Genomic DNA, 57400 nt, shown 5'->3' on the forward strand with positions numbered 1-57400 from the left:
GCGCGCGCCCGGCCCGGGGCGGGGGGCGGGTTGGCTGGGCGGGGGGGGGGGGGGGGGGGGGCGGGGGCCCCCCGGGGGGGGGGGCGCGGGGGGGGCCGGGCCGCGGGGGGGGGGGGGGGGGGGGCCCGCCCCCCCCCCCCCCCCCCCGGACCGGCGGACCGGCGGACCGCGTCATACGAACGGCCGACGGGCCGCACCCCCGCTCAGGGGGTGCGGCCCGTCGCCGCCCGGCTCCGGAGTCCGGGCGCCCCGAGGGGGCGCGGCGCGTCAGACGCCGACCAGGCGCCGGTCCTCGTCCGGGTCCTGCGGCCGGTGGGCCAGCTCCTGCTGGAGCTTCTCGCCCTCCACGTCCACGTTCGGCAGCGCCTTGTCCAGCCAGCGCGGCAGCCACCAGGCCTTCTCGCCGAGCAGGGCCAGCACCGCCGGGACGATCGCCATCCGGACGACGAACGCATCGAAGAAGACCGCGATCGCCAGGCCGAAGCCCATCATCATGACCATCTGCTCGCCCGCGCTCATAAAGCCGGCGAAGACACCGATCATGATGACCGCGGCGGCGGTCACCACCCGGGCCCCGTCGCGGAAGCCGGTGACGATCGCCTCGGCCGGACGCTCGCCGTGGACATGCGCCTCGCGCATCCGGGTGACGAGGAAGACCTCGTAGTCCATGGCCAGACCGAAGACCACACCGATCATGAAGATCGGCATCATCGACATGATCGGGCCGGGCTGTTCGACGTTGAACAGGCCGGACAGCCAGCCCCACTGGTAGACCGCGACGACCGCGCCGAGCGCCGCCACGACCGAGAGCAGGAAGCCGAGCGCCGCCTTCAGCGGGACCAGGATCGACCGGAAGACCAGCACCAGCAGCAGGAACGCCAGTCCGACGACGAGCGCCAGATACGGCACGAGGGCGTCGTTCATCTTCTGCGAGAAGTCGATGTTCAGGGCGGTGGCACCGGTGACCAGGACCACCGCGCCGGTGTCGGCCTTGAACTTCTTGCTCTCGCCGCGGATCTTCTCGACCAGCTTCTCCGTCTTCACGGACGACGGCCGGTCCTCGGGCACCACGTTGATCATGCCGGCGTCACCGGCCTTGTTCAGACCCCCGGCGACGGAGGCGGCCACGCCGTCCATCTTCCCGATGGCGGCGGCGATCTCGTCGACGGCGGCCTTCGGGTCCTTGCTGTCCTCGACGTCGGCGACGAGGGTCAGCGGACCGTTGAAGCCCGGGCCGAAGCCGTCGGAGAGCAGGTCGTACGCCTTGCGCTGGGTGGATGCCGGCGACGACGAACCCTCGTCCGGCAGGCCGACCTGGAGCGAAGCGGCCGGGATCGCGATCAGGCCGAGGCCGATCACGGAGGTCAGCAGGACGGCGACCGGGCGGCGCAGCACGAAGCTCGCCCAGCGGACGCCCGCCTTCTGCTTTCCGCCCCGCGTGCCCTGGTCCAGGTCCCGGCCGGCCTTGCGGGCCTTGCGCATCTTGCGGCCGAGGATCTTGTCGCCCGCGAAGCCGAGCAGCGCCGGGATCAGGGTGATCGCGATGATCACGGCGATCACGACGGTGCCCGCGGCGGCGAAGCCCATCTTGGTGAGGATCGGGATGTTGACGACCGCGAGTCCGGCCAGGGCGATGACCACGGTCAGACCGGCGAAGACCACCGCGGAGCCGGCGGTGCCGACGGCCCGGCCCGCCGCTTCCTCGCGCTCCCGGCCCTCGGCCAGTTCGGCGCGGTAGCGGGAGACGATGAAGAGCGCGTAGTCGATACCGACCGCGAGGCCGATCATCATCGCCAGCATGGAGGTGGTGGTGCCCAGGTCGAGCACGTTCGCCAGGGCGGTGATGGTGGAGATGCCGACGCCGACGCCGATCAGCGCGGTGAGCAGCGGCAGACCGGCCGCGATCAGCGAGCCGAAGGTGATGACCAGCACGATCGCGGCGATCAGGATGCCGATCATCTCGCTGGAGGCGGCGTGCTGCTCGACCATCGTCGCGTCACCGCCGAGTTCGACGGTCAGCCCGGCGGACCGGGCGTCCTTGGCGACCTCGGTCAGCGATTCCTTGCTCTTGTCGGCCAGCTCCATGGAGTTGACCTTGTAGGCGACCGAGACATAGGCCGTGGTCTCGTCCTCGGAGACGGCGTCCTCGGCGTACGGGTCGGCGACCGAGGAGATCTCGGTGGAGCCCTTCTTCAGGGCGCCGATGACCTCGTTTACCTCGGCCTTGTTCTTGGCGTCGGTCATCTTCTGACCGGCCGGGGCCTTGAAGACGATCCGCGCGGTGGCACCGTCGGCGCCGCCGCCCGGGAACCGCTCCTCAAGAAGGTCGAAGGCCTTCTGGGATTCGGTGCCGGGCAGCGCGAAACCGGGGTCCTTGGGGGTGGCGGCGGAGGATGCCGCCACCCCGGCGAAGACGAGGAGGGCCACCCATATCAGGGCGACGAGCTTGCGGCGCCTGAAGGCGGTCCGCCCGAGTTTGTAGAGGAACGTGGCCACGAGGGCGTTCTCCCGTTGGGTGAGACGAACAGGGCAGGGGGAGTCGGCCCGACGACGAGAGCGGCGCGCGTCAGGTACGGGTGCTGCTGGTGGTGCTGGTCGTGCCGGTGGTGTTGCTGATGGTTCAGACGGTGGTGCTGTTGGTGCTGGTGGTACGTAAGCGAATGGGGAGGTGGTGGGGAAGAGTACGCGGTGGTCCGGGATGGGAGTCCGGTCCCGCGGAAGTCCGGGAAAGGCGGGGAACCTCTCGGGGCTGGGGACGCCTCGGGTTCATCACCTCGTGATGGACCGCCCCGGGGGTGGTCGGCGGGTGAGGGCGGCACCACGTCGTGCCGCCGCGGGATCCGGGCGCCAGGACCCGGCGGGTGGCCCGGTCATCGGGCCTCCAGCGCGGGCAGGACGACCGCGTCGACGTACCGCGTCATAAAGTCCACGGTCGGGATCCGGTCCTCGATCATCTGGACGGAGAAGAACAGGCCGAAGAGCATATGGGGCACGAACTCCCTGGCCGGATTGGACGCGCTGATCTCGCCCCGCCGCACCGCCCGGTCGATCACCGTCCGCAGCGCCGCCTCTTCCGGTGCGATGACCTTCGTGCGGAGCGCGTCGTACAGATCGGGGTTGGTGTGGACCGCGTGGACGAGGGCCCGCAGCAGTGCGGAGTCCTTCTCCATCTCCTTGGCGCTGGTCTGCGCCAGCATGGCCCGGAAGTCACCGCGGAGACTGCCGGTGTCGACCTGGTCGGCGCCGGGACCCGCGCCGTGCTGGAGCGCGGTCGCCACCAGCTCGGGCTTGCTGTGCCACTGCCGGTAGAGCGTCGCCTTGCTGGAGCGCGTCCTGGCCGCCACGGCGTCCATCGTCAGGGAGTCGTATCCGACTTCGCGCACCAGTTCGAGCACGGCTTCGAAGAGTTCGGCCTCGCGCTCGGGGGTCAGTCGGCTGCGGGACATCGGTCGCCCTCCCTTCCGCTGGTCCGCCACGGCCTCGCCGGGGTTCTCACCACGACCGTTCCAAACGAAACGGTTTCGTACTCTCATGAGGGTAGGCGACGCCCGAAGCGAAACGTCTCCGTTTCGCTTGTGGCTTTCCTCACCCGGTACGGAGTCAACCGTGCCCCTGCGAATCGGGTTCACCCCGTCCACGAGTTGCCCCGGGCCCGCCGGGTGGAAAGCATTGGGGGGTGAGCGACGACGTGGCGTACCTCCGATACCCGCACCTCCACGACGACTTGGTGTGCTTCGCCGCCGAGGACGACCTCTGGGTCGCGCCCCTCGCCGCGGCGGGCGCCGAGCCGGGCCGCGCCTGGCGGCTGACCGCGGACCGGACCCGGATCGGACATCCCCGCTTCTCCCCCGACGGCCGTCTCATCGCCTATACGACCTGGCGGAGCCTGGACCCCGAGATCCATATCGTCCCGGTCGCGGGCGGCGAGTCCCGGCGGCTGAGCTACTGGGGCTCCTTCGACACCCGGGTCTGCGGCTGGGGGCCCGACGGCCATGTCCTCGCCGTCTCGTCGCACGGTCAGCCGTTCTCGTACTTCTCCTGGGCGTACAGCGTCCCCCTGGACGGGGAGCCGGGCGGCCGGCTGCCGTGGGGGCCGGTCTCGGACCTCGCGGTCACGGATATCGGCGGCGAGCGGCGCACCCTGCTGCTGACCGGGAAGCCGCCGCACGAACCCGCCGCCTGGAAGCGCTACCGCGGCGGGGCGACGGGCCGCCTCTGGCTGCACGGGAAACGGCTGCTGGCCGGTCTGGAGGGCCATCTCGACTGCCCGATGTTCGTCCGCGGCCGGATCGCCTTCCTCTCCGACCACGAGGGCATCGGCAATCTCTACTCCTGCCGCCCCGACGGCTCCGATCTGCGGCGCCACAGCGACCACGACGCCTTCTACGCCCGGCACGCATCCAGCGACGGCGACCGGGTCGTCTACCAGTGCGCGGGCGAACTGTGGATCGTCGACGATCTGACGGTGCCGGACGCGGTGCCGCGCCGGGCCGCGGTACGGCTCGGGGGGCCGCGCACGGGCCGGAGGACGTACCAGATCCCGGCCTCCGACCATGTGAACGCGATCTCGGTGGATGCCACCGGCCGGGCGAGCGCGGTATCGGTGCGGGGCAGTCTGTACTGGCTGACGCACCGCGACGGACCGGCCCGTACGATCGCGGACCGGCCGGGGGTACGGGTGCGGATGCCGGTCATGCTGGGGACCGGCGGCCGGGTGGCGTATGTGACCGACGCGGGCGGCGCGGACGCGGTGGAGATCGCCTATCTGCCGCGGGCGACCGGGGAGCGCGAGCCGCGCACCCTGGCCCCGGGACAGCTCGGGGTGGTGCGGGAGCTGGTGTCGGACCCGCAGGGGAACCGGCTGGCGGTGGCCTCGCACGACGGCCGGCTGCTGCTGCTGGACGCGACGGACCCCGAGTCGGCGGAGGCGGGACCGGAAGCGGAAGCAGAGACGGGAACGGAAGCGGGAGCCGGGGACAGGAAGGGGAACGGGGCTGCGGGTGCGCCTGCGGGGGCGGGTGCAGCTGCGGAGGCGGGGGCGGGGGCGGGGGCAGCTGCGGGTGCGCCTGTGAGCGGTGAGCCGGAAGGGACGGACGGGGCGACCGGGACGATCGGCAGGAACACCGGCGGAACCGGAGACAGCGGGGACGGCGCGGCCGATGGAACGGACGTCGTCCGTCTGGTCCGCTCCCTCAACGGCCCCGTCGCCGATCTCGCCTTCTCCCCCGACGGCGCCTGGCTCGCCTGGTCCCAGCCGGGCGTGGGCCGCAGCCTGCGCCAGATCCGCATGGCGCGGATAAAGGACCGTACGATCATCGATGTCACCAACGGCCGCTTCGAGGACGAGAACCCGGTCTTCACCAGCGACGGCCGCTATCTGGCCTTTCTCTCCTGGCGCGGTTTCGACCCGGTGTACGACGTCCACACCGGGGACCTCTCCTTCCCGCTGGGCTGCCGCCCCTATCTCGTACCGCTGTCGTCGGCGACCCCGTCGCCCTTCGCGCTGCTGCCCGACGGACGCCCGGCGGCCGGTGGTCTCGACCCGCTGAACGAGCCGGACACCGCACCGTCCGCCGCGGCCGGGGACGGATCCGGCGACGAAGAGGACGCGGATACGGATCCGGGCGCGGGCTCGGGCCCGCATACGGTCGTCGTGGAGACCGAGGGGCTGGAGAGCCGGGTGACGCCGTTCCCGGTGGCCGCCTCCAAGTACTCGGCGCTCCAGCCGGTCAGCGGCGGCGGACTGGTCTGGCTGCGCTGGCCGATCTCGGGCGCCCTGGGCGAGACGTTCGTGAATCCGGCGGACACCTCGGGCCGTCCCACCCTCGAACACTTCGACATCACCAAGGCCCGCCGCACCGAACTGGTCGACCATCTCGACTGGTTCGCGGTCAGCGGCGACGGCACCCGGCTGGTCGTCGTCGACGAGGGCGAGTTGCGGGCCCAGCCGGCCACCGAGTCCGGCGACGGCGACGCGACGGTCTACATCGACCTGCGGCGGATCCACCACGAGGTGGAGCCGCCCGCGGAGTGGCGGCAGGCGTACGCGGAGGCGGGCCGGCTGATCCGCGCATACTTCTGGGATCCGGGCATGAGCGGCGTCGACTGGGACGGAATCCTCGACCAGTACCGGCCGCTGCTGGACCGGGTGGCGTCCCCGGACGAGTTCGCCGACCTGCTGCGGGAGGTCGTCGGCGAGCTGGGCACTTCGCACGCGTACGTCACCCCCGCCCGCCGCAACGAGGGTCCGCCGCACTACCAGCGGCCGATGGGCCTGCTGGGGGCGAATCTGGTCCGCCGGGACGAGGGATGGGTGGTGCGGCGGATCCTGCCTGGCGACTCGTCCGATTCCAAGGCCCGCTCCCCGCTGGCCGGTACGGGCATCCGCGAGGGCGCCGTCCTCACCCATGTCGACGGCCGCCCGGTGGATCCGGTGGCGGGTCCGTTCCCGATGCTGTCGGCGGCCGGCGGTACGACGGTCGAACTGACATTCCGTACAGCGAACGGCGCCTCGGGTCCGCCGGGCACCGCCGCGGCCTCCCGGCGTATCGCGGTGGTCCCGCTGATCGACGAGCGGCCGCTGCGCTACCAGGACTGGGTCGCCAAACGCCGGGGCGTCGTACGGGAGCTGAGCGACGGGCGCTGCGGCTATCTCCACATCCCCGATATGGGCGGTTCGGGCTGGGCCCAGTTCAACCGGGACCTGCGTCTCGAAGTGTCGCGCCCGGCGCTGATCGTGGACGTCCGGGGCAATGCGGGCGGGCACATCAGCGAGCTGGTGGTGGAGAACCTCACCCGCAGGATCATCGGCTGGGACCTCACCCGGGACGCCGAACCCGTTTCGTACGCCTCCAACGCCCCGCGCGGGCCGGTCGTCGCCCTCGCCGACGAGGCGACCTCGTCGGACGGCGACATGATCACGGCCGCCTTCAAACTGCTGGGCATCGGACCGGTGGTGGGGACCCGGACCTGGGGCGGGGTCGTCGGCATCACCGGACGGCACCAGCTGGGCGACGGGACCGTCATCACGGTGCCGATGAACGCGGCCTGGTTCGACGGCTACGGCTGGTCGGTGGAGAACCACGGCGTGGAGCCCGATCTGGAGGCGCTGCGGACTCCGCTGGACTGGGCGGAGGGCCGGTTCGCGGGTCTGGACGACGCGGTACGGCTGGCGCTGGAGATGCTGGAGAAGCACCCGGCGGCGGCTCCCCCGGGCTACGGCGACGTCCCGGACCGCAGCCGCCCGCCGCTGCCGCCGCGGCCGGGTGCCGACTGACCTCGGGTACGCGGTCGCGGCCGCCGGTCCCGCCCGGACGGCCCGACCTCGCGTACAGGGGCGCGGCGCCGGTTCCACCCGGGCGGGCGTCCGGTCCCGGCGGAACACCGCTACGGGAGGTCCGTCGAACCCGTTGGACCCGTCGAACCCGTTGGGCCCGTTGGACTTCTCGCGACCCCGCTGGACCCGTCGAACCCGTTGGACTCCCCACGGCCCCGGGGCGCGGCTAGGCCCTAGCCGGTGGCCGGGCTCCCGCCCGTACCCCCGTCGGTTCCACCGCCCGTCACCGCGCCCTTCTCCGGAGCGCGTTCGGCTTCGTCGGCGGCTCCGCCCGCGCCGACCAGCCCCCTCGACACGCGCCTCAGCCGGCCTTCGAACCGCCGCATCTCCCGCACGGCGGCGAGCCCGGTGAGCGCCGGGAAAGCACCTCGTACGGGCAGCGTGCCGCGCAGCCACCACTGCCCGTACACCTGGGCGGAGCGGCGTTCGACACCGGTGACGATGCGTTCCACGGCAGGGCCCGGCGGATAGGTGCGGTTCGCGGGCCACGGCAGGCGCTGCCGCAGCTCGCGCATCACTGCGTCCTCGTCGGCGCCCCGGACCATATCGGTGTCGGTCCACGACAGATAGCCGACGCCGACCCGGACGCCCCGGTGGCCCACCTCCGCGCGCAGGCTGTGCGCAAACGCCTCGACGCCCGATTTCGCGGCGCAGTACGCGGTCATCAGCGGGACGGGCACGACGGCTGCAAGGGACGCGATCTGGAGGAAGTAGCCGCGGCTCGTCAGCAGGGCGGGCAGAAAGGCCCGGCAGGTGATCGCGCTGCCGATCAGATTGACCTCGACGACGCGCCGCCAGGCGGTGAGCGCGGGGTCGGCGTCGGCGAAGGTGCCGCCGAGGGCGACGCCCGCGTTGGCGACGACGGCATCGACCCTGCCGAACCGTTCGGCGGCCTCGGCGGCGACCCGGGCCATGGCGTCGGCGTCGGTGACGTCCGCGTGCCACCAGGCGCCCTCGGTGTGCAGCCGGGAGCAGACGTCCCGGAGCCGGTCGGGCTCCAGACCGACGAGGGCGAGGCGGGCGCCGCGCGCGGAGAGCTTGCGGGCGAGCAGTTCACCGATGCCGCGGGCGGCGCCGGTGACGACCACCACCTGTCCTTCGAGACCGGGGCCCCGCCCACCGGACCGCAGCCGGGCCGCGGGGCCGGTCACGGGCCGGCCGCTCATGAAGTCGTCTCCTTCTCGCCCGCGTCCCGGACCTGGGCGCCGTCCCGCACCGGGGGCCCTTCCGGCACCGGGGGCTCCTGGCGTTGCGGGGGCTCCTCGCGTTGCGGGGCCGGGCTCTCCGGGTGGCCCGGAACCAGGAACTGCGCCGCCAGTGAGCGCAGTTGTGCGGTGACGGCATGGGGCCGCTCGACGGGCGTCATATGCCCGGCGCCGTCCAGGACGGCGACTCCGCGGCAGTCGGGCAGGTTCGAGGCGAGGCGGTGGGAGTGCACGGGCGGGGTGAGCCGGTCGGCGCTGCCGACGAGGACGACCGCGGGCACGTCGAGCGCCCGTACGGACTCGGTCAGGTCCAGTGTGTCGAGCACATGGGCCCAGGCGGCCCGGGGGATCCGGGGGCAGGCGTGCACGATCCGGGCGCAGGCGGCGACCTGCGCGCGGGTGGCCGCCGGGCTCAGGGCGACACGGCGCAGCACGGGCAGGCCGAGCGGGGTGACCGGTCCCAGCGGCAGAGGGGACCGCAGGATCGCCCGGGTCGCCCGGGTCCGCGGTCCGCCGCGCCGTCCGGGCAGGACCGTGCACTCCTCGACGAGATGGGAGGCGGCGGTACTGCACAGCAGCAGGGCCGCGGCGTGCTCGGTGAGCGCGGGCCGGCCCGCCGCGGCCATGATGGTCATCGCGCCCATGGAGTGCCCGGCGACGACGGCCTGTTCACCGGGGGCGAGTACGGCGCGGAGCACGGCTTCGAGATCGTCGGCCAGGGCGCTCGTGGAGACCCGGCCCATGGGGGTGCGGCCGTGGCCGCGCTGGTCGTAGACGACGATCCGGAAGTCGGCGGACAGCGCCCGGACCTGGGCGTCCCAGAAGCGGGTGGAGCAGGTCCAGCCGTGGGAGAGGACGAGGGCCGGGGCGTCGTCGGAGCCGTGGACTTCGATATGGAGGGCGGTGCCGTCGGCCGATTCGGCCGTCCTGGTCCGGGGGGCCGGTTCCGGGGCCGGGTGGTTGCGGTTCCAGCTCATGCGGCGGCCTCCGGGGCGGGCGCGGTGGTGGACGGCACGGCGGCCGCGGCGGAGCGGCCCGAGGCGGCGGGCGCGGATGCGGGGGCGGAGGGGGCGGGCGCGGGGGCGGATGCGGGCGCGGGGGCGGAGGGCGCGGATGCAGATGCGGGCGCGGGGGCGGCGGATGCGGGCGCGGGGGCGGCGCGGATGATCTCGTACTCCCCGAGGTCGACCTCGCGCAGCAGCCGGCGGAACTCGCCCGTGGTGCCGGGCCAGAGGGTCGTGTTGCGGCCGAACCGGTCGAGATACCAGCTCCGGCAGTGGCCCGTGTTCCAGACGCTCCGCTCCAGCCGCTGTCCGACGAAGTCCCCCCAGGAGGCGACCGCCTCGGGCCGGGGGGCCAGTGCGGTGTGCCCGCCGAGGATCCTGAGCTGGCGCAGGAAGTCGGCCAGATAGTTCAGCTGTGATTCGATCATCAGGATCATGGAGGAGTTCCCGAGGCCCGTATTGGGGCCGATGATCGTCAGGAAGTTGGGGAAGCCGTCGACGGCGGTACCGCGCAGGGAGCGCATGCCCCGGTCCCAGCTTTCGGCGAGGGTCGTCCCGGCCGCGCCGACGACCCGTTCCGCGACGGGCAGGCTGGTGGGCCGGAAGCCGGTGGCGAAGACGATCACGTCCGCCTCGGTCGTGGTGCCGTCGTCGGCAACGAGCATGGAACCGCGGACCTCCGCCAGACCGGACCCGACGACGGTGGTGTTCGGCCTGGTCAGCGCCGGATAGTAGTCGTTGGAGAGCAGGACCCGCTTGCAGCCCATCCGGTAGGTGGGGGTAAGGGCGGCCCGGAGCGCGGGATCTTTGACCTGCCGGGCGAGATGGGCGCGGGCGATGGCCTGGGCGGCGCCCATCTCGCCGGTGCCGCGGGTGAAGGCCCGCACTTGGAGTTCGCGTACGGCCCAGAGCGCGCCCCGGCGGGCGGCGGCGGTGAGCGGGATATGCCGGTGGAGGAGCCGTTCGGCCGCGGTGATGGGCCGGTCCAGTTTGGGGAGCACCCAGGGCGGGGTGCGCTGGAAGACGGTGAGCGCGGCGGCCGCGGGCTGGACCCGGGGCACGATCTGGACGGCGGAGGCGCCGGTTCCGATGACGGCGACGCGTTTGCCGCTCAGCTCGGTGCCGTGGTCCCAGCGGGAGGAGTGGAAGATCTCGCCGGGGAAGCCGTCGATCCCGGGGACGTCGGGGACGACGGGATCGGAGAGCGGGCCGGTCGCGGAGACGACGACATCCGCCGTGAAATCGGCGCCGGTCGTCTCGATACGCCAGAGCAGGGCGGCGCCGTCCCAGGTCAGACGGCATACCTCGTGATGGAGGCGGAGATGTGGCCGGATGCCGAAGACGTCCGTCACCTGCTCGGTGTAGGCGCGGATGTCCGACTGCTGCGAGAAGGCGCGCCGCCAGTCGGGGTTGGGGGCGAAGGAGTACGAGTAGAGGTGGGAGGGGACGTCGCAGGCGGCGCCCGGATAGGTGTTGTCGCGCCAGGTGCCGCCGACCGCGTCGCCGCGTTCGAGGACGACGAAGTCGGTGATGCCCTCTTGGCGCAGGCGTACGGCTGCGCCGAGCCCGCCGAAACCGGAGCCGACGATCGCGACCCGGACGTGCCGGGGCAGTCCGGCATCCTCCTCCTGTCGCTCCGTGCCGTGGTGCGCCTGCCGCTGCCGGTCCATATCGCCTCCTGGGGCGAAGGTTCGTAAGGGCGTCTCTGCGTAGGGTGCGATCGCGTGAATCATGCGGGGTCTCTTATCCCGAGCCGTGCCGCCGTGCCAAGCGGTGCTGAGTGCCATGCCGTGCCGAGCGGTGCCAGCAGTGTCATGCCGTGCCGTGCCGTGCTCGCGTACCAGCCGTACGCGGGCAGAGCCCCATCCCATCGCGCCAGTAACCACTGGCGCAATGGGAGAATAGGGCAGGACGCTACCGGGCGGTAGCCCGGCCGTACGGGGGAAGCGGAGGACCGCCGCGGGGCCGTCATAGGCTTCGTCCGTGGCAGAGGGACGCGAATACCGCATGGCGGAGCTGGCCGAGCAGGCCGGGATCACGGTACGCACCGTGCGCTTCTACCGTGAGCGCGGACTGCTGCCGCCGCCCCGCCGGGAGGGCCGGATCGCCTGGTACGACGATCACCATCTGGCCCGGCTGCGGACGATCGCCGCCCTGCTGGAGCGGGGCCACACCCTGACCGGTATCGCGGATCTGGCGGCGGCGTTCGAGAGCGGGCGGGACGTCCGGGAGATCCTCGGCCTCGACGGGCCCACGGACCAGACCCCCGTCCGGCTCACCCCGGAGGAGCTGGCCGACCGTTTCGAGGGAAGGTTCACTCCCGGGGATCTGGCCACCGCGCTGGAACTGGGCTATCTGGCGGTGGACGGGGAGGAGATCGTGCACCTCAGCCGAGAGCTGCTGGAGGTGTCGTCGGCGCTGGTCCGGGAGGGCGTACCGCTGTCGGCCGTGCTGGCGGCGGCCCGGCGGATCCGGGTCCATGCGGACGCGCTCGCCGAACTCTTCACCGGACTGGCCCGGGAGCATGCGGTGGGCGGGGCGCAGGACCCGGCCACCGGGATCGACAGGCTGCGCCCGCTGGCGAGGTCGGTCGTGGACGCGGAGCTGTCGATGGCCCTGGACCGGGCGCTGCACACCTGACCCGTCGACTCTGCCCCCTACGGCTGGAAGACGGCCGTCACCGGGGCGTGGTCGCTCCATCGCTCCGGGTGGCTGCCGGCCCGTTCGACGTACGCCTTGACCGCGCGGTCGGCCAGCCCGGGGGTGGCGACGAGGAGGTCGATCCGCCAGCCGGTGTCGTTGTCGAAGGCCCGGCCGCGGTAGGACCACCAGGAGTAGGGCCCCTCCTGGTCCGGATGGAGGGCGCGGACCACGTCGACGTACCCCGCCTCCTCGTACACCCGGGTCAGCCACTCCCGCTCCTCGGGCAGGAAGCCCGAGCTTTTCCGGTTGGCGCGCCAGTTCTTCAGATCGGCTTCCCGGTGGGCGATATTCCAGTCGCCGCAGACCACGACCTCCCGGCCGTCCGCAGCCGCCCGGGCCCGCAGATCGCGCAGATATGGCAGGAATTCATCCATGAACCGGTATTTTTCATCCTGCTTGTCCGTTCCGACCTCGCCGGACGGCAGATAGAGGCTGGCGACGACGGCACCGGGGAGGTCGGCCTCCAGATAGCGCCCGCTGCCGTCGAACTCCGCCGATCCGAAGCCGGTCCGGACGGCGTCGGGCTCCCGCCGGGTGTAGAGGGACACCCCGGCACGTCCCTTCACGGAGGACGGCGCATGCGCGGTGAACCAGCCCTCCGGGCTCCGCACCCCCTCCGGGAGCTGCTCGGGTTCGGCCCGCACTTCCTGGAGGCAGACCACATCGGCCCCGGTCGCGGCGAGCCATTCGACGAAGCCCTTCTTGGCGGCCGCGCGGAGGCCGTTCACGTTCACGGAAGTCACGGTCAGCATCGGGGCAGCCTAACCCGGCGCACTGACAGCCCGGCCGCTCCCCCGCGCCGCCACCCCCTGGAACCGCCCCGCCACCGGGGACCCGAACCGTACGATGAGCTGCATGAACATACGAAAGGTGGGCTTTGACCACCCCGATGCCGTACGGCTCAGCAACGAGGTGCTGCTGGAGTACGTGGAGCGGTACGGCCCCGAGGACAACGGCGACGCGACCCCTCTCGACCCGTCGATGTTCGCCCCGCCGCTCGGGCTGTTCCTGATCGCCTACGACGAAGCCGGGGAGCCGCTGGCGACCGGCGGCTGGCGCGCCCAGGACGACAATCCGGAGGGCTACGCGGACGGCGACGCGGAACTGAAGCGGATGTACGTCGTCCCGCAGGCGCGCGGCCGCGGGCTGGCCCGCAGGATCCTGGCGGCCCTGGAGGACGACGCGAAGATCGCGGGCCGGACCCGGATGGTGCTGAGCACGGGCTCGGAACAGCCCGAGGCGATCGCGCTCTACGCCTCGTCCGGCTATTCGCCCGCACCCACCACTTTCGGCCACTACCGGCACCACGAAGACGTCCGCTGCTTCGCCAAACCCCTCGCCTGAGCCGGCCCCTGCCCCTGCCCCTGCCCCTGCCCCTGAACCATCCCGCACCACCCGCCTCCGGCCCGAGGCGCGGCCGCGCCGGAGCGCCCCGGGCCCTGCCGCGCCGACCGGATCGGGCCGTCCCGTCATCGGCGCCTCGGCCGCCGGGGCACCGATGACGGCCGGGTGGCTCAGGCCCCGGCAGGGCGCAGCGGTCTGCTGGGATGCACCTCGCGCTCGACCCGCGGCAGGATCTCCGGAAGGTAGACGTCCTGGATCGCGGCGCCGGTGTCATGGGCCTCCCAGTGGCCGCGGCTCGCCCACCGCTCGACGAGGACGAAGCGCCCCGGCTCCTCGTCCGACTGGTACGCCTCCCAGCTCAGGCAGCCGTCTTCGGCGAGACACATCGGACGCATCCTGGTGAGCGCGTCCGCGACCGCCGGTATGCCGTCGCCCGCCCGCACCCGGATGATCACAATGAGATCGAACACCTGTCGTCCCCGCTTTCCTGTCGTCCCGGACTTCCCCGGCTTCCCGGACTTCCCGGGACTGCCCGGCCTTCCCGAAGCTGCCCGTCCGGCGAGGCGCCCCGCCCCACGCTGCCAGGTCGCTTCCCATGGTTCTTGCGGGTTCGCGGGCCCCGGGCGGCCTGCTCATCCGGCCCGATCCACCAGAAACCCCCTACGACCGCAGATAGGCCAGTACCGCGAGCACTCTGCGGTGGGAGTCCTCGGCGGGCGGCAGGTCGAGCTTGGTGAGGATACTGCCGATGTGCTTGCCGACCGCGGCTTCCGTGACCACCAGCTCACGGGCGATCGCCCCGTTGGACCGCCCCTGCGCCACCAGCGCCAGCACCTCCTTCTCCCGTGCCGTCAGCTTCTCCAGTGGATCCCTGCGGCGGCGGAGCAGCTGCCGGACGACCTCGGGGTCGACGACCGTGCCACCGTCCGCGACCTTCCCGAGCGCGTCGACGAACTCCTCGACATGACCGACCCGGTCCTTGAGGAGGTAGCCGACGCCCGAACCGTCGCCCGAGTCCAGCAACTCGGCCACGTACGAACGCTGCACGTACTGGCTGAGGACCAGCACCGGCAGCCCCGGCCGCAGTTCCCGCAGCCGGACCGCGGCCCGCAGCCCCTCGTCGGTCAGCCCCGGCGGCATACGCACATCCGTGACCACGACATCCGGCGTATGCCCGGTGGCGGCGGCGAGCAGCGCCTCGGCATCCCCGACGGCCGCAACGACCTCGTGGCCGCAGCGGGTGAGCAGACCCGTCAGACCGTCCCGGAGCAGCACGCTGTCCTCGGCCAGCACTACACGGAGGGATCGGTCCACTCGCACGGGATCTCCACACGCAACAGGGTCGGCCCACCGGGCGGGCTGGACAGGGAGAGTCTGCCATCCAGTACGGCCACTCGGTCGGCGAGCCCGGTCAGCCCCGTACCCCTCCGCACCGCGGAATCCGCGCCGGCCCCGGCACCCGTCCCGGCCCCCGCATCCGCACCCGCACCCGCTGTCCGGGGGGCCGCGCACGGGTCCGGTCCTGAACCGGCCCCGGCTCCCGCTCCGCCACCCGTTGCCGCTTCCGCGCCGCCGCACCCGTCGTCGCGTATCTCCAGCCACAACCGGTCCACCAGATACCCCCCGGTGACGACCGCCCGGGATGCCCCGCTGTGCCGGTCCACATTGGTCAGCGCCTCGCAGACGACGAAGTAGGCGGCTGTCTCGACCGGTTGCGGCAGCCGCCCCGGAAGTCCCAGCTCGATGTCGACCGGCACGGCCGACCGGTCGGCCGCGTCCGCGACGGCCGCCGGAAGTCCGTAGTCGGTGAGCACCTTGGGGTGGATTCCGTGGATCAACTCCCGCAGTTCGCCCAGCGCCAGACCCGCCTCCCTGTGTGCCGTGGCCAGTTGCCCGGCGAGCGGCCCCGGCGGGGCATCCAGCCGGGCCAGCCCCAGCGTCATCGTCAACGCGACCAGCCGCTGCTGGGCTCCGTCGTGGAGGTCGCGCTCGATACGGCGGCGCTCTGCCTCGAAGGCGTCGACCAGCCGCGCCCGTGAGCTGGTCAGTTCCGCAACCCGCGCACCGAGTTCGGTGCCTCCGGGGTCGCGCCGGGCCAGCAGCAGTCGCGCCGGCTCGGCGCGGGCCGCCGCGTACACCCCCACTGCGTAGAGACCGGCGGCCAGCAGCAGCACCCCCAGCGCGGCGACTGCGGACGCCACCGGCCACGAGGTGACCGTCCACTGCTTCAGCACCGACGCCTGCGCACCGCCCCCGGCCGTCGCCATCAGGACCGGCACCGCGGCGAGCCCCGCCGGCACCCCCAGGGCCAGCACCACGACCAAGGCGTCCAACGGCCACAACAGCCCGGCGAGCAGCACCGCATAGCCCAGCTCACGCCAGGTCGCCCCCTCCCGGTAGCGCGTCCGCAACCAGGCCCGGAGGCCGGGTGCGTCCGGCTCCTCGTGCGGATCGGCCACCGGCGCGCCGCCGACCAGGGCGAGCCTTCTCCGCTCCCAGCGCCCGACCGGCATCCCGGCCAGCCCGAGCGCCGGCAGCAGCGGCAGTCCCACGACGACCACCGCTCCGGCGCCCGCGACCACCACCGCCAGGGCCAGCCCGACGAGCACGAGCAGGCCCATGACGGCGCCCGTGAGCACGTACAGCACGCCGCGCCACGGCCACATGGAGCGGAGATAGCGGGGACAGGCGACCGCCTGCCAGAGGGTTCGATCACGCATACGAGAACGGTAGAAGTCCGGGCCGTCACCCCGCCATGCCTGTGGACAGAGCCTCCCCACACCCGGTGGACAGACCCCGGAGAGTAGGGCCGGCCCTACCCCGGAACTCGGCCCTGCCCTCCTGCGCTCCCACGCTTCCGCCGGTTGGCTGAACCCATGACGACCAGCAGGAACACCGGCAAGGACCCCCGCCGCCGAAACGGCCGAAGGATCCCCGGAAAGCACCTCGCGAACCCCGCCCACCCCACCGATCCGATCATCACACCGGCCTGCGGCTCCCTGGATTCCGGCGGCGGCACCGGACCCCGCACCGCTTCCCCGGACCCCGGCTCCTGCGCACCCCCGTCCGGACACCGCGCCCCCGTCACCGTGCCCCCTCCCGTCCCTGTCCTCCGACTCCGCTCGGTCTCCCGCGTCCACGGCTCCGGCGACCGCGCCGTCACCGCGCTCCACGACGTCAGCCTGTCCTGTCCCCGCGGCTCCTTCACCGCCGTCATGGGCCCCTCGGGCTCCGGTAAATCGACCCTGCTCCAGTGCGCGGCCGGGCTCGACCGCCCCACCTCCGGCTCGGTCCGCCTCGGCGACACCGAGCTGACCGGCCTCGGCCAACGGCGGCTCACCCTGCTGCGCCGCAGCCGTATCGGCTTCGTCTTCCAGTCCTTCAACCTCCTGCCCGCGCTGACGGCGGAGCAGAACGTGGCGCTGCCGCTGCGCCTGGCCGGGCGCAGACCCGGGAAAGACGATGTGCGGGCGGCACTCGACCGGGTGGGCCTCGCGGACCGGGCACGGCACCGGCCCGCCGAACTGTCGGGCGGTCAGCAGCAGCGGGTGGCGCTGGCCCGGGCCCTGATCACCCGCCCGGACGTCCTCTTCGGCGACGAGCCGACCGGCGCGCTCGACACCCGGACCGGCCACCGGGTCCTCGACCTGCTGCGGGAGAGCGTCGACCGCGACGGCCGGACCGTGGTCATGGTGACGCACGATCCGGTCGCGGCCGCCCGCGCGGACCGGGTGGTGTTCCTGGTCGACGGCCGGATCACCGGCGAACTCGTCTGCCCTGAAGCCGAGTCCGTGGCCGCCCGGCTGGCCGGACTGGAGGCAGCCGCGGCACGGAAAGCGACCGCACGGTGCTGAGCATCGCGCTGCGGACCCTGCGCCTGCGGTGGACCGGCTTCCTCGGCACCTTCGTCGCCCTGGCACTCGGCACCGGGATCATCGCCACCATGGGACTGGCGCTGGCGGCAGCGGCGGACGCCCCGGTCCAGGGTCCGCAGCGGTTCGCCAAGGCGCCGACCGTCGTCAGGCCGGTGAACGAGCTGACCGTCCGTACCCCCGTCGGGATCCGCACCGCGCCGCTCGCCCATCCCCGTCCCCTCACCCCCCATCAGCTCGGGCAGCTGGCCGCGCTCGGCCGCACGGTCGCGGACCGCTCCTTCCCGGTCCGGATCGGCACCGGCCCCGAAGTGCTCACCGGCCACCCCTGGTCGACGGCGGCCTTCGCCCCGTACACCCTCACGTCGGGGCGCGCGCCGAAGGCCCCCGGCGAGGTCGTCGTGACCGGCACCCGGGCCCGGCCCGGCGAGGTCCTCCGGACGGCGGCGGGCCCGGTCGCGGTCGTCGGCACCGTACGCGACCTCGGTTTCGAGGACGCCGTCTTCTACACCGACCGCAGGGCCGCCGCGCTCTCTCCGCGCATCGACCAAGTGGTCGTCGACGCGCCCCCGGAGGCCGTACGCGCAGCGGTCGCCGACCTCCTGCCCAGTACCGCCGAAGCAGGCGCACCGCCCGCGCTCCGAGTCCTCACCGGTGCGGACCGCCGTCTCGCGGACCCCGATCCGCACCGCGAGGAACAGGCCGTCGTCGCCTTGTACGCGCTGCTGGGCACCGCCGCCGGAATCACCGGTTTCGTCTCCGTGCTGGTCACCGCGTCGGCCTTCGCGTTCGCCGTGGTGCAGCGGCGCAAGGAGTTCGCCCTGCTGAGGACGGCGGGAGCAACCCCGGGCCAGATCCGCAGGATGCTGCTGGCCGAGGCTCTCGCCGTGGGAGCGGTGGCGGCCGCGGCCGGCTGTCTGCTGGGTTCCCGGGGCGCCCCGCAGCTGGCCCGCCATATGGTGGCGAACGAGGTCGCACCCGTCTGGTTCACCGGCGCCGTCACCGCCACGGGCAGCATCTGGCCCTACGGGCTCGCCTTCTGGACCGGCCTGCTGATCGCGTCCACGGGCGTCGTCGCCGCATCGTGGCGAGCCGGCCGTACGGATCCGCTGGAGGCGCTGCGCGACGCCTCGGCCGACGCCCGTACCGCTCCGTGGGGGCGGTACGCCGGGGGTGTCCTCGTGCTGGCGGCCGCGGCCGGGACACTGGGGTACGCCCTGGTGAACGATCCCGCCGACCTGCTGCACCGCAAGACCTACACCAGCCGCCCGCTCCTGCTGGTCACCGCGTTCGCGCTGCTGGTCCCGGCCTTCGTACGGCCGCTGGCGCGGCTGCTGACGTGGCTGCCCGCCCGGCGGCCGGGTGCGGGCGGACTGCTGGTGCGCGAAAACGCGTCGGCCCGGGTGCGGCGTACGGCCGCGGTGGCCGCGCCGGTCCTGGTGACCGTCGCCCTCGCGGGCTCACTCCTCGGCACCGTGGCCACCCTCGACGGGGCACGGGCCGCCGAGATCCGCTCCCGTACCGCCGCGGACCACATCCTCACGACCACCGATCCCGGCGGCTTCGCCGCGGACACGGTGGACCGGCTGCGGGCGGTGCCCGGGGCCCGGGTCTTCCCCTCGGCGACCTCCGCCGTCTTCGTACGGGAGGAGGGCGCCGCCCTGATCCGTTCCGACGCGCGCGCCACCGACCCCGCGGCCCTCACCACCACCGTCCGTCTGCCGCTGATCGCGGGCGACGCCACCCGTCTCGACGACCTTTCGATCATCGTCGACGACGCATGGGAACAGCACACCGTCGGTGACACGGTCGCCCTGTGGCGGGGCGACGGCTCCCGTGCCACCCTGCGTATCGCGGCCGTCGTCCGCGCCGGCACCGGCGACAACGGCGTGTACCTCACTCCTCGCAACGCCCCCGGATCCACCGTCGACCGCATCGACGTCGCCGTCGCCCCCGGCGCGGACCGGGAGGCGGTGGGCGAGGCATTGCGCCGGACGGCCGCGGCGATCCCGGGCACCGAAGTGCGGAGCAGTACGCAATGGTTGGCCGCGGCCCGCCCGGAACCGGACCGGCGGACCCTCGCAGGTTATGCGGTGGTGCTCGGTATCGCCCTCCTCTACACCGCGATTTCGCTGGCCAACACGCTGCTCATGGCTGCCCCGGAGCAGACCCGTGAACTGGCACTGCTCCGCCTCACCGGGGCGACCGGTCCCCAACTGCTCCGGCTGGCGGCTGCGGAGGCGGTGACGGCAGTCGCCGTCGGCGCGATCCTCGGCGCGGTGGTGACAGCCCTCAATCTGGCCGGAATACACGGCGCTCTGGCGGTGCTCGGCGTACCGCGCTCGCCACTGGACGTCCCCTGGGAAGCACTCGGCTCGACGACGGCGGCGTGCGGCCTGATCGCTGCGGGGTGCGCGGCGGCCACTGCGGTGGTGAGCCTGCGCGGTCCGGTGGTACGCCCCTGACCGGACGCCTCCGGTCCGCCCCCGGTCCGTACGCACCACCGGACCGGCCCTGATCAGGCGGCCGACACCCCGGACCGCTCCTCCCGCCGTGCGCCGCCGACCGCCAGCAGCCCGGCGAGGGCGCTGCGGCTGTCCTGAAGCCCCGCTATCCGGTCGTCGAGACCGCGGAGCTGCTCTTCCAGCGCCCCCGCGGCGCACCCGTGCACGGCGGGCCCGGGGCCTTCCACACAGGGAAGCACCTCCCGGATGACCCGGGTGGGCAGCCCGGCGTCGAGGAAGGCCCGGATTCGGCCGACGATCTCCGGAGCGTCGTCGGCATAGCTGCGGTGGGTGCCCACGCGCCGCGGCGTCAGCAGCCCCTGCTCCTCGTAGTAACGGAGAAGTCGCGGGCTGACCCCGGTCAACCGGGCCAGTTCGCCGATCTTCATACCCATGCCGTACCTGCCCCCGTCCGTCCCCTGGCGTACCGGCGTGACGTACACCACTCCGCTTGAACCTCACACCGGTGTGAGGTCCTACCTTCCCAACATGACTACCGAGCCGAATAGTTCCCCTGCTTCCCCGTACCTCACGCACCTCAACGGGCGTCCGGCCACGGCCGGGGAGCTGGCGCCGCTCGCCTTCGCGGGCCACGCCCACTTCACCGCCATCCAGGTGCGCGACGGCCGGATCCGCGGCCTCGACCTCCATCTGGACCGGCTGCGATCCGCCTCCGAGGAGCTGTACGGCCGGGCGCTGCCGGACGACCGGATCCGCGAACTGCTGCGTACCGCCCTGGCCGGGGGCCCCGCCGATCTGTCGCTGACGGCGACGGTCTGCTCCCGGGAGGGCGAATTCACCCCCGCCGACCCCGGCGCCGAGCTGGACGTCCTGGTGTCCACGGGCCCGCCCGCGAACGGCCCCGCCGGACCGCTGAGCCTGGCGACCGTCCCGTACGAGCGCCCGCTGCCCGGTATCAAGCACGTCGGTGAGATCGCCAAGACGTACTATCCGCGCCGGGTCGCCCGGCTCGGCTTCGACGACGCCGCGTTCCTCGACGGCAGGGGCAGGTTCAGCGAGGCCTCCATCTGGAACCTGGTGTTCTGGGACGGTGCGTCCGTCGTCTGGCCGGTCGCCGACGTACTGCGCGGCACGATGCTGGGCACCGTACGGAGGCAACTCGACCGCCTCGGTGTCCCTCAGACCGACCGGGAGGTCACCCCGGCCGATCTGCCGTCCCTGGCGGGCGCGGCGGTCATGAACTCCTGGACCCCCGCGGTCCCCGTCCACCGCATCGACACCACACCCGTCCCGGCGGCCCCCGATTTCACCGCCCTGCTCCACCGTGCCCACGAAGCGGAACCGCCCGTCGCCCCCTGAGCACGGTTCCGGCGGACCGGCGGGCCCTGTTCACCCAGCAGTGTTCCCAGCAGTGTCCGCAGCGGTGCCCGCCGCCGGTGCGGCCGCGGTCCGCGCATAGTGTTCGGCGATCTCGTCGCTGGTGGTCAGCCAGATGCCGGGATGCCCGGCGACGTACTCCAGGGCCTCGTCCAGATACCGGCTGCGGAACGGCCGGCCGATGACGAAGGGGTGCAGGGCCAGCGCCATCACCCGGCCGCTGTCGGCCGTGGAGTCGGCGTGGAGACGGTCCAGCTGGTCCTTCACGATCCGGACGAAGTCGGGGCCGGTCATCCCCTTGCTGACGAACAGCCCGATATCGTTCAGCTCGACCGAGTACGGCACGCTGAGCATGCCCGGCACGTTCAGCCGGTACGGCTGGTCGTCGTTGGTCCAGTCGAGGACGTACGAGAGTCCCAGCTCGGCCAGGAGTTCCGGGGTGCGGAAGGTCTCGGTGAGCGCGGGTCCCATCCAGCCGCGCGGCCGCCGGCCGGTGGTCCGCTCGACGGTACCGACGATCTCCGCCAGCACGCGCCGCTCCTCCTCGACCGTCATACCGGCGTGGAAGGTGGAGTTGTCCCGGCCGTGGGCGAGCCACGCCCAGTCCCGCTCCCGCCCGGCCTCGACGATCTGCGGATACCGCTCCCCGGCGGCGGAGTTCAGCAGGGCACTGGCCCGGATACCGTGGCGGTCGAGGCTTTCGATCACCCGCCAGACGCCCACCCGGGGCCCGTAGTCCCGCCATCCGTAGTTCAGGGGGTCCGGCACCAGCCCGGCCGTGCCAGGGAACGTACTGGTCGAGGGCGCGTCGAGCCGATAATGCTCGATGTTCACACCCACATAGAAGGCAACCCGGGCGCCGCCCGGCCAGCGGAGCGGCTCCCGCTCGGTGATCGGGCTGTAGTTGTAGAGCTTCTGATCGGTCGTCACAGCACACCTCGTGCAGATCGGGACCCGTTCCCGGGCCGTCGCGGCTTCCGGCACCCAGACTCCGACCCTCACATCGATGTGAAGGTCAACCCGCCCCGGAATGAGGTGGATCACATGCGGATCGGAGAGCTGTCACGGCATACGGACACCTCCCCCAGGCTGCTGCGCTACTACGAGGAGCAGGGCCTGATCTCCGCGGCCCGTTCCCCGAACGGCTACCGCGACTACGAGGACGGCACGGTCGACCGGGTGCTCCAGGTCCGCGGTCTCCTGGACGCCGGCCTGCCGACCCGCATCATCCGCCGGATCCTGCCCTGTCTGGGCACCCCGCGGACCATCTACTTCCCGGACCCGACACCGGAGATGCTGACCGCACTGGAACGGGAGCGCGACAGGATGACGGAACGGATCGCCGTGCTGAGCCGTAACCGGGATGCCATCGACGGCTATCTGACCACGGTCCGCCGGAACGACGCCGCGGCCGCTACACCGGCAGGGCGCCCGGCGGATGCCCGTACCGGCGGCCGTACGGAGTGAGGGCGAGGGCGCCGGAGCCGGTGACCGCGGTGCGGGCGCCCAGAGCGGACGGGTCGACCGAGAGCCGGGCGGCGACGACCGCGGCCCGGCACGCCTCCCCGCCCGACGGCCCGCGGCCGGGCGGTTCGTGCGCGGGCCGGTATCCGTACTCGGCACCGTGCGCGGGCCCCTGGTCGGTGCCCCGTTCGGCGTCGAACACGTCGTAGTAGCGGACCACTTCCGCGCCCTGCGCTATGCACCACGCGGTCCAGGCGCCGCCGCAGCTCTCCCCGTACCACTGGGCGGCCCCGAACCGCTCGCCCAGGGCGGTGCAGCGGGCCCGGACGATCTCCCGCACGGGCCCGCAGCCCGCCCCGCAGCCGGCGTCCCACCGGATACTCCGCCGGTCGTCCGAGGAGTGGCCGAAGACCAGGGTCCAGCCGTCGAGTCCGGGACTCACGAAGACCCGGGCCGAAGAGGGGCACCCGCCGTCCCGCGCCGGGCTGTGCCGGTCCCGGCGCCAGGCGGCCATCCCGGTCCGCAGGGTGACCGGCTCCGCGTCCCCCAGCCCGAAGGCGTCGAGCACGGCGGACTGGTCGAGAGTCGGCAGCGCGTACCAGAAACCGCAGAGAGCGAACGGCTCCGGCACCTCCGTCCGCAGTTTGATCCGCCGCAGCCGCCGCACCGCCGCCAGATCGGCCGGATCCAGCGCCCCGGGACCGCCGATCTCGGCCAGCGCCTCCAGCGCCCCGGCCCGTACCCAAGGCCCTGCTGCGGTCGCCCGCCGCACCCGGCGCAGCACGGGCACGGCACCGCACCCGATCCCCTGGAACGCCAGCACCGCCCGGCGCCGTACACCGGGATCGGCGTCCCCCAGCAGTACCGAAAGCCGTTCGCCGTACGCGACGGCCGCAGCGCCCCGCCGCTGGAACTCCACGAGCGCGTTCTCCCGCACCCGGGGATCGGGATGGCCGAGCAGCCGCGCGCAGGCGTCCAGATCCCCGCAGGCCATCCGCGCGAGAGCCCCGGCCAGGGTCTCCCACGCCGCACCACCCGGTCCCCGCTCCATGCCGCGCACCCTAACCGCCGCCACTGACACCACGGCCTCCCAAGAGCCGGGGGCTCCGGAAAACCGGTGGACTGTATGGTGACCCGGTGGCGGGCGCAGCGGTCGGAGACGAGGGGGCGAAGGGCCGGCGGATCCGCGGTCTGGACGCCGGTGAACGGCGGACCAGACGCCGTGAGGATCTGCTGGATTCGGCCCTGGACCTGTTCTCCGCCCAGGGCTACCAGGACACGTCGATCGAACAGATCTGCAAGCACGCCTATGTCGGGACCAAGAGCTTCTACGAGGTCTTCACCGGCAAGGAGTCCCTCTATCTGGCGCTGCTCGACCGGATCGTCGCGGATGTGACGGGCCGTCTGGTGTCGGCGCTGGAAGCCCTGGACGAGGGCCGGGACGAGCGGGAGGCCGCCCGGTCGCTCATCCGGCTCTTCGCGGCTGCCTTCGTCGACGATGTGCGGGTGGCCCGGGTGACGTTCGGCGAGGGCCGGGCGGTGACACCGCGGGCCGAGGCGCACCGCCGGCAGAACCGGCGGATGGCCGCCTCGTTCGTCGAGGAGGCCTGGCGGCGGCTCGGCGTGGCGACAGGTCCGCAGATACGTGTGGTCGCCATGGGCCTGATCGGCGGCCTCTTCGACATCATCGCCGACTGGCTGCTGGACGCGGACACCGAACGCCCCGCCGACCGCGGATCCCTCCAGGAGGGCCTCGACCGCTTCTACACGGCGGTCAGCTCCGGACTCGCCTCCGCCTGAAGCCGTCTCCCGAAGCCCTCTCCCGAAGCCCTCTCCTGGAGCCTTCTCCTCCGCAGCACTCTCCTCCGGGACATCGCGCTGTCCGCGAAGGCCCATAACGGCCCGCGGCGCACCCCGACGCCCCGGCTCCCACTGGCCCGAGCCTTTTTGGAAACGGTGCCTTGTTCCTAACAAGCACCCGTGCTCTACTTCCGGGTAACCTTCCTCGAACCGGGAGTTGCCCCCATGGCCAAGCTCCGTACGTTCCTGACGGCGCTGCTGCTGTCCGTCCTCGCGTCCACGACTCTCGCCCCGACCGCGGCGGCCGCCGATCCGCCGCGGTCCGGATGGAACAACTGGTCCTGCCGCCCCTCCGCCGCCCACCCCGAACCGGTGGTCCTCGTCCATGGGCTCGGCGCCAACGACCTGGTCAACTTTGCGACCCTGGCCCCCGCGCTCCGCTCCGCCGGCTACTGCGTCTACTCGCAGACCTACGGCAAAACCGTGCTGGGCGGGCTCTCCGGCGGGCTCGCCCCGATGGCGGAGAGCGCCGCCGAGGTGGGCGCGTTCGTCGATCGCGTACGCACCGCGACCGGAGCGGCGAAGGTCGACATCGTCGGCCACTCCGAGGGCAGCACCGTCCCGGCGTACTACATGAAGTACCTGGGCGGGGCCACGAAGGTCGACGACTTCATCGGTTTCGGGTCCAACTTCCGCGGCACCACCCTGAACGGGCTGGCGACCCTGGCCGCCGCCCTGAATCTCCAGGGTCTGCTGACCGGCGTCGGCTGCGGAGCCTGTACGGACTACCTGCCCGGTTCGGCGTTCCTCGCCGAGCTGAACGACGGCCCCGTGGCCGTACCCGGGCCGACGTACACCAGCATCGTCACCCGCTACGACACCGTCGTCACGCCCTACACCAGCGGCCTGCTCACGGGTGACAACGTCACCAACATCGTGCTCCAGGACAAATGCCGCCGGGACTCGGCCGGGCATCTCGGCCTGGCCGTCGACCCGAACGTCACCCAGCTCGTCCTGAACCGGCTGGACCCGGAGAACTCCGGGCCGTTCCGCTGCGTCCCCTTCACCACACTCGGCATCTGACCCCCGGCCCGTGCCCCCTCGGACGGAGGCCCGCCTCCCGAGGGGGCACGATCCGCGCGCGGGCCGGCCGGTGCGCGCCCGCGCGGTGCACCGTCCGTCCCGGATCAGGCGCCGACGGTCCCGTCGATCCCCTCCCGAAGCAGATCCGCGTGCCCGTTGTGCCGGCCGTACTCCAGCAGTACGTGTACGAGGACCATCCGCAGCGACACCTCCCGGCCCCACCGCGGCTGGTATCCGGTCGCATCGAGCGAATCGGCCTCCCGCTCGATGCGACGCGCGTTCCGGACCTCGCCCTCCCAGGCGGCGAACGCCTCCGCCCGGGTCGACGTGCTCGCGTCGTACGCGGCCTGGAAGTCGATCCGGTCCGACCACACCATCGGCGCGTCCGGCTCCTCGAACACCCGCCGGAACCAGGCGCGTTCCACCTCCGCCAGATGCCGCACCAGGCCGAGGAGCGACAGCGTCGACGGCGGCACGGAACACCGCCGCAGTTCCTCGTCCGTAAGCCCCTCGCATTTCCTGGCGAGAGTCGCCCGGTGGTAGTCGAGGAAGGCCCGCAGGGTCTCCCGCTCCCCGCCCGTGAGCGGCGGCCCTACCCGTTCGTCCCTGCCCACGCGTCCCACTCCGTCCGTTTGCCCTGGTCGTCCTGGTCGTTCCCGGGAAAGCGCCGCGCCAGTCCGACTCCCCGTGACCTGGCCATCCGCCCTGCGCAGGTGTGCCCGGGGCGCTGTGGCTGTACGGAGCAGCAACGTATCCGCTGCCACCGGCATCGGAGCTTCGGAGGTACGGCGAAGGGCGCCGCCGGACGATCCGGCATCGGAGCTTCGCCGAATGTCAGGCCACCAGGGATGCGAACTGCGCCATTTCGGTCTCCGGGTCCACCGCGGGGTGGATCACCAGCTCGTCGACGCCCGACTTCGCCAGAGCGTCGATCCGCTCGACGAGTTCGTCCCTGGTGCCGACCAGGCCGAATCTGTCCACCAGGGAGGGCACGATGAGGTCGCGGTCCTCAGGGGCCAGCCGCCCCAGGTAGTTGCGGTAGAGCGCCTGATGGAACCTGGGATCGGCGGGGCCGGTGCCGCGCAGCCGGAGCAGACGGTCGACAGCCGCGGCCTCCTCCAGCGGGAAGGCCGCGCGGAAGTCGGGGTTCTCCGCGCTGAGGATCAGTGCGCACAGTGCGATGTGCCCCATCGAGTCCTTGACGGGATCGCCGTAGCGGTCCTCGCCGTCGGCGAGGATGTGCACGGAGGACATGAGATAGGAACGGGTCTGTTCGGCGCTTCCCGCATCCCGCCCCGCCGCCTGCCGGGCCCGGCCGAGGGCGGACCAGGCAGCGGGGTCGTGCAATCCGAAGGAGATCAGTCCCGCGCCGAGCCGGCCGGCGACCGCGGCGGCCTTCAGACCGAACGCGGCCACCACGAACTCCACCGGGGCCTCGGTGTCGACGTACGGCCCGACATGCAGGAATCGCACCCTGCTGGACCGGTTCCCCTCGCGGTAGTCCGCCTCGCGGCCGGCGGTGAGTTCCTGCACGGCGGCCGTGAACGACTCCAGCTCCGCCATGGTCGTGGGCCGCATACCGAGCGTCCGGCGCGCCGTGTTGCCGGTGCCGACCCCGCAGACGATACGGCCGGGGGCGAGGGCGTTGAGGCTGCTGACGGCCGCCGCCGCGGCGGGCGCGGAACGCAGGGCCGGTGAGGTGACACCGATGCCGAGCCTGATCCGTTGGGTGGCCTTGGCGCAGAGCGCGAGGCTCATGAACGGATCGCCGTGCACCATCGGCGTGTCGTACACCCAGAAACTGTCGAAGCCGAGTTCCTCCGCACGGACGGCCAGGTCCTCCACACCGGGCTTTGCCGTCATGACGATTCCGGTCCGCATGGTGGCTCTCCTCGCCGTCGACTGAACCGGCCGGACCGCTCCGTTCGCGGTCCACTGCCGCCCACGGCCGGGATCACGGCCGTGGACCCGGGCCGATACCCCGCCGTGGAGATCTCTCCCCGGGCTACCGGTGATGGTGCCCCGATCGGCGGTACCTCAGTCCCACCAGAAGTCCCACGCGTGGTTGCCGACGAGCCGTTCGGCGTACGAGGCCAGACCGTGGTTCCAGATGTTGTCCGGGCAGAACGCGAAATGCTCGGCAGCGACGAGGAGGGCATCCTCTTCCCGCACCGGAGGGGTGGCGATGCTGAGGTGGAGGGTGTCGAACCCGACGGCGACCACCCGTGCCCCGAAACGCTGTTCCCAGGTCCGCAGCACGGCGGAGAACTTGGCGGTGTCGTTGTCGTAGTTGCAGGGCCCCTCCCAGCCGATGACGGCGGGCACATCGGCGCTCGAAGCGGCAGGGACCAGTCCGAGCCGCAGATGCGGGCGGAGCGAACCGAAGAACTCCGCGTACTCGTCGGCCTCCTTGCCGGCATCGGGCCCATCCGGACGGCCGGGCGCAAGCCCCGGCCATCGCCGCCCGAACGGCGCGGTGACGGCGGCCCGCCCACCCGCGGTAAGCAGGTCGTCGCCCTCCTCGTCGGCGGTGTGCTCCTGCCACCACTGCTCCAGGAGAGCCGCCGGCTCGTGAGCCGCGGGCGAGGACATGTCCTCGGGGGACAGTTCGCCCGAGGCCCAGGGCCGGAGTTCGCCGTCGTCGGGATCGCGGGAGTCGAGCAGGAGAGGCCACAGCCCGGTACGGGCGTGCTCGGCGCGTATCCGCGCCCACAGCCCCGGGGCGGCGGGACCGTCACTCAGCCAGAGGAACCCTTCGCCGCCCCCGGCGCAGGCAGCCGGCCGGCCGGGAGGCAGCGGGGTGTCGAGGAGTGTACGAGGATCAAAGGTCACGCGCGGATGGTAATCCCGGCCTCCGACATCGCCGTCCTAGGATCACGGCAGCGGCCGGGGGCGGGCGCCGGGCACCAGCGGAGGGGAGAGCGCATCCGTCCCCCTCGGGCTCCGCCGGGTGCGGCAATGAGTTCCGGCCACGGTCACCCGCCCCCGTACCGCGCTTTCAGCGTGGGCTCGGCGCCTCGGTGCGGGTGTCAGCCACCGGCGATGGCGAAACCGATCAACACGCCCGCCGTCACCGTGACCTTGCCGGGGGCGAGGTCGCCGTCGGCCCCGCTCCCGCCCGACTGGCGGTGTCCGCCGCGGGAGTTCTGCACCTGTTCGGAGTCCACGTCCTTGATGTGCACGACAGGGCCGAGCAGGACACCGGCGGCCTCCGCGTACAGGGCGGCCTTCTCCCGCGCGGCGGCCACAGCAGCCGTACGCGCCCGGGCCCGCAGCTCCTTCTTGGTGCTCACATCGAACTCGACATCTCGGACGTTGTTCGCCCCGGCCTCGACCACGTCGACGAGCACCGTTTCCAGGGCGTCGAGTTCCCGCAGCTCGATGACGAAGGCGGCGGTGCATTCGTAGCCGAGGAACTTGCGGTCGCCGCCGTAACTCCAGGACGATTCCAGATCCAGACGCGACACGGACACGGCGGTGTCCGGGACCCCGTGGCCGCGTACGACCTCCCGGATCCGGTTGACGCTGCCCCGGGTGACCTCGAAGGCCTCGCCGGGCTTCTGCCTGGTCTGTTTGATCGCCACGCGAAGCCGGGCGATATCGGGCGCGGCATCCACGCTCGCGGCGCCGAACACGGATATGCCCCAAGGTGCTTCTATGGCCTGAGTACCGTACATGCCGGTCATCCAAGCAGGTGACCTGCCGGCGGAGTATGCCTTCCGCCGGATCACCCAACGGGATTTCGGCGAGGACAGGTGCGGCCGGATCGTGCCGATGAGGCCGGGAGCCGTGCCCGCCGCCCATGAGGACACCGGCGCCGGCCGGCACCGGCGGGGCGGAAGGCACTGCGGGAGATCGGCGGCCGTCCGGTGCCGATCACCGTGCGCCCGGCCCACCGGGTCGAGGACCGGCGTGCCGGGCCCGCCGGGTTCGGCCTCCGCCGCCCGGGCGGTGCAGGCACCGGCCGTCGTGCCGGGCAGGCCCTCCGGTGGCTCCCGGCTCCCACGGCCGGAGGTGCTGGTGATGCCGGTGATAGACCTTGTTGGCAATGCGCCAGCCGCTGTCGGCGCGGATCAGCAGAAAGACGTCGGTGAACGTGTCCGCGCTGTGCGAGAGCGTCATGGTGGCGGTCGCGACGGTGCCGTAGACGTCGGCGGAGTCGATACGGCGGGTGCGGTCCGCCTCGTCCGGGGCGGGCCGGCCCGGGAAGAGGGCGCAGTACTCGTCGACCCGCCAGGAGACGTGTGCGCCGTCCCTGATCCCCTCGATACGGGCGGTGGGAAGGAACGCGTCCCGGAAGTGGGCGGGGTCGCCGGTGGCGTGTCCGCGGACGTAGGCGCGGAGCGGTTCGAGTACGGCGTCCTCGACGGCGGGGACCGTGGCGGCGACGGCGATATCGGCCTCCGGACCGGCCTCGGTGAGGGCCAGGCCCGTCGCGCTGTGCAGCGGGAGGTCCGAGGCGGCCGCGAGGAGAGCCATGTCCTTGGCCAGCGCGCCGATCGTGAACTGGGCCGTGGCGGCGACCGGCTCACCGAGGAGGAAGGGGCGCTTACGAGCCACGAGCCCGCCGAGCCCGCCGAGTTCGAGGACGTCCAGCACCTGGTCACGGGGCAGTCCGAGGGCATCGGCCTGCCGCAGGGAGTCGCGCAGCGCCAGGACGGCGCCGGTGAGACTGCTGTTGGCGATCAGCTTGAGGGCGGCGGCGGTGGCAGCGTCGCCCAGGGGCCGGACGGTGCCCAGCGCCTCCAGAACGGGCCGGACGCGGCCGAGCGTGCTCCGGTCCGCGGCGGCGAGGATCTCCAGCCCACCGGCGGCGGCCGCCGGGACCGAGCCGAGCACCGGCGCGTGGACGTACGCCGGGCCGAGCCACCGGGCCAGCTCCGCCGCCTCGGCGGGGGCGATGGTGCTGGTGTTGAGCACGATCGTGTCCGCCCGCAGCGAGCCGTGGACGCGGTCGAGGACCTGCCGGCAGGCGGCACCGTCGAAGAGCGCCAGGACGACGAGGTCCGTGTTGGCCACGGCCTCGTTCGGGTCGCCGGTCGTCCTGACGGTGTCTGCGGTACGCCCCGAGCGCGTCCAGCCGACGACGTCCCGGCCCCGGGCGGCCAGACGTGTCGCGATGGCGCGGCCCATGCGCCCCAGGCCGAGGACGGCGATGGTGTGCGGTGTGGTCATGCAGCCGACAGTGGCGCACTCCAGACGGTGCGACAAGCGCAGATGTGGCATCCCTGCCCTGCGGCACCCGCATACCCGCTGGTCATACTGGTTCCATGGACCTGACGGTGTGGCGCACCTTTGTAACCGTATGCCGGGCCGGATCGCTGTCGGCCGCGGCGGCCGAGCTGAACCACACACAGTCGGCCGTCTCCCGGCAGATCGCCGGGCTGGAGCGGCAGCTCGGCGTACCGCTGCTGGAGCGCCATGCCCGGGGTGTGCGGCCGACCCCGGCCGGTGAGGTGTTCCGGCGCCGTGCCCTGGCCACGCTCAACGAGGCCGACCGCGCGGTCCGCGCGGTGCGGGACCTCCGCGACGGGGTATGCGACCGGCCCCTGGCCATCGGGGCGACGCCGTCCCTCGCCGCGGGAATCGTCCCCGAGGCCGTACGGGATCTGCTGCGGCACACCGGTCCGGTGCGGTGGAGCCTGCTCCCCGGCCTGAGCGCGCAGCTGCACAGCCGTGTGGTCGCCGGCGACCTGGACATCGCCGTCGTCACCGACGCCCCGCCCGGACTGCCCACCGATCCCCGGACGGAGCACCGGCTGCTGGGGCTGGACGAGATGGTCGTCGTACTCCCGGCCGGGCATCCCCTGGCCGGGCCCGGACCCGTGCCCGTCCGGGCACTCGCCGACCAGATCTGGGCCGAGGACAACGAAGGCTCCGCGGCACTGCTGCGCCGGCACGCCGCCCGTGCCGGAGTCGACGTCCGTATCGACCTCGCCGCGGCCGACCTCCCCGGCAAACTGGCCCTGGTCGCCACCGGCCACGCCATCGCACTGATCCCCGGTGTGCTGACCCGCGCGCTGCGGGCCGACGTGACGACGGTGCCGCTGGTCGCTCCGCCGACCCGCGGCGTCTACGCCATCACCCCGCGCCGCGACCCCCACCCCCGCGCGGCACCGCTGCTGGACCGGCTCACTGCGGCCTTCTTCACGGCCCGTCCGGTCCCCGGAGACGATGAGGCATCCGTACCACCGTCATGACGGCCGCCCTGGTCCACGCGACCAGCGGGCTCGACGACAAAGCCGTACGCGATATCGACGACAGCACCGAACTCCGCGAGCGGATCACCGCCCGCGAGCCGTACTACTGCGCCTCAAGGAGTCCGCGGACGAGCGGGGCGCGATCAGGCTCCCGCACCCGTCCGGCGGCCCCTCGCCCGCCGTGGCCTGCCCCCGCTTCAACCAGGTCCACCGGGTCCCTCCACCCCGGCCGGCCATGGTGGACCTCGGCAACGGGCGGACCACCGCCGCACACACCGCGGCCAAACCCACCGTCCCGATCCCCCAGGGCGAACGGCTGCGGCCCCCACCACATCCCCAGGGAGTCAGCCCCAATCGATCACTCAAGCTTCGATAATGGAACCCAGCGGCCGTCAACCTTCGCTGACGAGTGCTCAACCTTCGCTGCGGCAGGTCAAGAAACGACGAAATCCCGCCCGATCAAAAGATCGGACGGGAACCCGTCAACCATCCCCGAGCCAACTCAAGAACAGTCGTGCTGTGGACCTGAGGGGATTCGAACCCCTGACCCCCTCGATGCGAACGAGGTGCGCTACCGGACTGCGCCACAGGCCCTTGCAACGAGTGAAACCTTAGCACCCCGATCCGAGTGCTTGGAAATCCGTTCCTTCGCAGGTCACTCGTTGGCCGCGCGGGGGCGGTCGTCGTCGGCGTACTGGTCGAAGAGGGGGGTGCGGCCGTGGTCGCGCGAGGGGCGGCGGGGTGGGGGCTGGGGGGGCGCGGGGGATGGTGTCGGGTCCGCCGTGGACGAGCGGGCCGAACTCCAGGTCTCCGGGTCGTTCATGTCGATACCGCTCGTGGCGCGCGGGGCGACCGGGGCGGTGACATAGGTGGGGAGCGGTACGGGGACCGGGTCCCAGCTCCCGCCGGACGCCGGGCCGCGGTCGCGCTGCTGGTCCACCCACTCGGCGTGGTCCGTCTGCTCGACGAGGGCGCGGCGGCCCGCCTCCTGGGGGGAGACCGGGGCCGGCTCGGGCTCGGGGCGGGGCTCCGGAGCGGCGGGCTCCGGGCGGGGGTCGGCCGCCGGGGGCTGATGGCGGTGGTGGCGGGTCTCGCGCAGCCGCTGGGCCGCAGCCTCCGCCCGGCGCCGGTCCATGACCACCACGAAGCGCCGCCGCTCCTGGGTGCGGAGGTAGGCGATGTACGCGCTGAGCATCACCGCGGGCACCGCGGGCGCCCACAGGAAGCCGAGGCCGCCGACCGCGGCGACGACGGAGCCCGCCGTGAAGGTCAAGAAGAGCAGCACCGTGGTGCGCCGGCGGCGGGCCAGCGCCTTGCTGCGGCGGGCGCGCTCGGCGGCGGCCCGGCTGGGGCGCGGCCGCGGGCGGCGGCCCGGCAGCCGGTCGGCCTGGTCCTGGACGGGCCGGGGCGCCGGGTCCGGGGCGGGCCGGGACAGCTGCGCCGGATCCGGCGCCGGGGCCCGTACCTCGGTGCGGGGCGCGGCGAAGGCCCGGACGTCCACGGTGCTCAAATGCTCCGTGGCCGCGTCCGGGTCGACGTCGGATTCGGGCTGCTCCGGGCTGCGGTCCAGCAGCTCCTTGGCATACCGGCGCTCCATCGCCCCGCGTCCGGACAGCAGCCGGATGGCGGTGGAGAAGCGTTCCGTCGGACGTGCCTCGTTCAGCTCGTCCTGCCTGCGGAGCCACATCGGCACCAGGTAGGCGGCCCAGGCCCCGACGATGACTGCGTAGATGAGGCCGCTGCTGCTCACGGTCACACCGTAGAGGGATTCTCGCAAGGACATCCGCCAATTGGGCCGGTGTGTCGCCCGATCCCGCTGATATGACGGACTTTTTTTGCGATTGTTCGGATCATTATAGGACCTAAGGGAGATTGAATTCGAACAGATATTTCATTTGTGAGGTGTCTCGGGGCGGGTTCGGCGGTGCCAGCGGCTGAGCAGGCCCTCCGGGACCTCCTCCGCGGTCAGCGCGAAGACGAGGTGGTCCCGCCAGGCGCCGTCGATGTGGAGATAGCGGGGACGGAGTCCCTCCTCGCGGAATCCGAGTTTCTCCACCACCCGTCGGCTCGGTCCGTTCTCGGGCCGGATGCACACCTCCATCCGGTGCAGCCCGACCGTGCGGAAGCAGTGGTCCGTGACCAGCGCGACGGCCGTCGGCATCACTCCGCGGCCCGCGACCTCGCGGTCCACCCAGTACCCCACGTGCCCCGAGCACATGGACCCCCAGGTGATCCCGGCGACCGTCAACTGGCCCACCAGCCGGCCCTGGTACTCGATGACGAACGGCAGCATCCGGCCCGCGTTCGCCTCGGCCCGCAGATGGCGCACCATCTGGCGGTACGTCGGACGCTGCGCGAGCGGCGCGCCGGGCGCGGACGGCGGGATCGTGGCCTCCCAGGGGCGCAGCCAGTCCCGGTTGCGCCGGTTGACCTCGCGCCAGACGCGCTGGTCGCGCAGCCTTATCGGGCGGAGGACCACATCGCCGTCCGCCAGGACCACCGGCCAGGGGGCGTTCAGCTCTGACTCCCTGAGGCTCTGGTGCCGTCCCGGTGGGCTCCGGACGGGTCCGGGGCCGGGTCGGGTCCCGGGGTGGTGTGGTCCGCGCCGCGGATCTGGTCGACCGCGTGCGGCAGCACCCTCTCCAGCACGGCCAGACCGTCCCGTACGCCACCGGGCGAACCCGGAAGGTTCACCATCAGCGTACGGCCGGAGACACCTGCCAGGCCTCGGGAGAGGGCCGCCGTCGGGACCTTCGCGGCGCCGTGGGCGCGGATCGCCTCCGGGATACCGGGGATCTCGTAGTCGAGGACCGCGCGGGTCTGCTCGGGGGTGCGGTCGGTGGGCGACAGGCCGGTGCCGCCGGTCGTGAGGATCACGTCGTACCCCGCGGCGATCCCGTCGCGCAGCGCCCGGCCCACCGGGTCGCCGTCCGGGACGACCAGCGGGCCGTCGACCGTGAAGCCGAGCGCCGCCAGTCCCGCCGCCAGCAGCGGGCCGCCGCGGTCCGCGTAGATCCCCGCCGACGCCCGGTTGGACGCGGTGATCACCAGGGCCCGTCCGCGGCGGGGCGGGGCGGGTTCCTCCGGGGACGTACCATCCACAGGGTGCGCATGGCTGCGGACCTCGCCGCCGCGGCTCACCGCCGGCTCCAGTCGCCGGACTTCCCGCCCGTCTTCTCCTCCACCCGCACGTCCGTGATCACGGCCGCTTTGTCGACCGCCTTGACCATGTCGACGACGGTCAGCGCCGCCACCGTGACCGCGGTCAGGGCCTCCATCTCCACGCCCGTTCGGTCCGTGGTCTTCACGGTGGCGGCGATCTCGACCGCGTCGTCGGCGACCGCGAGTTCGACCCTCACCCCGGAGACCGCCAGCGGATGGCAGAGCGGGATCAGCTCCGGGGTCTTCTTGGCGCCCATGATGCCCGCGATCCGGGCTGTGGCCAGCGCGTCGCCCTTGGGGACGCCCTCGCCGCGCAGCAGCCCGACCACCCGGGGCGACACCAGCACCCGGCCCGAGGCGCGTGCGGTCCGCGTGGTGACGTCCTTCGCCGAGACGTCGACCATACGGGCCGCCCCCGCCTCGTCGATATGCGTGAGTCCGCCGGCTTCTGTACTCATTCGCTGTTCGCCGCTCCCGGTCCGGGCTGGGGGTGTCGGTGGGTGTGGTCACGGCCCGTACCGGGCTCGTGTGCGCAGCCACCGTACCGCCAGGGGCGCCTGGTCAGCCCAGGAGGACCACCTCGACGTCCGCGCCGGGTTCGAGGGAGGTGTCCGCCTCCGGGACCACGATCAGGCAGTCCGCGTGGGCGAGCGCGGCCACCAGATGGGAGCCCGTACCGCCGACCGGGGTGACCGCCCCGGCATCGGGGTCGTACGTCCCCCGGAGGAACTGTCTGCGCCGTTCGGGCGACCGCAGCGGCGCATCGGCCTTGAGCCGGGCCCGCACCCGGGGCCGGTGGACGTCCGGCATGCCCATCAGGGTCCGGATCGCGGGCCGGACGAACAGCTCGAAGGAGACGTACGACGACACCGGATTGCCGGGCAGGGCGAGCAGCGGCGTGTGGTCCGGGCCGATGGTGCCGAAGCCCTGCGGTTTGCCGGGCTGCATCGCGAGCGTACGGAAGTCGACCCCGCTGCCCGATCCGCTGCCCGTCCCAAGCCCCGACGGGCTGCCGTCCTCGCCGCCCGCGCCGTCGCCCTCCGTCTCGCCGACGTCCGAGAGCGCCTCTTTCACCACGTCGTACGCCCCCACGCTCACTCCGCCCGTGGTGACCACGAGATCGGCGCGGACGAGCTGGTCCTCGATGGTGGCCCGCAGGATCGCGGCGTCGTCGGTGACCGCGCCGACCCGGTAGGCGATGGCTCCGGCGTCGCGCGCGGCGGCGGCCAGCGCGAAGCTGTTGGAGTCGTAGATCCGGCCCTCGCCGAGCGCCTCACCGGGCTGCACCAGCTCACTGCCGGTGGAGAGGACGACCACCCGCGGGCGGGGGCGCACCCGCACGGCGCCGCGGCCGATCGCGGCCAGCAGCCCGATCTGCGGTGGTCCGAGAACCGTGCCGCGGGCGAGCGCGAGGTCCCCGGCGCCCACATCGCTGCCGCGTTCGCGGACATGCGCGCCCGCGGCGGCCGGCCGGTGGATCCGGACTTCTCCGCCCGCCGCCGCCGGCTCGGACCCGGCCGGGAGCATGGCCGTCGCCGCGCCGCCGCCCGTACCCCCGTCGGTCCACTCGACGGGGACGACGGCCTCGGCGCCCGGCGGCAGCGGCGCGCCCGTCATGATCCGCGCCGCCTCGCCGGGGCCCACGGCCGGCGGTTCGGCGCCGCCCGCGGCGATATCGCCCACGACCGTGAGCACGGCGGGGAACTCCTCCGTCGCGCCCTGGACGTCGGCGACCCGGACCGCGTACCCGTCCATGGAACTGTTGTCGAAGGGGGGCAGGGCGACGGGCACGGTGACGTCCTCGACGAGGACGCAGCCCTGGGCGTCGGCCAGGTGCAGCTCAATCGGGTCGAGCGGCCGGATCGCCGCGAGAATGTCCTCAAGGTGGTCGTCGACCGACCAGATCGTGCTGCTCAACGCGCTCAATTCGGCTGCATCTCCTCGGTCACATAGCTCCGGAGCCAGTGCCGGAACTCCGGTCCCAGATCTTCACGTTCGCACGCGAGTCTGACAATCGCCCGCAGATAGTCCCCGCGGTCGCCGGTGTCGTACCGCCGCCCCTTGAAGATCACCCCGTGCACGGGGCCGCCGATCTTCTCGTCCCCGGCCAGTTTCTGGAGGGCGTCGGTCAGCTGGATCTCGTTGCCGCGGCCCGGTTCGGTCTCGCGGAGTATCGCGAAGACGGCCGGGTCGAGGACGTAGCGGCCGATGATGGCGAGGTTGCTCGGTGCCTCGGACGGCTCGGGCTTCTCGACGAGCTGGGTGACGCGTACGACATCGGATTCGGCGGTCGTCTCGACGGCGGCACAGCCGTACTGGTGGATCTGGGCGGGTTCGACCTCCATGAGGGCGATAACACTGCCGCCCTCGCGCTCCTGGATCTCCACCATGCGCGCGAGCAGCGGATCGCGCGGGTCGATCAGATCGTCGCCGAGGAGTACGGCGAAGGGCTGGTCGCCGACGTGCGGCGCGGCGCACAGCACGGCGTGGCCGAGGCCGCGCGGATCGCCCTGGCGGACATAGTGCATGGTGGCGAGGTCGCTGGACTCCTGAACGGTCTTCAGCCGGTGCTCGTCGCCCTTGCGGGACAGCGCCTCCTCCAGTTCGTAGTTCCGGTCGAAGTGGTCCTCCAGCGGACGCTTGTTGCGCCCTGTGATCATGAGTACATCGGAGAGCCCGGCGGCAACGGCTTCCTCGACCACATACTGGATCGCCGGTTTGTCGACCACAGGCAGCATCTCTTTGGGAGTGGCTTTGGTGGCCGGGAGGAAGCGCGTACCGAGGCCGGCGGCGGGAATGACCGCCTTGCTGATCCTGGGGTTCGACTCAGTCATGCCCGGCACAATATCCGGTGCATATGCGGGGAAGATCAGTCTCCGGTTGAGTTCTCGCTGGTTAAAGCGCATACGAGGGGTTTGTGAGTGGCGAATGAGGCATGAACGTTCCGGTGGGCTGTCCGAAAACGGAGGGGGTACGGACGGGGTGGCCGGCGCCCCGGTGGAGGAGGGTCGCGAGCCTCGGGAACCCCGGGAAGCAGGAGAAACCGGGGGTGCGGGGGGTGCCAGAAACGACAGTGACACCCGGGACTCCAGGGAAAGCGGAACCGGTAGCCCAGCCGCGCAGCCCGCCGCCTCCGCTCCCCACTGCGCTGCTTCCGCCCCGGACTCCGCTGCTTCCGGTCCCCACTGCGCTGCTTCCGCTGCCTACTCCACTGCCTCCGTCCCGGACTCCGCCGCTTCCGCCCCGCCCCCGGACGCGAAGCGCGCCCTCCGCCGGACCCTGCTGGACGCCCGCGCCCGGCTCACCCCCGAGGAGACCGGGCCCGCCGCCCGCGCCCTCACCCGGTACGCCCTGGAGCTGCCCGAACTCACCGGCGCCTCGACCGTGGCCGCGTATGTCTCCGTGGGGCGTGAACCCGGCACCCGCGCTCTGCTCGACGCGCTGCGCACGCGGGGCGTACGCGTCCTGCTCCCGGTCCTGCTCCCGGATGACGATCTCGACTGGGGTGTGTACGAGGGCGCGGACCGGCTGGTGCGCGCCGGGCGCGGGCTGCTGGAACCGGACGGCCCCCGGCTCGGGCCCGGCGCCGTCCGGGAGGCGGGGGCCGTACTGCTGCCCGGACTGGCCGTGGACGGGCGCGGGATGCGGCTGGGGCGGGGAGGCGGTTCGTACGATCGCGTGCTGGAGCGGCTCGCGACCGCCCCCGTCCCCGTACGGCCGCGTCTGGTGGTGCTGCTGTACGCGCACGAGGTGGTGGCGTACGTACCGGAGGAGGCGCACGACCGGCCGGTGGACGCCGCCGTCACCCCGGACGGTGTACGGCGGTTCCCGGGCACCTGAAGCAGGCGCCGGGAGCGGGCGCCTCTGAAGTGAGCGCCTCTGAAGCGCCTCTGAAGCAGGCGACCGGAGTGCGCCCGGCGGACGGCCCGCGCGCGCCGCTGCAAGGGGCGCGAAACGGCGCGGGGCCCCGGCCATGATCATGGCCGGGGCCCCGCGTATCGCCGCTCCGGGCGTCGCGGCAGCAGACCGTGGAGTCCGGTCTGCTGCCGCGGTTCCCGCTACTCCTGCGGTTCCGCCGTGTCAGCGGACTCATTCGTCGCGGCGGGATCCGGTGCTTCCGTCGAATCCGGTGCTTCCGCTTCCTCCGACGGGACGAGGGTCAGGGTGTCGACCGTGTTCTCCTCCACCGCCTTCTCGGTGAAGGACCAGTCGAGCAGCTCGCCCTTGGCCCATTTGTCCGTCTGGTCGGTGTAGTGCGCGCTGTAGGCATGCCCCGACGCACCGGTCAGGTTGATCCAGCGCGACTTGTCCCAGTCCCCGACGTTGACCACCATCCGCATGGACGGCACCCAGACGACGTCGTAACCGGAGGCCGCGTTCCAGCCGGTGGCGTTCACCGTCGCCTCACCGCCGCCCAGGTTCCACGGGCCGCGGTTCAGCAGGTGCTGGAGCACGCCGGGGCCCTCCTTGCCGAGCGTCTGGTTCTTCAGCGTCAGCTGGTGCAGCCGGCCCCAGCTCCATGTCTCCATGTCCTTGCCCAGCTTGGCCGTCAGCTCCCAGCGGGCGTCCTCCATGGCGCGGGCGAACAGCTCGTCCCGGGTCTTGGTCGCCTTGTCCGTACGGCTGGCGGGCGAGGTCCACCAGGGGTTGTCCTCGTCCTGGTAGATGCTCCGGACCACCTCGAACCAGCGGTCGCCGCCGTCCGGCTGCGCGGATTCGCCGTCCCGCTCACCGCACTCGATGACCGGTTCGATCTGGTCGTCGGGCCCTGCCTCGTCGAGCGGGCTGACGCTCAGGCAGTCGCCCTCGGCGCGCAGCTCCTTCGGCAGCTTGTTGCCGAAGGCGAGCTTGAGGATATTGCGCCAGACGGCGTTGAAGTACGCGGCGGCGGCCGAATCCGGCTCCTGGCTGTAGTCCCAGCCCTCCAGCAGCTTCTGCGCCTCGCGGACGTTGGGGTCCTTGATGTCGAGCTTGATGAGGATGGGGTTCAGCAGCGAGGCGATCTCGCTCCTGTTGTCCATCTGCATCGTCCGCATGTCCTCGGTGGAGATCTTCCCGCCGTCTTTGGTCTTCTGCTCGATGAGATGGTTGATGCGCTCGCTGCGGGCGCCGTATCCCCAGTCCTTGGTCAGCAGATGCGCGTACGACTTGCCGATGACGGCCTGGTTGGCGGTGACGATGTAGCCGCGCTCCGGGTCCTCCTCGTACGGCATCTCCTCGAAGGGGACGGGGTGCTGCTTCCAGTAGTACGCGGGGTCCCAGCCGGGCACCGGACGGGTGCCGTCGCCCTGGGCGCGGACCGGGATCCAGCCGGGGGCCTGGTAGCCGATCTTGCCCCTCTTGTCGGCGTAGATCAGGTTCTGGGACGGCACCTCGAATTTGGCGGCGGCCTGGCGGAAGGAGGGGAAGTCCTTGGCCCGGTTCAGGGCGAAAATGGCGTCCATGGACTTGCCTGGCCGGAGCGCCGTCCACTGGAGGGAGACGCCGTAGCCGGTGGCCCGGTCGGGGGCGGAGTTGTCGACCGGGGCCCTCACCCCGACGTTCTCCAGCTCGGTGGAGCGGTCGGAGATCAGGGGGCCGCGCTTGGTCGTCCGGACCGTGATCGTCCGGGGCTTGCCGCCGGCGACCTTGATGACCTCCCTGCGGGTGGTCAGCCTCTCCTCGCGGTTGTTCTTCTCGTCGGTGAGGTAGCTGTCGCCGGAGACCTTCTCCAGATAGAGGTCGGTGACATCGGCACCCAGATTGGTCAGACCCCAGGCGATGTCCCGATTGTGTCCGATGATCACACCGGGCATACCGGAGAAGGTGAACCCGGCGGTGTCGAATTTGCAGGTGTCGGAGAGCTTCCGGCAGTGCAGGCCCATCTGGTACCAGAGCGACGGGAGCTGGGGGGCGAGGTGCGGGTCGTTGGCGAGCAGCGGCTTGCCGGTGGTCGTGAGGCTGCCGGAGACGACCCAGGAGTTCGAGCCGATGCCGTCGCCGTTGGGGCCCAGCAGAGCGGGGATGCCGTCGAGGCTCTCGGCGATACCGGCGAGCTGGGTGTTCACGCCCTCGACCGCGTCGGCTGCGTCGGTGCCGCCGGTGAAGCCTTCGCCGGGGCCGCTGTTGCCGGCGAGACCGGAGCCTTCGCCCGTACCACCCTGTCCGGAGTCGGATCCGGAACCGGAATCGGAACCGGAATCGTTGCTACCACTGCCGTTGCTGTTGCCGTTGCCGTTGCTGTTGTCGAGCTGGGAGCCCCTGCCTCCGCTGTTGTCGCCGTCGCGCTTGTTGTCGGAGGGGTCCGCCTTCGGGTCGAAGACACCCTCGGACTCGTCGACGGCGCCGTTGCCCATGATCGGCTTTTTTTGTCGGTACGGATCCGGATACAGCTGGTCGATCTGCTTGGTGTCCAGACGGGGCTCCATCAGCGCGCGGTCGATCTCGTCCTGCATATTGCCGCGCAGGTCCCAGGCCATCGCCTTGAGCCAGGCCACCGAGTCGACCTCGGTCCACGGCTCCGGCTTGTAGTCGTTGGTGAGGGCGAGGGCCGCGTACTCGACCGAGAGTTCCTTGCCCTCCTTGCCCTTCAGATAGGCGTTGACACCGTCGGCGTACGCCTTCAGGTACGCCTTCGTCTCCTTCGAGAGCTGGGTCTTGAACTCCTCCTGCGCGACGTTCCGCCAGCCGAGGGTGCGGAGGAAGGCGTCCGTTTTGACCTGCCCGGAGCCGAACATCTCGGAGAGCCTGCCGGCCGTCATATGACGGCGTACATCCATCTCCCAGAAGCGGTCCTGCGCCTGGACGAAGCCCTGGGCGCGGAAGAGGTCGGCGTCGCTGTCCGCGTAGATCTGCGGAACGCCGTAGTCGTCGCGCTTGACTTCGACCCGGCCCTCAAGGCCCGGAATGTCGATCTCGCCGGTCGTCTGGGGGAAGGAGGCGCGGACGGCGTCGACGCCCCAGTAGCCGCCGTAACCGATGCCGCCGAGGAGCGCGAGCACCAGGACGATCACGAGCAGGCGGCCGCGTCGCCCCTTCTTCTTCTTGGGGGAAGAGGCCGTTGTGTTGGAGGGCATCGCTGTCCTTCGAGGCGCAAGCTGGTCCTGGAGTGCTGGAGCAACCATAGGCGCAGCGGCCCCACACCCCCGACGCGGTATCCGTCAGTGCCCGGCCGGAGCGCCACCTTGCGCCCCATTCACGGCAGTTGGCGGACGGGAACAACTATGTGGTCACAGGCGTCAAGAAAACGTTAAAGATTAGGTAAGGTAACGAAGTGTCGCCGCCCGGAATCACCGTCCGGCACGTAGAGGCGCGAAGGGAAGGATCGGCCACTGACTGTTCACGACCTCAACGAGCTGCTGTTCAGCGGCGCTCTCGTCCTGCTGATCGCCGTCGCTGCGGTACGCATCTCGTCCCGTAGCGGGCTCCCCAGCCTGCTGCTGTATCTGGGCATCGGGGTGGCCATCGGCCAGGACGGCATCTTCAACGTCACGTTCAACAACGCCGAACTGACACAGGTAATCGGTTATGCCGCTCTTGTGGTGATTCTTGCCGAAGGCGGCTTGGGCACCAAATGGCAGGAGATCAAACCTGCGTTGCCCGCGGCCGTCGCCCTGTCGACCGCCGGTGTCGCGGTGAGCGTGGGCATCACGGCGGCCGCGGCGCACTATCTCGTCGGTCTGGAGTGGCGCCAAGCGCTGATCATCGGTGCGGTCGTCTCGTCGACGGACGCGGCGGCGGTCTTCTCGGTGCTGCGGAGGGTGCCCCTGCCGTCGCGGGTCACCGGTGTGCTGGAGGCCGAGTCCGGCTTCAACGACGCGCCCGTGGTGATCCTGGTCGTGGCCTTCTCGGCGGCGGGACCGGTGGACGACTGGTACGTCCTCGTCGGGAAGATAGCGCTGGAGCTGGCGATCGGCGCGGGCATCGGCCTCGCAGTGGGCTTCGCCGGGGCCTTCGGGCTGCGGCATGTGGCGCTGCCCGCCTCCGGCCTGTACCCGATCGCCGTGATGGCCATCGCGGTGATCGCCTACGCGGCCGGGGCGATGGCCCACGGCAGCGGCTTCCTCGCCGTCTATCTGGCCGCCGTCGTCCTCGGGAACTCCGGGCTGCCGCACGCACCGGCCAGCCGCGGATTCGCCGAGGGGCTGGGCTGGATCGCGCAGATCGGGATGTTCGTCCTGCTGGGTCTGCTGGTCACCCCGCACGAACTGGGCGACGACCTGGTCCCGGCCCTGCTCATCGGCCTGGTGCTGACGATGGTGGCCCGGCCGCTGTCGGTGCTGTTCAGCCTGCTTCCGTTCGGCATTCCCAAACGGGAACAGGTGCTGCTGTCCTGGGCCGGGCTGCGCGGGGCCGTGCCCATCATCCTGGCGACCATCCCCATGGTGTCGGGGGTCGCGGACAGCACCCGCGTCTTCAACATCGTCTTCGTGCTGGTCGTCGTCTACACCCTGGTGCAGGGGCCGACGCTGCCGTGGCTGGCGCGGGCGCTGAAGCTGGGCCCGGGCGCGCCCTCCGATCTGGGCATCGAGTCCGCCCCGCTGGAGCGACTGCGCGGGCATCTGCTCTCCGTCGCCATTCCGGAGGAGTCGAAGATGCACGGTGTGGAGGTGGCCGAGCTGCGGCTGCCCGCCGGGGCGGCGGTGACGCTGGTCGTCCGGGGCGGCCAGAGCTTCGTACCGCTGCCGACGACCGTGCTGCGCCGCGGGGACGAGCTGCTGGTGGTGGCGACGGATCCGGTACGGGACGCGGCCGAGCGGCGGCTGCGGGCCGTGGGCCAGGGCGGCAAGCTGGCGGGCTGGCTGGGGACGGCGCGTTAGGCGGCGGGGGGAGGAAGGCGCCCGGAACATGCCGTCCGCGTGCCTCCTGGGACGACGAGGGCCACCGGCGGCGGGCGCTGCCGGGCCCGACCCGCCGCCCCCGGCGGCGGAGCCCCTTTCCCAGGCACCTCCTCCCGGATTCCGCTTCCCGGGTGCCTCCCGGAACGAGCGGCTACGATGAGGGCACACCCTGATCGACCACCTCTGCCTGACGCAGAGCTGGCGCGACCGTATGGCGGCCGCGGTGTCCCGGACGTCCCCGCTGTGGACCGGGCCCCGGTATCTACCGCAGTTCTGCGCGAGTGGACAGCTCTCGGCGGCTCCATACGGCTCACGGCCCGTGGGAGCCGCTACCAGGCGGCAGAAAGGCACGGACCGTGGACTCCGCGGTCACCGACACCGGCGACGGCCGCCCTCAGGGCCCGACCGGCCGCCCCGGCAACGGAAATGCCGACACCGCCACCGGCAGCCCTTCCGGCTCGCCGCAGGACGGCAAGCGTCCCGGGTACGGGCAGCTGCTGCGTACCCCCGGCGCCTGGACGTTCCTGCTCCCGGGCTTCGCCGCCCGGCAACCGTTCGCGATGCTGACGATAGGCATCATCCTGCTGGTCCAGCACACCACCGGTTCATACGGCAGCGCCGGCGCGGTCGCCGCGGCGGCCGGTGTCTCCATGGCGCTGTTCGCGCCGCAGAGCGGCAGGCTGGCCGACCGCTTCGGGCAGCGGGCCGTCCTGCTGCCGGGGGTCGTCGTCCATGCCGCTTCCGTCTCCGCGCTGATCGCCCTGGCGCTCGCCGACGCTCCCTTGTGGGCACTGTTCACCGCGGCGGTCCCGACGGGTGCCTCCGTACCGCAGATCGGGCCCATGGTCCGGGCCCGGTGGGCGGCCAAGCTCGACGGATCACCGCTGATGCCGACGGCGGCGGCGTTCGAATCGGTGACGGACGAGTTCACCTTCGTCGTCGGCCCGGTGCTGGCGACCGCGCTGTGCACCGGAGTGCACCCGGCCGCCGGCCTGATCGCCGAGGGCATCCTCACCCTGGTCGGCGGCCTGCTGTTCGCCGCCCAGCACCGTACGCAACCGCCCGTCGTACGGCGCGACGGCGCCACCGGCACCACCGGCGGAAGGCAGGCTTCCGCACTCTCCGTACCCGGAGTGCGCGTCCTGGTCGTGGCCTTCCTCGGCATCGGCTCCGTCTTCGGCGGTATGCAGGTCTCCCTGACCGCGTTCACCGAGGAGATCGGCAATCCGGGCGTGAACGGCGTCCTGTACGGCATCTTCGCGGCGGGCAACATGCTGGCCGGCATCGCCTGCGGAGTCGTCGCCGCGAAGAACGGGCCGCTGCGGCGCATGGTCATCGGCTACGTGGGCCTGGCCCTGAGCGTCTCCGTGCTCTGGTCGCTGCACTCCGTGATCCTGCTCGGCGCCTTCGGCCTGCTCGTCGGGCTCTGTATCGCACCGGCCCTGATCAGCGGATACACCCTGGTGGAGAGTCTGGTGCCGGCCTCGGCACGGACCGAGGCGTTCACCTGGCTGACCGCGGCCGTGGCGCTCGGGCAGGCGGCCGCGGTGACCTCGGCGGGACAGCTGGCGGATGCCCACGGCGCCAGTGCGGGATTCCTCGTTCCGCTGGTGGGAACCGTACTGGCGCTGGCCACTCTGCTGGCGCTGCGCACCCGGCTGATGCCCGGTGGCGGACGGACCGCAGGGCGGATAGCGGCCCGCGGAACGACCCCGGAAGCCAGTGGCGAGGATCACCGCTCGCCGGTGCCGGTGGACTGAAACGTTGGAATAGGTCACTATAGACCGTCGTTAGCACTCACTGAGTGAGAGTGCCAGGAGGAAGACAAGTGCCGACCTACCAGTACCAGTGCACCGAATGCGGCGAGGGCCTTGAGGCGGTGCAGAAGTTCACCGATGACGCCCTGACCGTATGCCCGAGCTGCGACGGACGCCTGAAGAAGGTGTTCTCCGCGGTCGGCATCGTCTTCAAGGGTTCCGGTTTCTACCGGAACGACAGCCGCGGCGCGTCGTCGAGCGCGTCCCCGGCGGCCTCGGCGAAGGGCTCCGGCTCGGAGAAGACGGCGGCGTCCTCCGGTTCCTCGGACTCCTCCGGTTCCTCTTCGTCGTCTTCGTCGTCTTCCGCTTCGTCCTCCTCCTCGTCGTCGGCATCCTCGTCGTCGGCGTCGACCGCGAGCACCTCGGCCGCCTGAGGCCGTACGCCGTACGCAAGGCCCTCGGCCGCCTGAGGCTGTACACGAGGCTTCTGGACCCCGTCCGCCCTGTGCGGCCGGGGTCCTTGCCGTTCCCGGGGCCGTGGCTCCCGGGCTCCGGTTCCCTGGCGGATTTCCGGGGGTTCCGGCCCGCCCGAGCGTCGATAGTGTGATCGGTATGGCGAACACCAACGCAGAAATCGGCGTGATCGGCGGCTCGGGGCTGTACTCCTTCCTGGAGGACGTCACCGAGGTGACCGTCGACACGCCGTACGGCAGCCCGAGCGACTCTCTGTTCCTGGGCGAGGTGGGCGGCCGGAAGGTCGCCTTCCTCCCCCGCCACGGCCGGGGTCACCGGATTCCGCCGCATCGCATCAACTACCGCGCCAATCTGTGGGCGCTGCGGTCCGTCGGTGTGCGGCAGGTGCTGTCGCCCTGTGCGGTGGGCGGGCTGCGCCCGGAGTACGGGCCCGGCACCCTCGTCGTACCCGATCAGCTCGTGGACCGTACGAAGTCCCGGGTCGAGACGTACTTCGACGGGGAGACACGGCCGGACGGTGCCGTGCCGAACGTGGTGCACACGACCTTCGCCGATCCGTACTGCCCGGCGGGACGGGCCGCGGCGATGAAGGCGGCGCGTGGCCGCGACTGGGAGCCGGTTGACGGGGGCGCGCTGGTCGTCATCGAGGGGCCGCGGTTCTCGACCCGGGCCGAATCCCGCTGGTTCGCATCCGAGGGGTGGTCGATCGTCGGGATGACCGGGCATCCGGAGGCGATCCTCGCCCGCGAGCTGGCGCTCTGCTACACGGCGCTGGCACTGGTCACGGACCTGGACGCGGGCGCGGAGACCGGGGAAGGCGTCTCGCACACCGAGGTGATGCGGGTCTTCGGCGAGAACGTGGGGCGGCTCCGGGAGGTGCTCTTCGACGCGGTGGCGGCGCTGCCGGCGGAGGTGGAGCGGGACTGTCTGTGCGTGGGCGCGCACGACGGCTGGGATCTGGGGATCGACCTGCCCTGACCAGGGCGGGGGGACGGGATGCAGACCGGGTCGGGTACGGGCTCGTTGGATGCGGGCTGCCGGATGGGCGGCGGGACGCGGACGTGGTGGAGAAGTGGGCCGGTGGGGCGCTTGTGGGTGAGGACGTTGTCCACAGTCGGGGACCTGTCCACAGGCGTCGGCAGGATCGTGGCGGAAGGCGGATCGTGAGGGCACGCGGCCGGTGACGGCCGGATCCGGTCCTCGACGACAGGCGGTGCCCACGATGTCCGTTCTCCCTCCTTCTCCCTCTCCGTCCTCCCCTCCTTCTCCTTCTTCTCCTTCTTCTCCTTCTTCTCCACATTCGGGTCCGTCGGGTCTTTCGGGCCCTTCGGCGTATCCCGCGGGCTCGTTCCTTCCGCCGCCGTCCGTCCCGGGTCCCCGGAGCGTGCCGGAGTTCCCGCCCTTGCGGGTACGGGGCGGGGCGCACCGGCTCCGGAGGGCGTTGCGGCGGCACGGGCGTGTACTCGCGGCCGGGCTCGCGGTGGTCGCGGCTGCCGTGGCCGCATCGGGCGCCCGTAGTGCTGTGGGGACGGAGGGCGCTCCGTCCTCCGCCGGTGCGGCTGCGCGTGACGGGACGAGGGCCGTGGGGGCGGCCGGACCTCCGGTGCGGATGGTGTCGGCTCCTGTGCGGATCGCCGACGCGGAGACGGTACGGCTGCTGCGCCCCGGGGACCGGGTCGATGTGATCGCGACGTCCGGCCCGTCTTCGGAACCGGGTTCGGGGCCCGCTCTGCGGACGGGTGCGGGCTTCGGGCCGGACACGGGAGCGGGCAGCGGAGCGGACGCCCGGGCGGATGGGCGGACGGTCGATGCGCGGGTGGTGGTGGCCGGTGTGCGGGTGACCGCGGTGCCCGAGCCTCCGGTGCGGCCGGAAGGGCCGGAGGGGCTTGAAGGCGACGGCGGCGGGGCGCTGGTGGTGCTCTCCGTGCCACGGGCGTCGGCCGCCGAGCTGGCGGGTGCCGCAGCCACCTCCCGTCTCGCGGTGACGGTGTGCTGACCGCGGCCGGACACGCCCCCGGACCCCCCGGATACGGCACCGCCCCCGCCCTGTCCCTGCAGACGGGCCCGGTTCGCACTGGCGTACCTTCGTTGCGTCTCGCGGTCACCCGGAATTGGACAGCGCGACCACTCCGTGCCGTAGGTTGCGGAGCGCTTAGCTCCGAAAACCGCGTTCGCAACGAAAGGCTCAGTGGTGACCGAGAAGAAAGTCAGCGTCCTGGAGGGCTTCAAGGCCTTCCTGATGCGCGGCAATGTGATCGACCTGGCGGTTGCCGTCGTCATCGGCGCGGCGTTCACCCAAGTGGTCAACTCCGTCGTGAAGGGGGTCATCAACCCTCTGGTCGGCGCCTTCGGCACCAAGGATCTCGACGCCTACAGCTCCTGCATCAAGGGCACCTGCCAGGTGGTCAACGGCGAGGTGCAGGGCATCAAGATCCTCTGGGGTTCGGTGCTCGGTGCGACGCTGAGCTTCCTGATCACGGCCGCGGTCGTCTACTTCCTGATCGTCTACCCCCTGGCCAAGTATCTGGCCCGCAAGGCGGCCCGGGATGCGGCGAAGGAAGGCGCGAAGGAGGTCGTCGAGCTGTCGGAGCTGGAGGTTCTCAAGGAGATCCGCGACGCCCTGGTCGCCCAGTCCCGGGGCAACGGCACGACGGGCGGATCCGTGGGGCGGCCGCAGCCGTAGGCGGTCTGTTCGGAGGTCTCCGGGCCGCGGGTCACAGGTGGTGGGGCGGCTTCTCGTCGAAGAAGCGTGCGAGGTCGTCGGCGCTGCCGCCGCCCGCCGGAGGCCGCTCACCCCACCCGCGGTCCGTGTCGTCCGAGGACTGCCGGTCCAGCGGATCGTCGAAGATCAGGGCCGGCGCAGGCTTCGTGCGCCCGGGGTTCTTCGCGTCTCGCGGGCCGGGGGCGGGGGCGGTACTCATAACTCCAGGGTACGGCGGGTGGCGGTGGGCGTCAGCGGTCCTTCGGGCCCAGCGCCCACAGGCCGAGGACGACGAAGAGCGACAGACAGAGGAAGGCCCCCCACCACCAGGCGGCTGCGGTGCGGCCCGCCATCCAGGCGTCGGGGACCACGGTCAGGCCTCGCAGCTGTCCCGCGACCGCGGTCAGGACGAGGACCAGCCGCGCGGTGAGCCCCGCGGCCCGCTCCGGGTACTGCTCCGGGTACTGCTCCCCGCCGGCGCCGGGCTCCGGGCCGCTGCGGCCGATCCGGGGGTCCGTCCAGCCGCTGCCCGGCCTGATCCGTGGATACCGCTCCTGGACGGCAGTGGGGTGACGGCTTAGGCCAGTCGGCCCGGGACCTGGATAGGGAGGGTGCCGGGCGCGGGATGGGCCTCGTATGACGATGCCCTCTGCCGGAGACGGCCCCGAAGTCAGCCCCGAAGACCCGTCCGGGTCAGAGGCCGGTTCCGGGTCGGGCGCCGGAGCCGGTCCCGCAATCGGGGCGGGGTCCGGAGCCGGTTCCGGTTCCGGTTCCGGTTCCGGAGCGGAAGCCGAGGCGGAGTCCGGGGTTGGGGCAGGGTCCGGGGCCGGGGCGGGCGCCGGGGCCCGGGGCGCGGGGCGGTCGGGCGCCGAGGCCGGGTTGGCGCCGGGGAGCGGGGTGGCGCCTTGGCGGCGCATGCTCCCCCGCCGTACCGATGAGCCACACCGTGCCGCGACCCCGCTGGAGCTGTTCTTCGACCTCTGCTTCGTCGTCGCCGTGGCGCAGGCGGGCGTGCAGCTCGTGCACGCGGTCGCCGCGGGGCATATCGCGCAGGGCGTGGCCGGGTACGGGTTCGTCTTCTTCGGGGTGTGGTGGGCGTGGATGAACTTCACCTGGTTCGCCTCCGCCTACGACTGCGACGACGTGCCGTACCGGATCGCGACGCTGGTGCAGATCGCCGGGGTGCTGGTCTACGCGGCCGGGGTCCCGCGGGCGTTCGACGCGAACGACTGGAGCATCGCGGTCGCCGGGTATCTGATCATGCGGCTCGCGCTGACGACGCAGTGGCTGCGGGCCGCGGCTTCGGAGTCCGGCGAGGCACGGCGTACGGCGCTGCGGTACGCCGGGGGGATCACGCTCTGCCAGCTGGCATGGGTGGCGCTGCTGTTCGCGCCGGACGACACCAAGCGGTGGCTGTTCCTGGTGGTGATCGCGGGCGAGCTGGCGGTGCCGCTGTTCGCGGAGTTCCGGCACCGGACGCCGTGGCATCCGCACCACATCGCGGAGCGGTACGGGCTGTTCACGCTGATCGTGCTCGGGGAGACGATGTCGGCGAGCACGATCGCCGTCCAGTCGGCGCTCGACGAGCACAAGGCGGTGGCCGAGCTGCTGCCGCTGGCGGCCGGGGGCCTGCTGATCATCTTCTCCGCCTGGTGGATCTACTTCGCGGTTCCCGAGCACGAGCATCTGACGTCCAACCGGCGGGCGATTCCGTGGGGTTACGGCCATGTGCTGGTGTTCGGTTCGGCCGCGGCGATCGGCGCGGGCATGGAGGTGGCCGTGGAGCACGCGGTCGGTCAGGCGCGGGTGTCGGACGCGGCGGCCGCGGCCGCGGTCACCGTTCCGACGGCGGTCTTCCTGCTGACGGTGTGGCTGCTGCACTCCCGGCATTTCAAGCGGGGTGCGGCACAGCAGTCGGTGCTGCCGCTCGCGGCAGCGGCGGTGCTGGGGTGCACCTTCGGCGGGAACTGGGCGGTTCCGGCGGCCGGTCTGGTCGCGGCGGCAGCGGTTGCGGTCGGTGTGGTGCTCTCGGAGCGGACGCGGGGCGCGGCGCTGCCCGCGTGATACGGAGACCCCATGAATGATGCGACGGATGCAACGAATGCGGAAGATACGGCGAATGCGACGGCTGCGGCAGGTGTACGGGACGGGCTGACGGATGTGGCCGGGCTGCGGGTGGGCCATGCGGAGGTGCCGGGTGCGGGGGCGCTGAGCGGGACGACGGTGGTGCTGGCTCCGGAGGAGGGTGCGGTGGCGGCGGTGGACGTCCGCGGCGGCGGGCCTGGCACCCGGGAGACGGATGCGCTGGACCCCCGCAATCTGGTGCAGCGGGTGGAGGCGGTGGTGCTGACCGGCGGCAGCGCGTTCGGGCTGGACGCGGCGGGCGGGGTGATGGCGTGGCTGGAGGAGCGGGGGCGGGGGGTGCCGGTGGCACCGGGACGGGTGGTGCCCGTGGTTCCGGCTGCCTGTCTGTTCGACCTGGGACGCGGCGGAGACTGGGGTGCCCGGCCCGGGGCGGCGACGGGCCGGGCAGCGGTGGAGGCCGCGGAGGCGTCGGGCGAGGGGGCTCCGGTGGCGGAGGGGAATGTCGGGGCGGGCCGGGGTGCGGTGGCCGGTGGCCTCAAGGGGGGTGTGGGGACGGCGAGTACGGTGCTGCGGGGCGCCGGGGCGGATGGTGCCGATGTGACGGTGGCGGCGCTGGTGGTGGTGAATGCGGCGGGGTCGGTGCTGGATCCGGCGACGGGGGTGCTCTACGGGCAGTACGTGCACGGGACGGGCGGCGGTGCGGCGGGGGCTGCCGGTACGGGGACGGAGTGGATCCGGTTCCCGGCGCCCGCGGTGCACGCGGCGGCGCTGGGGCAGCTGGAGGAGGCGCGGGAGGCGAGTGGTCCGCCGCCGTTGAACACGACGCTGGCGGTGGTGGCGACGGACGCCGATCTGGTACGGGCGCAGGCGCACAAGCTTGCGGGTACGGCGCACGACGGTATCGCGCGCGCTGTGCGTCCGGTGCATCTGCTGAACGACGGCGATACGGTCTTCGCGCTCGCCACGGGGGCGGTGGGGCTGCCCGTGGAGAGTCCGCTCGCGCTGAACGGGTTGCTGGCGGCGGGTGCGGATGTGGTGTCGCGGGCGGTGGTGAAGGCGGTTCTGGCGGCGGAGTCGGTGGCGGGTCCGGGCGGGGTGTATCCGGCGTACCGCGATCTCTATCGGTAGCCCACCGCACTCGTCGTACTCCTGGCCGAGGACATCAACTGACATGCCAGATATGCACCGTTGACAGCCGGCGGGAACTTCCCCAAGAGTTCCTACGTTTTCGGTAAGGCTGGACGCGGTGTCGGAAGCAGGGGCTACTTTTAGCTATCAACGTGTTACTTGTGGCGACGGCCAGGAGACCCACTTTGAACGATCCGTACGAGACAACCGAGACGCACCTCGCGCGACTCCTGGGTCGGGCGCTCAACTCCTTCGACCTGCCGGATACGACGGTCGAGAGACTGTACTCGGCTCTGGCTCACGCGAGTTCGCTGCATTCCTCGCACCACAGCGCGGATCTGGACCGGGCTACGTACCGTCATGCGTATCTGCTCACCGACGGCTCCTCGGTGGTGCTGTGGGAGCTGGTGCACAACTCGGGGCCGGGCAGTTCGGAGCAGCACGAGGTGTATGCGGACGAGTCGGAGGTGCGGCTGGCCGCCTCCCGGCTGCCGTCGGGCTTTCCCGGTTTCGCGGACCCGGGTCCGGCAGCCCGCCCGGATGCGGGTTTCGGAGCCGTCCACGGCTCCGGCAGGGGCGGCGGGCACGGCGGCACGGGTGCGGGCGGTCCCGGTTCGCGTGGTCCCGGTGCGGCCGGCCCCGGTACAGGTGGCCCCGGTACGGGTGCCGTTGGTACGGGTCCTGGCGGCACCGATGCGTCCGGCGGTGACTACGGCGTCGCGGACGCGGCGGACCGGGGTGCGCTCGGGCCCGCGGGTCTGGGTTCCGATCCCCTTCCGGGCGGGGATTTCGGTCCCGTTCCCGGTCCGGGGTTCGACAGCGATATCGACCTGCTCGCCGGTCTGCTGGCGGCGCCGCCAGCCCCGCTCCCCCGGATGTACGTCCCGGACAACTCCGCCGACCACGCCCGCCGGGTGCTGCGCCGCGCGGAGAACGCGGACGGTCCCGGCCCGAAGACGGCGGAGCTGCTGCGCAGCGCGTTCGCCCACCACATCACCCAGGTCTTCGGACGTCAGTGCCGGGTCGGCGACCGGGAGGCCGGGTTCACCCTCTACGAGCATGCGTTTCTGCTGATCGACGGGGCGGAGGTCTCCCTCTGGGAGGTCGAGCACACGGCGACTCCCGACGGCAGGCATATGTGCGAGGTGTATGGGTCGGAGAGTGATGCGCGAGGGGCGATGGAGTCGCGCGGGCGGGGTCGCTCGGTACCGCGCGCCGGTCTCTGACGGAGCTTCCGCCGTCCCGTGCGGGCAAGGCCGAGGGCCCTGGGATTCTTCTCCCGGGGCCCTCGGTCCATTTCTGTTGCGTCCATCGCCCTCAAGGACTGCCGCCCCAAGGACTGCTGCCTCAAGGACTGCTGCCTCAAGGACTGCCGTTTCAGGAGGTCAGCGCGGTTTCCCTGACCTTCTCGGTGTTCACAGCGCCTTGCGGGTCCCCGGTGCTCTCCTCCGCCGCGGCTCCGGTGGCGGTGCCCCGCGGCTCGCCGGGGAGTTCACCGCCGCCGCCTTCCAGGTGCTGGGCCGGTCGGGCGGGCAGCGCGAACATCAGCAGGAAGATCACGGCCAGGACCGCGACGATCCACCACAGCGACCCCTGGAAGGCGTCCGAGAAGGCGGTTCCTGCGGTGTCCGGGGTGAGCCGCTCCTCGTCGATGGCGCCGAAGAAGACGACGGCGACCAGTCCGAGTCCGAGGGCGGTGCCCATCTGCTGCACGGTGCTGATCAGCCCGGACGCGGATCCGGCGTGCTCACGCGGTACGCCGGACAGGATCGCGTCGGTCAGCGGGGCCACGATCAGGCCCATTCCGGCGCCCATCAGCACCAGCGGGGCGATCATCTGCCAGGTGGTGATGGCGGTGCCGTAGCGGTCGGCCTCCCAGATGTAGAGCAGGAGTCCGGCGATCATCGTCAGCGCACCGGCCTGGAGGACCTTGCGGCCGAACTTCGGCACCAGCTTCTGGACCGAGATCCCCGCCGCGACCGAGACGGCTATCGAGAACGGGACGCCCGTCAGCCCGGCGCGCAGCGCGCTCCAGCCCAGACCGGTCTGCATGTAGATCGTCCAGACCAGGAAGAAGACACCGAGGGCGAGGCCGAAGACCAGTTGGACGGAGATTCCGGCGGCGAAGGACTTGACCGAGAAGAGGGAGAGTTCGATCAGCGGTGAGCCGTCCTTGCGGGCCTTGTACCGCTCGTAGGCCACCAGGGCTCCGAAGACCGGCAGGCTGCCGGCCATGCAGACGTAGCCCCAGACGGGCCAGTCCAGTTCATGGCCGCGGGTCAGCGGATAGACCAGCATCAGCATGGCGGTGGTGACCAGGACGACGCCGACGAAGTCGAGCCGGAGCGCCTTCGGTGCCTTGGACTCGGCGATGTACTTACGGCCCAGGATCAGTCCGGCGATACCGACGGGCAGGTTGATCAGGAAGATCGGCCGCCATTCGAGGCCGAAGAGGTTCCACTCGGTGAGCAGAGCGCCGAGGAGCGGTCCGGAAACCGCGCCGAGTCCGACGATGGCTCCGAAGAGTCCGAAGACCTTGCCGCGTTCATGGGCCGGGAAGGTGGCGTGGACGATGGAGAGCACCTGGGGGACCATCAGGGCGGCCATGGCGCCCTGGAACAGCCGGGCCGCGATGAGCATCTCGGGGTTGACGGCGAGACCACAGAGCACGGAGGCGACGGTGAATCCGCCGATGCCGATGAGGAAGAGGCGCTTGCGGCCATAGATATCGCCGAGCCTGCCGCCCGTGATCAGACCTGCGGCGAAGGCCAGAGCGTATCCGGCGGTGATCCACTGGATGGCGCCGAAGGACGCGTCGATGGTCCGCTCGATGCTGGGGATCGCGATATTGACGATGGTGACATCGACGAGGTCCATGAACGCGGCCGTCATGATCACGGCGAGGGCTATCCAGCGGCGCCGGTCGGCCTCTCCTCCGGCGGCGTTCTCACCGGCGGCGGGACCGGAAAGGCCGTCGGGCTCATCGGCCGGGGATTCCGGTGCACTGCTCTGGGCTGGCTTTGAGGTCATGTAAGGACAGTAGGAGGCCACTAGGACAGAAGCAGTCCTAGTTGGGGTCATCCTGGGAAACATGACGGATACTCCAGTACGCCTGTTGAATCTTCTCTCCCTTCTCCAGACGCCGCGCGAGTGGCCGGGCAGTGAGCTGGCCGGCCGGTTGTCGGTGAGCACCCGGACCATCCGCCGGGATATCGACCGGCTGCGGGATCTGGGCTATCCGGTGGAGGCCACGAAGGGTGCGGTCGGTGGATACCGGCTGGTCGCGGGCGCGGCGATGCCTCCGCTGCTGCTCGACGACGAGGAGGCGGTGGCGATCGCGGTGGGGCTGCGGGCCGGGGCGGGGCATGCCATCGAAGGCGTCGAGGAGGCGTCCGTACGGGCGCTGGCAAAGCTGGAGCAGGTGCTGCCGAACCGGCTGCGGCACCGGGTGTCGGCCCTGCAGAACGCGACGATCCCACTGGTCCGCGGTGACGGGGCGACGATCGACCCGCGGACGCTGACCGTGATCGCGGGTGCGGTGAGCGGGCGGGAGAAGCTGCGCTTCGGCTATCGCGCCGGGGACGGCGCGGAGTCGAAGCGGCTGGTGGAGCCGTACCGGCTGGTGTCGACCGGGTGGCGCTGGTATCTGGTGGCGTACGACCTGGGCCGGGAGGACTGGCGGACCTTCCGGGTGGACCGGGTGTCGGAGCCGTTCGCGACGGGGGCGCGGTTCGAGGCCCGGGAGCTGCCGATGGACAGTGGGGCGGAGTTGCTGAAGGCGACGATGTCGAGGCGGTCGCAGAACGAGTACGACGTGGAGGTGGAGTTCGAGGCTCCGGCGGAGTTCGTGGCGGCCCGGCTGCCGGCGCATCTGGGGTCGCCGGTGCCGACCGGGGACACGAGCTGCCGGCTGCGGCACCGCTCCACGGACTCGGTGGAGTGGCTGGCGGTACGGCTGGCGCTGGTGGACTGCGAGTTCACCGTCCGGTCACCGGTCGAGCTGGTGGAGTACGCGAGGGATCTCGGCGCCCGTCTGACCAGGTCGACAGCGGTCTGAGGGAAGCCCGCGCCCGCGGGGTAGGCCGCACGTGCCACTGGCCACTGGCCACGCACAAGGGGCCCCGTGGGAAGCCCGCGCCCGCGGGGTAGGCCGATGGTCCGCCGCGGGACGGCGGGCGGCGGGAAAGGGCCGGGCACGGCGGCACCCTGACCGGCACGAGAGAAGCAGCGGTGCGGGCTCGGCAGAGGACCGGCACGCCGGACACCGGTACGGCACGGCGGGCGCGGCGGAGAACCGGCACGCCGGGACACGGAGCGGCCCAAGAGCAGCGCAGGCCCCGGCAGAGGAGCAGGGCAGGGAAGGACCCCGAGGCCGGGGGGATGGCCTCGGGGTCCGCTCGGTGGGGGCCTGTACGGACCCGGGTGGCGGGGTCCCGACCGTGGGACGCGCCGCCGGCCGGGTGGTGGTACGGCGGCCGGGCGCCCGGCCGCCGTACCACCGGGCCTTGTCCGGAAACGGTCCGGGAAGGGTCCGGCCTGCGCTGTCTGGCCCTGCGCCGCGGCGCGTCCTACGCCGCCTCGTCGAAGCCCGTGTCCCGCGCCATCCGCTTCAGCTCCAGCAGCGCATGCTTTTCGATCTGGCGGATGCGCTCCCGCGTCAGGCCGTGCTCCTTGCCGACCTCGGTCAGGGTGCGCTCCCGGCCGTCGACGATTCCGTACCGCATCCGGATGATGGAGGCGGTGCGCTGGTCGAGCTGTCCGATCAGATCGTCGAGTCCCTCGCTGCGCAGCAGCGTCAGCACGGACTGCTCCGGCGAGATCGCGGAGGTGTCTTCCAGCAGATCGCCGAACTGGGTCTCACCGGCGTCGTCCACGGCCATGTTCAGGCTGACGGGGTCGCGGGCCCAGTCCAGGACGTCGGTGACGCGCTCGGGGGTGGACTCCAGCTCCTGCGCGATCTCGGCGGCCTCGGGCTCCCGGCCCTTCTCCCGGTTGAACTCGCGCTGCACCCGGCGGATCCGGCCCAGCTCCTCCACCAGGTGGACGGGGAGCCTGATGGTGCGCGACTGGTCGGCTATGGAGCGGGTGATGGCCTGGCGGATCCACCACGTCGCATAGGTGGAGAACTTGAAGCCCTTCGCGTAGTCGAACTTCTCGACCGCGCGGACCAGGCCCGCGTTCCCCTCCTGAATGAGGTCGAGCAGCGGCAGACCGCTGCGCGGATAGCGGCGGGCGACGGCGACGACCAGCCGGAGATTGGAGCGGATGAACACGTCCTTCGCCCGCTCACCCGCGGCGGCCAGCGCCTCCAGCTCCTCGCGTCCGGCTCCGCCCGCCTCGCCCTCCACTTCGCCGTCGAGGATCTGCCGGGCATAGACCCCGGCCTCGATGGTCTGGGACAGCTCGACTTCGCGGGCCGCG

Annotated in this window: 48 protein-coding genes, 1 tRNA gene and 1 pseudogene (1 of these 50 cut by a window edge); 21 read left to right on the plus strand and 29 right to left on the minus strand. The window is 72.1% G+C overall.

The genetic code is table 11. From position 1 onward, the window contains the following. Positions 1-267: 267 nt before the first annotated feature. Both ACIQ9E_RS28985 and ACIQ9E_RS28990 read right to left on the minus strand, forming a co-directional pair. The gene (locus ACIQ9E_RS28985; protein ID WP_403712036.1) at positions 268-2496 is read right to left on the minus strand and encodes an MMPL family transporter; all 2229 of its coding nucleotides are present in this window, start codon (positions 2494-2496) and stop codon (positions 268-270) included. Between the two features lie 374 nt (positions 2497-2870). Further along, on the minus strand, positions 2871-3446 hold the full coding sequence (locus ACIQ9E_RS28990) for a TetR/AcrR family transcriptional regulator (protein ID WP_403712038.1): 576 nt from the start codon (positions 3444-3446) through the stop codon (positions 2871-2873). Between the two features lie 230 nt (positions 3447-3676). Here ACIQ9E_RS28990 and ACIQ9E_RS28995 point away from each other — a divergent pair, with 230 nt between their 5' ends. Further along, the gene (locus tag ACIQ9E_RS28995) at positions 3677-7276 is read left to right on the plus strand and encodes a S41 family peptidase (protein ID WP_403712040.1); all 3600 of its coding nucleotides are present in this window, start codon (positions 3677-3679) and stop codon (positions 7274-7276) included. Between the two features lie 233 nt (positions 7277-7509). Here ACIQ9E_RS28995 and ACIQ9E_RS29000 read toward each other — a convergent pair whose 3' ends face one another. Genes ACIQ9E_RS29000 through ACIQ9E_RS29010 form a run of 3 tightly spaced genes read right to left on the minus strand, consistent with a single transcriptional unit; the run spans position 7510 to position 11215 of the window. Further along, the gene (locus tag ACIQ9E_RS29000; protein WP_403712042.1) at positions 7510-8502 is read right to left on the minus strand and encodes an SDR family oxidoreductase; all 993 of its coding nucleotides are present in this window, start codon (positions 8500-8502) and stop codon (positions 7510-7512) included. Continuing rightward, on the minus strand, positions 8499-9518 hold the full coding sequence (locus ACIQ9E_RS29005; RefSeq protein ID WP_403712044.1) for an alpha/beta fold hydrolase: 1020 nt from the start codon (positions 9516-9518) through the stop codon (positions 8499-8501). Before ACIQ9E_RS29005 ends, ACIQ9E_RS29000 begins: the two co-directional genes overlap by 4 nt. Further along, the gene (locus tag ACIQ9E_RS29010) at positions 9515-11215 is read right to left on the minus strand and encodes a flavin-containing monooxygenase (RefSeq protein ID WP_403712046.1); all 1701 of its coding nucleotides are present in this window, start codon (positions 11213-11215) and stop codon (positions 9515-9517) included. Before ACIQ9E_RS29010 ends, ACIQ9E_RS29005 begins: the two co-directional genes overlap by 4 nt. Before the next feature lie 313 nt (positions 11216-11528). On the opposite strand from ACIQ9E_RS29010, the gene ACIQ9E_RS29015 reads away from it, so the two are divergent. Further along, complete coding sequence (locus ACIQ9E_RS29015) at positions 11529-12185, plus strand: MerR family transcriptional regulator (RefSeq protein WP_403712048.1); 657 nt, start codon at positions 11529-11531, stop codon at positions 12183-12185. A gap of 17 nt (positions 12186-12202) precedes the next feature. On the opposite strand, the gene ACIQ9E_RS29020 is transcribed toward ACIQ9E_RS29015, so the two are convergent. Beyond that, entirely contained in the window at positions 12203-13000 is a 798-nt protein-coding gene (locus ACIQ9E_RS29020; protein WP_403712050.1) for an exodeoxyribonuclease III, read from the minus strand. 103 nt (positions 13001-13103) lie between these two features. Here ACIQ9E_RS29020 and ACIQ9E_RS29025 point away from each other — a divergent pair, with 103 nt between their 5' ends. Then, positions 13104-13592: a GNAT family N-acetyltransferase gene (locus ACIQ9E_RS29025; RefSeq protein WP_403712053.1), complete on the plus strand. Its 489-nt coding sequence runs from the start codon at positions 13104-13106 to the stop codon at positions 13590-13592. 170 nt (positions 13593-13762) lie between these two features. Here ACIQ9E_RS29025 and ACIQ9E_RS29030 read toward each other — a convergent pair whose 3' ends face one another. The 3 genes from ACIQ9E_RS29030 to ACIQ9E_RS29040 all read right to left on the minus strand — a co-directional run bounded on the left by ACIQ9E_RS29030 (position 13763) and on the right by ACIQ9E_RS29040 (position 16312). Beyond that, entirely contained in the window at positions 13763-14062 is a 300-nt protein-coding gene (locus ACIQ9E_RS29030; protein ID WP_403712055.1) for a putative quinol monooxygenase, read from the minus strand. Positions 14063-14252: 190 nt separating this feature from the next. Continuing rightward, entirely contained in the window at positions 14253-14885 is a 633-nt protein-coding gene (locus ACIQ9E_RS29035) for a response regulator (RefSeq protein WP_403712127.1), read from the minus strand. After that, positions 14885-16312 carry a sensor histidine kinase gene (locus ACIQ9E_RS29040; protein WP_403712057.1) on the minus strand — a complete coding sequence of 476 codons (1428 nt, stop codon included), beginning with the start codon at positions 16310-16312 and terminating at the stop codon, positions 14885-14887. The genes ACIQ9E_RS29035 and ACIQ9E_RS29040 overlap by 1 nt, the downstream gene beginning before the upstream one ends. 369 nt (positions 16313-16681) lie before the next feature. Here ACIQ9E_RS29040 and ACIQ9E_RS29045 point away from each other — a divergent pair, with 369 nt between their 5' ends. After that, positions 16682-17446: an ABC transporter ATP-binding protein gene (locus ACIQ9E_RS29045; protein ID WP_403712129.1), complete on the plus strand. Its 765-nt coding sequence runs from the start codon at positions 16682-16684 to the stop codon at positions 17444-17446. Then, positions 17440-19929 (plus strand): FtsX-like permease family protein, encoded by a 2490-nt coding sequence (locus tag ACIQ9E_RS29050; protein ID WP_403712059.1) that lies wholly within the window; start codon positions 17440-17442, stop codon positions 19927-19929. Before ACIQ9E_RS29045 ends, ACIQ9E_RS29050 begins: the two co-directional genes overlap by 7 nt. 53 nt (positions 19930-19982) lie before the next feature. Here ACIQ9E_RS29050 and ACIQ9E_RS29055 read toward each other — a convergent pair whose 3' ends face one another. Further along, positions 19983-20357: a MerR family transcriptional regulator gene (locus ACIQ9E_RS29055; protein WP_403712131.1), complete on the minus strand. Its 375-nt coding sequence runs from the start codon at positions 20355-20357 to the stop codon at positions 19983-19985. 100 nt (positions 20358-20457) lie between these two features. Here ACIQ9E_RS29055 and ACIQ9E_RS29060 point away from each other — a divergent pair, with 100 nt between their 5' ends. Beyond that, positions 20458-21288 carry an aminotransferase class IV family protein gene (locus tag ACIQ9E_RS29060; RefSeq protein WP_403712061.1) on the plus strand — a complete coding sequence of 277 codons (831 nt, stop codon included), beginning with the start codon at positions 20458-20460 and terminating at the stop codon, positions 21286-21288. A 30-nt stretch (positions 21289-21318) separates the two neighbouring features. On the opposite strand, the gene ACIQ9E_RS29065 is transcribed toward ACIQ9E_RS29060, so the two are convergent. After that, on the minus strand, positions 21319-22236 hold the full coding sequence (locus ACIQ9E_RS29065) for a polysaccharide deacetylase family protein (protein ID WP_403712063.1): 918 nt from the start codon (positions 22234-22236) through the stop codon (positions 21319-21321). A gap of 114 nt (positions 22237-22350) precedes the next feature. Between ACIQ9E_RS29065 and ACIQ9E_RS29070 the strand changes: the two genes are divergently transcribed. Further along, entirely contained in the window at positions 22351-22773 is a 423-nt protein-coding gene (locus ACIQ9E_RS29070) for a MerR family transcriptional regulator (protein ID WP_403712065.1), read from the plus strand. Here ACIQ9E_RS29070 and ACIQ9E_RS29075 read toward each other — a convergent pair. After that, on the minus strand, positions 22721-23821 hold the full coding sequence (locus ACIQ9E_RS29075; protein ID WP_403712067.1) for a HEAT repeat domain-containing protein: 1101 nt from the start codon (positions 23819-23821) through the stop codon (positions 22721-22723). The genes ACIQ9E_RS29070 and ACIQ9E_RS29075 overlap by 53 nt on opposite strands. A gap of 86 nt (positions 23822-23907) precedes the next feature. Here ACIQ9E_RS29075 and ACIQ9E_RS29080 point away from each other — a divergent pair, with 86 nt between their 5' ends. Together ACIQ9E_RS29080 and ACIQ9E_RS29085 are read left to right on the plus strand one after the other, a co-directional pair. Next, the gene (locus ACIQ9E_RS29080) at positions 23908-24570 is read left to right on the plus strand and encodes a TetR/AcrR family transcriptional regulator (RefSeq protein WP_403712069.1); all 663 of its coding nucleotides are present in this window, start codon (positions 23908-23910) and stop codon (positions 24568-24570) included. 225 nt (positions 24571-24795) lie between these two features. Next, on the plus strand, positions 24796-25653 hold the full coding sequence (locus tag ACIQ9E_RS29085) for a lipase family alpha/beta hydrolase (RefSeq protein WP_403712071.1): 858 nt from the start codon (positions 24796-24798) through the stop codon (positions 25651-25653). A 104-nt stretch (positions 25654-25757) separates the two neighbouring features. On the opposite strand, the gene ACIQ9E_RS29090 is transcribed toward ACIQ9E_RS29085, so the two are convergent. From ACIQ9E_RS29090 to ACIQ9E_RS29110, 5 genes are all read right to left on the minus strand, one after another. After that, on the minus strand, positions 25758-26267 hold the full coding sequence (locus ACIQ9E_RS29090; RefSeq protein WP_403712073.1) for a DinB family protein: 510 nt from the start codon (positions 26265-26267) through the stop codon (positions 25758-25760). A 220-nt stretch (positions 26268-26487) separates the two neighbouring features. Further along, the gene (locus ACIQ9E_RS29095; RefSeq protein ID WP_403712075.1) at positions 26488-27534 is read right to left on the minus strand and encodes an LLM class flavin-dependent oxidoreductase; all 1047 of its coding nucleotides are present in this window, start codon (positions 27532-27534) and stop codon (positions 26488-26490) included. 156 nt (positions 27535-27690) lie between these two features. Further along, positions 27691-28485 carry a DUF4253 domain-containing protein gene (locus ACIQ9E_RS29100; RefSeq protein WP_403712077.1) on the minus strand — a complete coding sequence of 265 codons (795 nt, stop codon included), beginning with the start codon at positions 28483-28485 and terminating at the stop codon, positions 27691-27693. Positions 28486-28682: 197 nt separating this feature from the next. Further along, entirely contained in the window at positions 28683-29330 is a 648-nt protein-coding gene (locus tag ACIQ9E_RS29105) for an SIMPL domain-containing protein (protein WP_403712079.1), read from the minus strand. A 199-nt stretch (positions 29331-29529) separates the two neighbouring features. Further along, positions 29530-30828: a nuclear transport factor 2 family protein gene (locus ACIQ9E_RS29110; RefSeq protein ID WP_403712081.1), complete on the minus strand. Its 1299-nt coding sequence runs from the start codon at positions 30826-30828 to the stop codon at positions 29530-29532. 95 nt (positions 30829-30923) lie between these two features. Here ACIQ9E_RS29110 and ACIQ9E_RS29115 point away from each other — a divergent pair, with 95 nt between their 5' ends. Continuing rightward, positions 30924-31853 (plus strand): LysR family transcriptional regulator, encoded by a 930-nt coding sequence (locus ACIQ9E_RS29115; protein ID WP_403712083.1) that lies wholly within the window; start codon positions 30924-30926, stop codon positions 31851-31853. Positions 31854-32373: 520 nt separating this feature from the next. Here ACIQ9E_RS29115 and ACIQ9E_RS29120 read toward each other — a convergent pair. The 7 genes from ACIQ9E_RS29120 to galU all read right to left on the minus strand — a co-directional run bounded on the left by ACIQ9E_RS29120 (position 32374) and on the right by galU (position 37849). Further along, positions 32374-32447: transfer RNA gene (locus tag ACIQ9E_RS29120), tRNA-Ala, on the minus strand. A gap of 61 nt (positions 32448-32508) precedes the next feature. Beyond that, on the minus strand, positions 32509-33603 hold the full coding sequence (gene glpR, locus ACIQ9E_RS29125; protein ID WP_403712085.1) for a gephyrin-like molybdotransferase receptor GlpR: 1095 nt from the start codon (positions 33601-33603) through the stop codon (positions 32509-32511). 141 nt (positions 33604-33744) lie between these two features. After that, positions 33745-34353, minus strand: a complete 609-nt coding sequence (locus ACIQ9E_RS29130; protein ID WP_403712087.1) for a GNAT family N-acetyltransferase — start codon at positions 34351-34353, stop codon at positions 33745-33747. 14 nt (positions 34354-34367) lie between these two features. Continuing rightward, entirely contained in the window at positions 34368-34955 is a 588-nt protein-coding gene (locus ACIQ9E_RS29135) for a molybdenum cofactor biosynthesis protein B (RefSeq protein ID WP_403712089.1), read from the minus strand. Between the two features lie 35 nt (positions 34956-34990). Further along, positions 34991-35473, minus strand: coding sequence for a cyclic pyranopterin monophosphate synthase MoaC (gene moaC / locus ACIQ9E_RS29140; protein WP_403712091.1), 483 nt, complete (start codon positions 35471-35473; stop codon positions 34991-34993). 103 nt (positions 35474-35576) lie between these two features. Next, the gene (glp, locus tag ACIQ9E_RS29145; protein ID WP_403712133.1) at positions 35577-36932 is read right to left on the minus strand and encodes a gephyrin-like molybdotransferase Glp; all 1356 of its coding nucleotides are present in this window, start codon (positions 36930-36932) and stop codon (positions 35577-35579) included. 5 nt (positions 36933-36937) lie between these two features. Further along, positions 36938-37849, minus strand: coding sequence for a UTP--glucose-1-phosphate uridylyltransferase GalU (galU, locus tag ACIQ9E_RS29150; RefSeq protein ID WP_403712093.1), 912 nt, complete (start codon positions 37847-37849; stop codon positions 36938-36940). A gap of 421 nt (positions 37850-38270) precedes the next feature. Between galU and ACIQ9E_RS29155 the strand changes: the two are divergent. After that, positions 38271-38855 (plus strand): annotated as a pseudogene (locus ACIQ9E_RS29155) (5-formyltetrahydrofolate cyclo-ligase); the annotation flags it as partial. A 218-nt stretch (positions 38856-39073) separates the two neighbouring features. Here ACIQ9E_RS29155 and ACIQ9E_RS29160 read toward each other — a convergent pair. Next, on the minus strand, positions 39074-42070 hold the full coding sequence (locus ACIQ9E_RS29160) for a penicillin acylase family protein (protein WP_403712095.1): 2997 nt from the start codon (positions 42068-42070) through the stop codon (positions 39074-39076). A gap of 255 nt (positions 42071-42325) precedes the next feature. Between ACIQ9E_RS29160 and ACIQ9E_RS29165 the strand changes: the two genes are divergently transcribed. From ACIQ9E_RS29165 to mscL, 6 genes are all read left to right on the plus strand, one after another. Beyond that, positions 42326-43813 (plus strand): potassium/proton antiporter, encoded by a 1488-nt coding sequence (locus tag ACIQ9E_RS29165; protein WP_403712135.1) that lies wholly within the window; start codon positions 42326-42328, stop codon positions 43811-43813. A 515-nt stretch (positions 43814-44328) separates the two neighbouring features. Continuing rightward, on the plus strand, positions 44329-45594 hold the full coding sequence (locus ACIQ9E_RS29170) for an MFS transporter (RefSeq protein ID WP_403712137.1): 1266 nt from the start codon (positions 44329-44331) through the stop codon (positions 45592-45594). Between the two features lie 68 nt (positions 45595-45662). Then, the gene (locus ACIQ9E_RS29175; protein ID WP_403712097.1) at positions 45663-46025 is read left to right on the plus strand and encodes an FmdB family zinc ribbon protein; all 363 of its coding nucleotides are present in this window, start codon (positions 45663-45665) and stop codon (positions 46023-46025) included. Between the two features lie 178 nt (positions 46026-46203). Next, positions 46204-47043 carry an S-methyl-5'-thioadenosine phosphorylase gene (locus ACIQ9E_RS29180; RefSeq protein ID WP_403712099.1) on the plus strand — a complete coding sequence of 280 codons (840 nt, stop codon included), beginning with the start codon at positions 46204-46206 and terminating at the stop codon, positions 47041-47043. 646 nt (positions 47044-47689) lie between these two features. Continuing rightward, the gene (locus ACIQ9E_RS29185) at positions 47690-48061 is read left to right on the plus strand and encodes an RcpC/CpaB family pilus assembly protein (RefSeq protein WP_403712101.1); all 372 of its coding nucleotides are present in this window, start codon (positions 47690-47692) and stop codon (positions 48059-48061) included. A gap of 195 nt (positions 48062-48256) precedes the next feature. Then, positions 48257-48748: a large conductance mechanosensitive channel protein MscL gene (gene mscL / locus ACIQ9E_RS29190; protein ID WP_403712103.1), complete on the plus strand. Its 492-nt coding sequence runs from the start codon at positions 48257-48259 to the stop codon at positions 48746-48748. Between the two features lie 31 nt (positions 48749-48779). Here the strand turns inward: mscL and ACIQ9E_RS29195 are convergent, their stop codons facing one another. Then, positions 48780-48986 (minus strand): hypothetical protein, encoded by a 207-nt coding sequence (locus ACIQ9E_RS29195; RefSeq protein WP_403712105.1) that lies wholly within the window; start codon positions 48984-48986, stop codon positions 48780-48782. Between the two features lie 31 nt (positions 48987-49017). Further along, complete coding sequence (locus tag ACIQ9E_RS29200) at positions 49018-49440, minus strand: hypothetical protein (RefSeq protein WP_403712139.1); 423 nt, start codon at positions 49438-49440, stop codon at positions 49018-49020. Positions 49441-49681: 241 nt separating this feature from the next. Here ACIQ9E_RS29200 and ACIQ9E_RS29205 point away from each other — a divergent pair, with 241 nt between their 5' ends. The 3 genes from ACIQ9E_RS29205 (at position 49682) to ACIQ9E_RS29215 (ending at position 53205) form a co-directional block, all read left to right on the plus strand. Further along, a complete protein-coding gene (locus tag ACIQ9E_RS29205) occupies positions 49682-50830 on the plus strand; it encodes a low temperature requirement protein A (RefSeq protein WP_403712107.1) in 1149 nt (382 codons plus the stop codon). Between the two features lie 12 nt (positions 50831-50842). Further along, on the plus strand, positions 50843-51979 hold the full coding sequence (locus ACIQ9E_RS29210; RefSeq protein ID WP_403712109.1) for a P1 family peptidase: 1137 nt from the start codon (positions 50843-50845) through the stop codon (positions 51977-51979). A 185-nt stretch (positions 51980-52164) separates the two neighbouring features. Beyond that, complete coding sequence (locus tag ACIQ9E_RS29215) at positions 52165-53205, plus strand: DUF6227 family protein (protein WP_403712111.1); 1041 nt, start codon at positions 52165-52167, stop codon at positions 53203-53205. Between the two features lie 151 nt (positions 53206-53356). Here the strand turns inward: ACIQ9E_RS29215 and ACIQ9E_RS29220 are convergent, their stop codons facing one another. After that, the gene (locus tag ACIQ9E_RS29220; RefSeq protein ID WP_403712113.1) at positions 53357-55009 is read right to left on the minus strand and encodes an MFS transporter; all 1653 of its coding nucleotides are present in this window, start codon (positions 55007-55009) and stop codon (positions 53357-53359) included. A gap of 61 nt (positions 55010-55070) precedes the next feature. On the opposite strand from ACIQ9E_RS29220, the gene ACIQ9E_RS29225 reads away from it, so the two are divergent. Next, positions 55071-56036, plus strand: a complete 966-nt coding sequence (locus ACIQ9E_RS29225; protein ID WP_403712115.1) for a helix-turn-helix transcriptional regulator — start codon at positions 55071-55073, stop codon at positions 56034-56036. 511 nt (positions 56037-56547) lie between these two features. On the opposite strand, the gene ACIQ9E_RS29230 is transcribed toward ACIQ9E_RS29225, so the two are convergent. Beyond that, positions 56548-57400: the 3' portion of an RNA polymerase sigma factor RpoD/SigA gene (locus ACIQ9E_RS29230; protein WP_403712117.1), read on the minus strand. It continues 149 nt past the right edge of the window; the window shows 853 of its 1002 coding nt (coding positions 150-1002); the start codon falls outside the window, past its right edge; it ends in the stop codon at positions 56548-56550.

Source organism: Streptomyces sp. NPDC094448, assembly GCF_044763775.1.
Classification (GTDB): Bacteria; Actinomycetota; Actinomycetes; order Streptomycetales; family Streptomycetaceae; genus Streptomyces.

Bases quoted from the DNA above. Each gene is read 5' to 3' on its own strand.
- ACIQ9E_RS28990 (WP_403712038.1), bottom strand. From the start codon at position 3,446: ATGTCCCGCAGCCGACTGACCCCCGAGCGCGAGGCCGAACTCTTCGAA.
- ACIQ9E_RS29000 (WP_403712042.1), bottom strand. From the start codon at position 8,502: ATGAGCGGCCGGCCCGTGACCGGCCCCGCGGCCCGGCTGCGGTCCGGT.
- ACIQ9E_RS29005 (WP_403712044.1), bottom strand. From the start codon at position 9,518: ATGAGCTGGAACCGCAACCACCCGGCCCCGGAACCGGCCCCCCGGACC.
- ACIQ9E_RS29010 (WP_403712046.1), bottom strand. From the start codon at position 11,215: ATGGACCGGCAGCGGCAGGCGCACCACGGCACGGAGCGACAGGAGGAG.
- ACIQ9E_RS29020 (WP_403712050.1), bottom strand. From the start codon at position 13,000: ATGCTGACCGTGACTTCCGTGAACGTGAACGGCCTCCGCGCGGCCGCC.
- ACIQ9E_RS29025 (WP_403712053.1), top strand. From the start codon at position 13,104: ATGAACATACGAAAGGTGGGCTTTGACCACCCCGATGCCGTACGGCTC.
- ACIQ9E_RS29040 (WP_403712057.1), bottom strand. From the start codon at position 16,312: ATGCGTGATCGAACCCTCTGGCAGGCGGTCGCCTGTCCCCGCTATCTC.
- ACIQ9E_RS29055 (WP_403712131.1), bottom strand. From the start codon at position 20,357: ATGAAGATCGGCGAACTGGCCCGGTTGACCGGGGTCAGCCCGCGACTT.
- ACIQ9E_RS29060 (WP_403712061.1), top strand. From the start codon at position 20,458: ATGACTACCGAGCCGAATAGTTCCCCTGCTTCCCCGTACCTCACGCAC.
- ACIQ9E_RS29070 (WP_403712065.1), top strand. From the start codon at position 22,351: ATGCGGATCGGAGAGCTGTCACGGCATACGGACACCTCCCCCAGGCTG.
- ACIQ9E_RS29075 (WP_403712067.1), bottom strand. From the start codon at position 23,821: ATGGAGCGGGGACCGGGTGGTGCGGCGTGGGAGACCCTGGCCGGGGCT.
- ACIQ9E_RS29085 (WP_403712071.1), top strand. From the start codon at position 24,796: ATGGCCAAGCTCCGTACGTTCCTGACGGCGCTGCTGCTGTCCGTCCTC.
- ACIQ9E_RS29095 (WP_403712075.1), bottom strand. From the start codon at position 27,534: ATGCGGACCGGAATCGTCATGACGGCAAAGCCCGGTGTGGAGGACCTG.
- ACIQ9E_RS29105 (WP_403712079.1), bottom strand. From the start codon at position 29,330: ATGTACGGTACTCAGGCCATAGAAGCACCTTGGGGCATATCCGTGTTC.
- ACIQ9E_RS29110 (WP_403712081.1), bottom strand. From the start codon at position 30,828: ATGACCACACCGCACACCATCGCCGTCCTCGGCCTGGGGCGCATGGGC.
- ACIQ9E_RS29115 (WP_403712083.1), top strand. From the start codon at position 30,924: ATGGACCTGACGGTGTGGCGCACCTTTGTAACCGTATGCCGGGCCGGA.
- moaC (WP_403712091.1), bottom strand. From the start codon at position 35,473: ATGAGTACAGAAGCCGGCGGACTCACGCATATCGACGAGGCGGGGGCG.
- galU (WP_403712093.1), bottom strand. From the start codon at position 37,849: ATGACTGAGTCGAACCCCAGGATCAGCAAGGCGGTCATTCCCGCCGCC.
- ACIQ9E_RS29160 (WP_403712095.1), bottom strand. From the start codon at position 42,070: ATGCCCTCCAACACAACGGCCTCTTCCCCCAAGAAGAAGAAGGGGCGA.
- ACIQ9E_RS29180 (WP_403712099.1), top strand. From the start codon at position 46,204: ATGGCGAACACCAACGCAGAAATCGGCGTGATCGGCGGCTCGGGGCTG.
- ACIQ9E_RS29195 (WP_403712105.1), bottom strand. From the start codon at position 48,986: ATGAGTACCGCCCCCGCCCCCGGCCCGCGAGACGCGAAGAACCCCGGG.
- ACIQ9E_RS29205 (WP_403712107.1), top strand. From the start codon at position 49,682: ATGCTCCCCCGCCGTACCGATGAGCCACACCGTGCCGCGACCCCGCTG.
- ACIQ9E_RS29210 (WP_403712109.1), top strand. From the start codon at position 50,843: ATGAATGATGCGACGGATGCAACGAATGCGGAAGATACGGCGAATGCG.
- ACIQ9E_RS29220 (WP_403712113.1), bottom strand. From the start codon at position 55,009: ATGACCTCAAAGCCAGCCCAGAGCAGTGCACCGGAATCCCCGGCCGAT.
- ACIQ9E_RS29225 (WP_403712115.1), top strand. From the start codon at position 55,071: ATGACGGATACTCCAGTACGCCTGTTGAATCTTCTCTCCCTTCTCCAG.